This window comes from Calothrix sp. CBUCES-K 9914 (assembly GCF_059640475.1).
In genome coordinates, this window is record NZ_JBXXZH010000020.1 from 1 (window position 1) to 57,671 (window position 57,671).

A 57,671-nucleotide genomic window follows, 5' to 3' on the forward strand; every position below is an offset into this window, starting at 1 on the left:
CCGAAAATTTTATAGCTAAAGTCTTAAATATCTAGCCGTATAAAATGGGAATTTTGTTTGTAATCAAACCAACTTTATAAAAATACTATGTTATCAAAATAACTCAAAAAGTCAACTAGGCTATAGTTATATTTCTGAAGGATGACAAGGCGCCTAAAAATCTCTATATGTACAGTCTGTCGCGTTTTGTAGTCAAAAAGTATAGGTCTCAAATTGTCAATAATACCGTAATATCTTAAAAAGTCAATTAAATTTACCAGCCAAAGCATTACCAGTCGGAATCAAATTTGAGAATAGGAGAAAAAGAATATAACTGTTTCTTTTATAATAACTGTGTTGGTGCGTAACGCTATTAGATTTTCGCTTCGTTGAAAGATTGTAATAGCGTTACACACCCTACATCATTATATGCAAATGTGGGGTGCTTTGTTATTTGATTTTTCCGGAATGATAAATGGTTGTTTGGTAGTTACCATGATAAATATCAAAAGTCACCAAAGATTTACGAATTAAGTAGTGGTTGCACTGATGATTTTTTGCTTGTGTGTACGCTATTTTACAAGTAATGCTTTGAATACCGAATGGGGGTATGTAAGATGACACCGGAGGAACACGCAAAGGAACTCGAACGTATTGAACGTGCAATTCGTCAACGTGAGTCAACGTCAACGTCAGGTAAGCAAGATATCCAATTTTATCAAACTAGTAAGGTTCCACATAACCAAAGCGAACCACGAAGCGGAAGTTTATGGAAACCAAAGGTTATTTTGGGATTAAAGTTATTTGGTGTTGGGGTAGTGGCAATAGCTTTAGTTCGAGTTGCTGCGGTTGTTGCTAATTTACTAATTGTGGGAACACTATTATTTGTAGGGTATAAATTGTTTTTCGAGAAAAAGAAATAATATATAGGAAGGATTATTCAAAGATGGCAGGTAATGGTACTGATAATTTTCTCAATGACTTAGAGCGTGTTATTCAGGTACGCACGCAAGTTGCTGCATCCCTTGATAAAATGGCTGATACCATTAGTCAAGCTGAGGTATTAGGGGATAGTACACGTGATATTGATGATATACGTGTAGCAAGTAGCAATCTTCGCACGGGAGTGTTTCGCTTGATGGTGTTGGGTGATATGAAGCGAGGTAAGAGTACTTTTCTCAACGCTTTGATTGGAGAGCGGATTTTACCTAGTGACGTTAATCCTTGTACTGCCATCTTAACTGTACTTCGTTACGGCGCCGAAAAAAAGGTCACGGTGCATTTTGACGATGGCACACCTCAAACTATGGACTTTGAAACCTTCAAGGTAAAATATACCATCGACCCTGCCGAAGCCAAGAGGTTGGAACAAGATAATAAACAAGCTTTTCCTGGTGTTACTCATGCCATAGTAGAATATCCTTTACCTTTACTCTCCAAGGGAATTGAAATTGTTGATAGTCCTGGTTTGAATGATACGGAAGCTCGTAATGAGTTATCGCTGGGCTATATTAACAACTGTCACGCTATTCTATTCGTTTTACGCGCGTCACAACCTTGTACGCTGGGTGAGCGTAGATATTTAGAAAATTATATTAAAGGTCGTGGTCTCTCTGTATTTTTCCTGATAAATGCATGGGACCAGGTAAAAGAAGCACTTATTGACCCTGACGACGAAGACGAGTTACGTGAAGCTGAAGAACGGTTACGCAAAGTCTTTCATGCGAACTTAGCAGAATATTGCTTAGTTGATGGTCATGATATATATGATGAACGAGTATTCGAGCTTTCCTCTATCCAAGCGCTGCGTAAACGGTTAAAAAATCCTCAAGCTGATTTAGATAATACAGGATTTCCGCAATTTATGGGCGCCTTAAATACGTTCCTAACTCGTGAACGCGCGGTTTCTGAGTTGCGACAAGTTCGTACACTCGCACGTCAAGCAAGTAACAACACCAAGGAAAGTGTTGAACGACGAATACCTCTACTTGAACAGGGAGTTGAAGAACTTCGCAGCAGAATAAACTCGGTAGAACCCGAATTTAATAAACTTACTAATATTCGCGACGACTTTCAAAGAGAAATTCTCAAAACCCGTGATACCCAAGCACATAATATCTCCAACTCGTTCCGCAGTTACGTTTTAAACTTGGGTAATACCTTTGAAACAGACTTTTTGCGTTACCAACCAGAGCTAAATATATTAGACTTTCTCAGCAGTGGTAAACGGGAAGCATTTAACGCTGCACTTCAAAACGCATTTGAACAATATATTGCAGATAAGCTTGCTGCATGGACTTTAACTGCTGAACGTGATGTTAACAGTGCTTTTACACAGCTAGGTAGAAGCGCAGCTAAATATGGTGATACATATAATCAAATTACCAATCAAATCACCGAAAAACTTACAGGTGAGAAAGTCAAACTCAATACAGATGTATCGGGTGAAGAAGATGCACCAAGTTGGGCAAAATGGGCAATGGGACTTTTATCGTTATCTAGGGGTAATTTAGCAGGTTTTGCAATGGCAGGCGCCGGGTTTGATTGGAAGAATATATTATTAAATTACTTTACAGTATTAGGTGTCGGTGGATTATTATCTACTGTTACTGGTATATTCCTTGGACCAATAGGTTTTGCTGTACTTGGTTTAGGTGTAGGAGTGTTACAAGCAGACCAAGCACGAAAGGAGTTAGTAAAAACTGCGAAAAAAGAGCTTGTTAAGTATTTACCCCAAGTAGCGCAAGAACAATCTAAAACAGTATACGATGCTGTAAAAGAATGTTTCGATGCTTATGAGCGTGAAGTGAGTAAACGGATAAACGAGGATATATCATCACGCAAATCTGAACTCGATAACTTACTCAAACAAAAAGAAACGCGCGAGATTAACAACGAAGCTGAATTAAAACGCTTAAACAAACTCACTGAAGATGTATTCGCTCAATTAAACAACATTGAATCAGCTTTCTCTAACCTCCTCACATATTATAGTTAATTCTTTTCTTTGTGTTCTTCGTGTCTTTGTGGTTTTTTTATTAAACCACGAAGGCACAAAGGTCACAAAGGAAGAAAAGAAAGAATTATGCAAGATTTAATAAATACCCTTAAGAGTGTATCGAAGTTACTCGACCTAGATGTAACTACCATTTGTAACTATCTTACCAATCCAAACTTTCGCATTGCGGTATTTGGTCCCTTTAACCACGGTAAGTCTACACTATTAAATGCGATGTTGGGTAGCAAAACCTTACCCATCGATTTAATTCCAACGACAGGCGCCGCTATTACAGTAAAATACGGTACAGATATACGAACTCGTATCTTACTTAGTAACGGTAGTGAGATATATCGTAGCGGTACAGATATTTTAAAAGAGTTTGCTGTTTTAGATGGTGATAGACGGATGCGAGGTGATGTTACCTCTGTGGAAGTGTTTTATCCTCATCCATTTTTAGAAACAGGAATTGAATTTCTTGATCTACCTGGTACTAATGACCGCGAAGCACAGGATAATTTAGTTAAGGAACAACTACTTGGCGCCGATTTAGTTGTACAGTTATTAGACGCGCGCAAGTTGATGACTTTGGGTGAGCGTGAGAATTTACGTGACTGGTTACTCGATAGAGGTATCAAGACAGTTATTTTTGTCGCAAACTTTATTAATTTGCTTGAACCTGAAGAGCAAAAAGAGGTGCAAAATCGATTAAGATTTGTTGCAGAAAGTTTTCGTGCGGATATTCCACCTGGTTTTAGCAATTTATATCGAGTTGATGCATTACCTGCTTTACGCGCGAGAATAAAAGGTGATACGAGTTTGGCATCGAGTAGCGGGTTAGTGGAATTTGAAACAGCACTGCAAAATATAGCTACCATACTTAAGCATAGTAGAAAAGATGTTGTGGCACCGCGCGTTCAAGTGGTAACACAACAACTACAACAAGCTTTGAAAGCAAATATAACAAGTCTTGAAAACGAGATAAAAAAAGTTACTGATAAAAATAATGCTGCAAATGAAATTAAAAAGCGTGCGGAAAGTTTAATACAACAAGGTTTTACTCAAAGTCTCAATAAACTGCGTTCGCATTTAGAGCTAAGTAAGCTGAGAGACAAATATCAAAGTGATGCATCAGTAGCTTTAGCACAAGATAACTTTATCACGTGGGAAAACACATTTAAAAAAGATTTGAACGAATTACAGTTAGCTCTTATAAAATGGTTAGACCAAGCTAACGAGTTTTTCCAAACAGAGAAAAGGGAAGATTTAATATTACCTTTACCCAAACATCCAAAAATAACTTTACCACCTCGTACTAATAATAGTAGTGATTTTGGCGACCCTGGTTCATTAGCTGTGGGTGGTGGTATAGGTTGGGTTCTTGGTGGTCTACTAGGCGCCGCAGTTTTGGGTAGTATTGCTTATCTTGCCAATAAAACGATTCAAGAACAAGATAATAAAACCTCAACTCAATCATATCATCAACAGGTTGCTGCATTATGTCTAGATGCCGTCGATGAATATCTGAGTACCTTCAGTCGTGAAAGTTTATCTATATTAAACGAGTACGAACGCAAAGCAAACTCCATTATTCGCTTTATCGAACCAACTGACACACCGGATATTATCCAAAAACGTCAAAAATTACACCAATGGCAAAATAACTTAATTCAACTCAACCAAGCACTCTTAAGCAATTTAGGCATATCAACACCGAACGAATATAAAGTTGAAGTCACAAAAAATACTAATACTCAAACAGTATATCGTTCACAAGGAGTTGGCGCCAAAGAATCTATTGGAATACCAAAACCTGAACTAAAACCCGAACCAAAACCACAACCAAGCGTAGCAGAAGTTGAGGCAAAATTTCGTAACTGGGAACTAGACGAAGAAATTGCCCAGATGAAAGCTAATATGGGAATGCCAGGAACTCAACGTCAACAACCTACACCAGAAACAAATAAATCAATAAATCAAACACAAGCTTATAGTGTGTTAGGGTTAAAAGAAGGTGCCTCACTTACAGAAATTAAACAAGCATATCGAAAACTAGTAAAACAATGGCACCCAGACTTATTTACAGATAAAGCACAACAAAAACAAGCACAAGAAAAAATGCATCAAATTAACGAAGCATACAATATATTATCGTAGGGTGTGTCACTGCATAAACAATTCCTCACTAAGCACGAAAATCAAGTGCAGTGACGCACCTTACTAGTGCCACGCATAATTTACCACACCTTACTCATATTCAAAACAAACCCAGATAAAACATTCTCACCATCTAATGTAGGAGGATTATCAAGACACTCTACAGACATTCCCGGACGATAAATATATACCTTACGATTTTTTCTATCGATTAACCAACCAAGCTGTATCCCCTTTTCACGCATATATTCTTCCATTTTTTCTTGTAATGGTTTGAGATTATCACTCGCTGACCTAAACTCAATTAAAAAATCTGGAGTTATGGGGGCAAAACTTTGTTGTTGTTCTTGTGATAAACTATTCCAACATTCTAATTTTATCCAAGAAGCATCAGGAGAACGCTCGGCGCCTGTTCATAGTGTAAATCCAGTACTAGAGTCAAAACAAATACCAGTGCCATCTTGCTCTGACCAGACTCCTAATTGTACAGCAATGTTGAAATTACGATTTCCAGTTATTCCACCAGTTGGAGGCATTATTGATATATCTCCATATTTATTACGTTCAATGCGTAAATCACGATTAACCTGACAAAACTCAAAAAACTGTTCAGGAGTCATTTTATATGAAGATGGTAACTGTAATACGAGGGGGAAGGACATAGTGGAAATTTCCTTTAGTATTATAATTTTAACTGGTGGTGCCTTTGTAAATTTTATTGTAATGCTAACACCTTGTGTGTGTTGGGTTGCGTTCCTCCAGCCAACCTACAGGTGTGTAAAAGTCAACAAAATGGCGCCTGAAAAACTGGCAAACATTCAGACGCGATATACTAGCTGTTAAGATTGATTTTTTGATTGCTGTCGTATTACCGAAAAAACTGAACAGAAGAAGCTGTACCAGTAAGATGGTTTATTGTATAAGTCTGTATCTGTCCAACGTTTAATTTAGGGCTTATAGAAGAGCGTTGCAACGTTGTGATGCCGTCAGTTGTGATTTTTATCTGGTTATTTTGTCCAAGGTTGACACTTGGTATAATTAAACTAAAGTCTGTTGAACCCATGTCCGGTATAAGGCGGATTGTCACACTTACCAACTGGCCAATCCTCACGTCTTGTGTACGAATCTGTTCTCCTGTAAAGTGCAGTCTCTGTTGCTTGTCCTGATAATCGAAAGATGGTTTACCATCAAAGCCCGATGTTGAATATGTAATGTGCAGATTCTTACCTTGCAGTTCATATAAATTCGGAGTGTTTGCTTCTATTGCATGGGTTGGTAATACAGGCTCCCAAAAAGCTAACAATAATATTCCTGCTATACCCAATAATCTTCGGTTAAAAAAAATATTCATATTAATAAACCTCTATTTCAAGCTTCATTGACTAAAAGCTCGCCTTAAAAGTTTCTTCAATGTAAATCTTCCTTAAGTGCAAATACTACTGCTACTTGAGCGGTAGAAATATGTCGGTGATAGCCTCATACTCAGGCACATCAGGAAAAAAACTGACTCTCTGGAGATACAGTGGAAAGTCTCGCGGTTCTTCTCCGTTCAGTGGGAGCCATATAGAGTACAGATAAGTTATGCTCTGACTGATATTGCTGTCAGAACCTATGTGCCGCAATACAGCACATCTGCCACCAGGAATGATTTTTTCTACAACCCCAAATGGGTTGTCAAACACATCACGCTCCGTTGATGCACATATATCAAGGCGATAGTCGTCGGGTGCTGTCTCGGACGGATTATCATAGAGGATGTTGAAAGTGTCACTGACCGTAGGCGGCAAACAGTTCTGCTTTCGCCATTCGATAAATTTGCACACGGAGTTCCCTATGAGATTTGGGTCGCCACGGTGTTCAACGACTGCAACTTTGGTGTTTTTAAAGGAAATTAGCCTGACTTGCGCGGGCTGGTTTTTTAGTTTCATATACTTGATCCCTATATCACTTAATGGTTGGTAAGTCAAGTGCCAAAGACCCCACTGCGGCTGCTTTCTGAACTCAGAAGGGGTCTGCCCTATACTCTTTTTGAATGCGCGAGAAAACGATTCATGATTTTCGTAGCCACTCGCCAGCGCAATATCGATGATCTGCTTTTTGTGACGAAAGGCAAGTTGATAAGAAGCACGCTTTAAGCGATTGAGCTGAACGTATCTGTACAGGCTAACTTTCAAAAGCTCAGAGAACTGCCTGTGAAAATGATACTTTGAGAATGCAGCAACACTGCTGATCTGATCGACACCAAGGTCGTCGTCCAGATGAGTATCGATGTACTCAAGTACCTTGCGGAATCTAGCTAGATAGGTGTCAACAGAAGATGCAGTCAATGAAGTATCCTCAAGAGCCATATTCTCTAGCCTACTCACTCGGAATTAATAAAGCTTGACAGAAGTTGCTCAACCCAAGGTATTATCAGGTATAATCTGTGCTTGAACAGGGGTACTAGCAAGTGTTAAAAAGCCGCATAATAAAAGTTTTTGAACTAAATCTTGCTTTTGAATAATGATTACCTCGCGCTTGTAAATCAGTATCAATATTTACAGGCGCCGATTAAAGGTCAAAATTGAATATACGCTATAAATTTAGCTATAATCATTACTCATTGCCAGGATTCCAAAAGTGCTAAATTGTGTATAAATCTGGGTTTCGAGTGTCTACCATATGTGAAAGCAGTACCATCCACTTAGCATTAGTTAAAGTTTTTAAGGTGTGTAACTCAAATGGTTCAATTACAAATAAAGGCATTCAGATTTTAAAATGTTTAAATCTTTATAATTCAGAACCACTACCTGTGCAAGATATCCAAAACCCTGACCAAACTTGGGTAATAACCGTGATATACGATGGTAATTCTGATAGTAGCGAAGTTTGGGTATTTGATAGGGGGCGCCTGGATGCTTCCCCCGTCTGCAAACTTGGATGACCGAGTGTCATTCCCCCTGGTTTCCACGGCACTTGGAATTCTCGTTAATATCTTCTGTTGCAGCAACCGTTGGTTAAAATGAAGGCGCCTTCTATGGGTTCGTTATTAAATATGATGGGTTAATTTGCAACGGATGTAACGGATGAGTTATTATTTAAAATTCAATACCCGTTACATTCGTTCATAATCTAGAGAATTTGGGACAAAAACTTGCGGGTGCGTTCTTGGGTTGGGTTTTGAAAGAAGTTAGTAGGAGTTGCTTCTTCGACTATTAGGCCACCATCCATAAATATAACTCGGTCGGCAACTTCGCGCGCGAAACCGACTTCGTGAGTAACAACAACCATTGTCATACCATCCGCAGCAAGTTTTTTCATAGTCTCCAAAACTTCGCGCACCATTTCCGGGTCGAGTGCTGAGGTTGGTTCGTCGAATAGCATAACTTTGGGTTGCATAGCTAAAGCTCTTGCTATAGCAACTCGTTGTTGTTGTCCACCTGATAACTGTCCCGGATATTTCTGTGCTTGTTCTAATATCCCCACCCTTTCGAGTAATTGCATGGCAACTTCTTTGGCTTTTGCTTTTGACCATTTTCTTACCCATATCGGCGCCAGTGTAATATTATCGAGTACAGTTAAATGTGGAAACAAATTAAATTGTTGAAATACCATCCCCACTTCACGACGAATAGTATCAATATTTTTTAAATCATCAGTCAAAGCAATACCATCAATTTCTATACGTCCTTGCTGATACTCCTCCAAAGCATTAAAAGTACGAATAAACGTAGACTTTCCAGAACCAGAAGGACCCATAATAACAACCACCTCACCTCGGTTCACAGTCAAACTCACCCCCCGTAAAACCTGAAACTTTCCATACCACTTTTGAACATTCTCAGCAACAATAACAACTTCCCTATCCATCTTCCTTTCTTCCTTTGCGTACTTTGCGTCCTTTGCGGTTCGTTTTAAAAATCTAAACTTTTTCCAAACGTTGAGAAACCAGAGACATCGAATAACAAAACACCCAATAAAGTAACCCAACAAATAAATAAACCTCAGCATACCTATTTAAAAACTCAGGTTGAGCTAAAATAGAGCGAGAAATACCAGTCAACTCCAACAACCCCACAATAGATAACAGCGAAGTATCCTTAAACAAACCGATAAACTGCCCCACTAAAGCCGGAATCACCGCGCGTAAAGCTTGAGGTAAAATAATTAATATCATAATATAAACACTATTTAACCCAATAGCTTTACCAGCTTCAAACTGTCCACGAGGTATAGACTGAAGACCACCCCGAACATTCTCTGCTAAATAAGCAGCACTAAACAAAGTCAAACCAGCAATACCCCGCAACACTCTGTCCAAAGTAATATCATCAGGTAAAACCAAAGGTAACATCACCTGAGCGATAAACAAAATCCCAATTAATGGCAATCCCCGCACTATCTCAATATATAGGATACAAAAATTTCTCACTACAAACAACTTACTCTGGCGCCCCAAAGCCAAAAGTACACCCAAAGGAAACGAAATAAGTATACTAGTTACAGCCATTACCAAAGTCAGCAGTAAACCGTTCCATAAATTACTGTCTGCTTTTTCTAACCCCAAACCACCACCAATTAACCATAGAATAACAGGAAAAGATATTGCCCATCCTAATGGTAGCCACTTGTTTGGTATTTTCTTAACCAAACTCCCTATAGTTACAATCGTTAAACCCAAAATAATAAATATTGATACCCAGATTCGCCAATACATTTGCACTGGATAACGCCCGACTAAAAATAGCTGTAGGTTGACACCAATAACTTTCCATTGTGCGATAAACAATATCCAGGTAAAAATAGATTTGGCGCCCCAAACAAGCAAGAATACACAAACAATAGTTAAAATACTATTGTACCAGGTGTCAAATAAATTTTTCCGTAACCACTTTATGATTTTTTGATTCACTTGCTTATCTTTCCTTAAGTTGAAAGGAACGGTTTAATGTGTTCATTGTTAAGGAGATAGTCAAACTTATAGTTAAATAAGTTACCATAATTAACAACATGACTTCTACAGCTTTACCAGTTTGATTAAAAGTGGTAGAAGCGACGAAGTAAATATCAGGATAACCAACTGCAATAGCTAAACTAGAGTTTTTGGCTATGTTTAGATATTGACTAGTTAAAGGTGGAATAATTACTCGTAAAGCTTGAGGAAGAATTACTAACCGCATAATTAATCCTGGTTTGAAACCCAGCGCGCGTGCAGCTTCCCATTGTCCTCTAGCAACCGACTGAATACCTCCTCGAATAATTTCTGCAATAAACGCACCTGCATATAATGTTAATCCGAGAATCAATGCAGATAGCTCCGAAGAAATTTCGAGACCAAAAGGTAATTGTGTACCTTTATTATTAAGATTGATTAAGCCAAAGAAAGAAATTTGATTCTCAAGTTTTGGTAAACTGATAAAAACGGCAAAATACCAGAAGAACAATTGTAAAAGTAATGGTGTGTTCCGTAATACTTCTACATAAACCAAAGCTAAATTACGCACCAACCAATTAGTAGATAACCGTGCGATACCAACAACGGCGCCTACAATTGTTGCTAAAATGATTCCAACAATAGAAACTCGTAAAGAATTGAGTAACCCAACTAGTAAAGCACGATAATACGAATCAGTAGGTTTGTAAGGGACAAGAGTTTCACCAATATCAAAAGAAGCTTGAGACTGTAAAAAATCAAACCCAAAGCCAATTCCCAATAGTTCTAAATTATACGTTAGGTTATCCCATAATATAAATACAACAATGGCAACGGTAAAAACAGAAATTAATTGAGCGGCAATGCTTAGAAATTTTCGATTACGCCAAAAAGGAGTCATAATAAATTTTAAACGTAGGGTGCGTGACACTATAAAAATCTTAAAACGAAGCAAAAAATCCCGTGGTGTCACGCACCTTACCGGAAAGGAGGAGCATATAAAATTCCACCTTGGTTCCAAAGCTTATTCTTACCTCTTTCCAACTTTAACTCCGAATTTTTACCTAAATTGCGGTCATAAACTTCGCTATAATTACCCACATGTATAATAATACGTTTAACAAAATCATTTGGAAGTCCGGCGCCTTTACCTAAATCACCTTCAGCACCTAACATGCGCTTAATTTCAGCATTATTACCATTAGCTAACTGATTAACATTCTGTGAAGTAACACCCAACTCTTCAGCATTAATCAAAGCATTAATAGTCCACTTTACCACATCAAACCACTTAGTATCACCATTTTTCACAGCAGGCGCCAAAGGTTCTTTGGATATCAATAAATCTAAAACAGTATGTTCCAGAGGTTTAGATAAAGTAGTGCGTCGAGAAACTAACTGCGAACGGTCAGAAGTGACAGCTTCACACCGTCCTTGCTCATAAGTTGTAAAAACCGTATTAACATCTTCAAACACAATAGGTTTATAACTAATACCTCTTTGTCGCATTTGGTCTGCCAAGTTTTGCTCGTTAGTAGTACCCGTTTGCGTACAAACAGATTTACCTTTAAGGTCTTCCAAACGTTTAATATTACTATTTTTTCTAACCATAATGCCTTGACCATCGTAAAACACCACAGGTGCAAACTCCAAACCAGTAGCAGTATCTCGACTAAAAGTCCAGGTAGTATTACGACTTAATATATCAACTTCACCTGTTTGGACAGCAGTAAAACGTTCCTTCGCGTTTAAATTACGGTATTCAACTTTTTTCGGGTCATCGAATATGGCAGCAGCAATAGCACGACACACATCTACATCCAACCCTGCATATTCTCCGTTTGCCTTTACAAAACTAAACCCAGGTAACTGTCCACTCACACCGCAAACAAGTTTACCCCGACTTTTAATTGTATCTAACCTACTGACAGTAGTAGTATTACCACCTCGCAGGCGCCTGCTGCAACCAGTCATTGAAAGCATTACCGCTAAAATAGCAAATAATAAATACCATTTTCGATTTAACATTTATCCAGCAACTCCTTTATAAGTATGTTAATAACTTTCTTATAGACCAAGAATATTACTATGATTTACTCTAGTTAAGCTCGATTTTTATGCAAAATCTCGCTGAAAACTGGTTTATTGTTGGACATCCCACAATAAAAACGACGATTTTCGCTCTTCAACCAGGTTTATAAGCATAAATCAGTATTTTTTTAAATATTATACGTATCAGTATAATATCTGTTATAAGTAACTATATATGGCAATACAGTTATATTATTTTAATTTTAACTAGCGTACTTGGGGAGGTGCCTTCAAAGTACGCGGTATCATGTTAATAGTAAGGAAAAAAAGAAAATGGTAGCTAACCAACAAGATTCAGTCGAAACCAGATTGAACCGTCTTGAAACCTTATTCGCAAACGTAGGTGAGATGGTAGTAGCACAGAATAGCGCTATTAATGCCTTGACAGAAAGGATGAATCAGCAAAGTAACGCTATCGACACCTTGACAGAAAGGATGACCAATGCTATTGATACTTTAACTGTGAGGATAAACGAGCATAACGATACTATTGATGTGTTAGTCGAAAATATTAAAGAGTCGAATGAAAATTATCGTAACCTAAGCGAACAAACAGATCGTAGACTTATAGAATTATCAGAACAAGCAGCCCAGGATAGGCAACAAGCAGCTATTGACCGTCAAGCGTGGGAAGCAAAGTCACAAAGAATATGGCAATATCTTTTACGGGAAAGTGGAAACGGTAGGCAAGGCACATAATCACGATATTGTAATATCATGTCCGGTTGATTGCCCACCCCGGTAGAGACGTTACATGTAACGTAAGAACAAGGTTTTTATTACGGTTATGCTACCGGACATAATATAATTGGGCACCCATTACTTTCCAATTCCAAAGTGTGCCCCAATATGATAATAAAAAAGGCGCCTTCATTGAAATAATGGCGCCTAATTATGTTATGGAAAATATAATTACTTGTTGGGTTGAGGTGTCATACGCAGGTAAGGTTTAACTTCTTGATAACCTTTGGGGAATTTTTCCTTGAGGACTTCGGGGTCTTTTAGAGAGGGGACAATTACAACGTCTTCACCATCTTTCCAGTCAGCTGGTGTTGCTACACTGTAATTGTCGGTAAGTTGTAATGAGTCTATTACACGCAAAATTTCGTCAAAGTTACGTCCTGTACTTGGAGGATAAGTAAACGATAGACGTAGTTTCTTTTGTGGGTCTATTACAAATACAGAACGTACCGTTACTGTAGCTGCTGCATTTGGGTGAATCATATCGTAAAGTTCGGAAACTTTACGGTCAGGGTCAGCCAAAATAGGGTAGTTGAGGGATGTGCTTTGAGTTTCTTCAATATCACCTACCCAACCGTTGTGCGAGTCAACGTCGTCTACACTAAGGGCAATTGCTTTAACGTTACGCTTATCGAATTCGGGTTTGAGCTTTGCGACAGTTCCCAGTTCTGTGGTGCAAACTGGTGTAAAATCGGCTGGATGAGAGAACAAGATTACCCAGCTATCACCTGCCCAGTCGTAAAAGCTGATTTCACCGTGGGTTGATGCTTGAGTGAAGTTTGGTACTGTATCGCCTAAACGGAGAGTCATGAGAGATTCCCTGTACTTATGAAGCCATAATGTCTACTTTAAGAATCATGCCATAAATTCCGGTATCCCGATTGGACTGACGCTGTTTATTACAAAATTTTAAGTATCGCTTCAACTTTGTTTGCAATTTGACATATTCCTTCGCATCACGACTAGTATCATTATCGTAAGTTAGAACCATGAGTCGGTGCGTGACGCTACAAGTCTTATAACTACGTTGGAATTTTTTCGTAGCGTCACGCACCCTACGTTGAAATATTTTCGCGGTAAAATTCTATCATCTGGCGCCCGATTCCATCCCAGCTATAATTTTGTAGTGCATAGTTCCGCGCGTTTATACCTCTGTTTTTACGTTCTTCTGAGTTTTGTAGTGCTTCACTAAGTGAGTTGGTAAGGTCTAAAACTTCTGTTTTTGCAACCCATCCTGATTTACTATTTTGTATATCATGCCATATATGCACTTGGTCTGATATTACAACGGGTTTTCCTGCTACCATCGCTTCAGCTACCGCAATACCAAAGTTTTCATAGTATGATGGAAGTACAAATAAGTCGGCAGCTTGTAATAATGCTGATTTTTCTTCTCCTGTAACAAATCCTGTAATGGTAGTATATGTGTGTAATGGTGAATTTTGCAGTCCCGTTCTAATTCCTTCTTCGTAACTAGGGTCTTGAGGATTTCCACCTGCTAAGACAAAATGAAAGTCTAAATTTTGTGCTTTGAGTTTTTCTAACGCGGGTATTAATAAGTCTAAACCTTTTTTCGGGTCTATCCGCGACATAAATAATATCAATGGTACATCTTCAGAAATTCCATATCGCAAACGTACTGTGTTGTTTGGGTTGATGTTTGAGGGACTTACACCATTAGGCAAAATAATATCGCACGTTTTTGCTCCAAATCGTTCAGATACTTTTGCCTCTTGATTACTGGTAAAATGTAAAGCTGTGGCGCCTGCAATATTGGCACGTTCTAATACTGCTGCATAAATTTTCTTTAATTGACTCTTTTTACGTAGGTCAGCAGGGTCAAGTGTACCTAATGGACGTAGTATATAAGGCAGCTTGTGTTTTCTACATATTGCTGCTGCTGCACTACTAACTGGAGAAAATAAAGCATGAATATGCGCTATGTCATACTCGCGCGCGTGTTCGTTTAACCATTTGAGTAATGACAGGGAAAACTTGTAGCGACGAAACGGTACACAGCGAAAATAAATTATTTCATATCCGTCTTGTTTCACTGGTTGGTTCAATACCACATCCAAAGGTTTTTGTCCAGTGTCACCGTTACTATCTGTTGTTAGTATAGTTACTTCGGCGCCATGTTTTACTAGCGCAGGCGCCAGTCCCAACACCATTTGACTGGGACCCCCGTATACTAAAGATATCGAAGGAACAATTTGCAGTATTTTCATTTAATTTGATAATATTTCTTTATAAAATTCCAACTGTTGCTTTGCTAAAGCTGTGTTGGTATATCGTGACATCGCTTTGGCATATCCCAATTGTCCCAAATTATGCGCTAGTTCTGGTTCTTCCATCAACGCTGTTAAACAACTAGCTAACGAGTCTACATTACCTTCGGGAAATACCATCCCTGTATCCCCAACAACATGAGGTATTTCTCCTGAGTCTGAACCTATCACTGGTATTTGACATGCCATCGCTTCAATTATCACATGTCCAAATTGCTCTTTCCAACCAACTGATGTCAAAGTCTTAAATTTATACGTTGTTTCTGATGGCAAAACTAAAGTACTCATCAAATTTATATAATCACATACTTCGTGATGCGGTACACTTTCAACGATGATAATTCTATCTTCTAAGTTAGCGGCGCGCGCTTTGTGTAATAATTCATCTTTGAGTACTCCTCTACCCAAAAGTAAACATTTCCATTCTTTGTCTCTTATCTTCTCCAACGCATTCAATAGTGTCATTATTCCTTTCTCTGGAACAAATCTACCAACAAATCCAATTATAAATTCACTCCTGTTGATATTTAGTTTCTCTGCGAGTTTTGGTTGGAGTTTGGGAGTAAAGAGGTTTTCATCGACTCCTAATTGTGGCATAACTTTAATTTTACCGTTATATCCTCGCTCTTTGAGAATCTTGGCGCCGTCTTGGTTGCCTGATATAATGCCGTGTGTATTGCTGAGGTTGTATTTTTCCAGTAGAGAAGCAACTTTGTTTAGTTCGTATGGTAAATTCCACCAAGTAAAGAAGACGTTTTTAGCTTTGAGTCCCAAAAGTTTGTTCAAGGTTATCATTTGGGCATATCCTAAAGCTTTAGCACCTTGCTCAACTTGAATTATATCAGGACGGAATGATTTAAGTACAGATACTAAATCGGCGCCGAATGTGAGTAAACCTTGATGGTTTTGACTAAAGTTGGAAACAGGGACTATACGGAAGTGACCTTCGTCTTTATATTGAGTTTCAATAATTTTATTTTGAACCCCACCAGGTTTCCATCGTTTGGGAACGACTACCGTTACCTCAATGTTATCTTCGAGTCGAGAAAGCGTGCGGAGTTTCTCGCAGTTCAGGTCTACTATATATGTATGGCTGGCAATTAATATTTTCATAGTTTTATGTATGGTTTCTTCCTTTGCGTACTTTGCGTCTTTGCGGTTCAAATAAACAAACCGCAAAGTACGCTGCATAGGGGAATAAAGTCAGGCGCCTACTGTATCATCAAGATGAGTATATATTTGTCCATCATTCCATTTGGACTGGATAACTGTACCCAAGGCTTTGAGAAATCCGAGGGTGTAGAAGACGAAGCGCGTTAAAATTTTAATTGGCGAACCGCTTTTATGACAAGGTGGGCGCCCAAGTACATGGCAGTCAAACAAACGCGCGTACAAACGCAGTGCTTGAGTTGCGGTAAGATTTTTCAAACCCATCAAAAAATGATTATGGTAAAAGGTGAGTTGATATTTGGGAGAACGAGTACTGATATCGTGACAACCACCCGTTTCCTCTCCAATATGAATTAGATGTGCTTCGGGGTCATACCAAATTTTATATCCTGTTTGCCGTAATCTTAAACAAAAGTCTGATTCTTCACGCACTGCACTACCACGAAACCTTTCATCAAAGTGTAAACCGTGTTTAAAAAAGATTTCACGACGGAATGACATGTTACATCCCCGCGCGGTTAATACTTGTTGGGGTTTGACGGTGTGAACTAAGTCTATGTAATACCAAGCAATACCTGGGTCCATTGCTTGAGGTGGTAGATATTCGATTGTTTTATAGTTGCTGTCTCCCTGAGTACGACCAGCAGACGAGTCTGCCATTTTCATTCGGTCAAACACTCTTCCTGCTACGGCGCCTATTTCTGGTTTATCGATAAAGTTCTGAGCGTGAGCCTTTAAAAATCCTGATTCTACCTTCACATCATCATCGATAAATAAGATTATCTCACCAATTGACCGCCGCACCGCATAATTCCGGGCGCCGGGTAAAGAAGCCCAATTCAAACGATACCACTTAATTTTACTTACTGTTGCCAATCCTTGTAAGTAACTTTCAATTTCGGGTTTATGTTGTGGAGTTTGGTCTACAACTATAATTTCATAGTTTGGATAATCTTGTTTTAAAATATCGTCGATACTGTCACGCAAGGCTTCTTCGCGTCCATATGTCGGTATAATTACTGAAATACATGGTAAAGTCATATTGTTTATAATTATTTTTTACTCTTCTTTTTACCTTTTTTATCCTGCACCCTTTCTAGTTGCTCCTCTTTAAGTCGTTCGATTTTATCTATCTCCGGAAGCTTTAATAGAATACCGGCGCCAAACCAGTAATATACTGCCACCGGGTCTACATCCAAAGGATAATAATAAGTGTTGTAACTTATAAACAATATAAACACCCACATAGTCGCAGCGTAACTGCGGAAATTACGGTTTTTTATCGTTCGATAGGTACGAAAGCAAATTATTGTTAAACTTGTTACAAATCCTACCCACGCAAGTAGCCCTAATATGCCCACTTCGTGCAATACTTTGGGATAGTATGTTTCAACTAATTTAGTTTCACCCATTGCACGCGCGGAGTTGGTAGCACGTCCAAGACCACTACCAAGGGGACCATCAACGTTTTTCCAAACTTCCTCAAATTGGTTGACAATAAATTCTTGAGGAGGAGAAGCTTCCCAACGACTTGTAAAGCTTTCAGTACGTTCTGCGATGACAGTAGGGTTACTCACAAAGGCAACCCCTAGAATTAAAGCAAGTCCTCCTAATATGGGAATAAACTTTTTCAGGTTGCCAAGTTGTCCTGTGAGAAACAAGCAGAGAAGGAAACATACGGGTACTAAAGCTAAAGCGATACGCTGTCCAGAAATAACCGCGTTGACAAAAACAACAACTAAAGACCCTAAACTGAGACCTCTCCAAAGTATTGAAGGGTCACTAAACCCAGTTGCGAAGGTAAAAAAGGTACTCGCTATCAAAAACCATGCCCATTGCCACGGTGCCACAAAGGTTCCAGGTAAACGTATCATACCTTCAGACGGACTATAAATTAAGGCGCCGCCAAAATAACATCGCGCTTCAAGAGATGCTTTAAATAAAGCGTCACCAGTAGCGTTACGAGTACCTTCACAGACTCCAACTAACAGCAGTAGATATTGAATTATTCCTAAAATACCGCAAGCGAGAATAAATACGACTTGTAACCGTGTTAGTCGTAAAAAATCTTTTTTATCGCGAATAGTATAGTAAATGCAGCTAATTAACGGTACATAACCTATAAATACTTTGAGTCCCAAAATGCCCATACCAATAGGAAACTCTTTGGGTGCAGGTTTAAATGGTAGAGAGGGGGGAGGGTTGAATTGCTGGGCGCCGTTAACAGACAGTAAGGTTAGAATACAAAACCCCAGTAAAATAAATAGGGGGATTTTAATACCTTGAGGGATGAGTAGAGGTAAACGTTGCTTTTTGAGGTTTTGCCATAAGCCAATTAAGGCGGGGAAGAAGAAAGCATCCTTAGCGAGTTGTAATATAGGGCTATTGCCTAGATAATAGGTAATAGTGCCGCCAAATGGAACGTAAGCGATAAAAAATAGTAAAGCTGGGGCAGGGTATTTGTAAGAGAGAGAGATTGCGATTACACCTAGAAGACCGGGTAAGGCAACTTTGATACCACCAACCGCGAATAGAATAGCACCAATAAACAAACCGGCGCCGACAGCAGCAGAAAGAAAACTCGTCAACTCCTTCTGTGCAGCAGCAGCTTTACGCTTTTGTGTTAGTCGCTCTTTCAAGTCTACCACAACGCTTGCTTCAGACTGATTCGACTCAGACTTAGACTTAGACTTAGACTTAGACTTAGACTTAGACTTTTTCTTAGAAATAGGGGTATCAGTCATCTGAAACGAACAGTAACATTGATAACTTTCTTAGTGTAACTTTGGACTTCAGGCTTGGCTCGTAATTTTTTTGATGAAACTTGATAAATAATTGGCAAATAATCGAAAAAAATGTCGGATGGTGGTGCCTACGTATACTTACTGAAATTGTACTTCATCTTAATGAACAAATGAAAAATTTGCTTATCTTCTCTTCCCATTTGTAAAATCTGTCGCTTAAAATGAAGGTTGCTTACTCTTGTATTTATTTTTACTCACTATTAAATCTTAAGATTTATTTCAAATAACGATATGGAATCGAAAAGACTTTTAGAATTTGATGCGATGAGAGGTGTCGCGGCTTTATGTATAGTCTTGTTTCATTACGGTAGTTCGTACCAATGGTCAAATTTTCACCCATTTCACTATTTACATTATTTGCAACAATTTGTCCAGTTTTTTTTCATCTTAAGTGGTTTCTTTATACTAATTAGCTTTAAAAGAATTAAAAGGAGTCTTGATTTTATTGTTGGTAGATTTGCTCGGTTGTATCCAGTATATTGGATATCAGTGATTACAACTGTTTTAATTACAAGTACGATTACCAAACCGAGAACCGACAAAATCTATGATATCATCGCTAATTTTTCGATGTTTCAAGAATTCTTAGGCGCCAAAAATGTAAATATTGTTTACTGGACTCTAACTTTAGAACTAGCATTTTACATAATTATTCTTAGTTTGTATAAGTTAAAGTTAATTAAACATATCGAATGGGTATGTGGTTTTTGGATGGTGATTATATTCATTAATAGTTTTAAAGCATATATATCACCTCAAACTGCTTTTGTAATGCCTATACATTCCGAAACTAATTTGACTAGTGGCTATTTTCATTTAAGTACAATCACAAGTAGCGGCAATTTATCTAATATCATTGTATTTATTAAAGAGTTTCTCAAAAATAAGTTTTTGCTATTAGGAGGACGTGCTGACCTTTTTATCAGCGGTATATTTTTGTATCAAATCAAAACATTTGGCTTTTCTAAATATAGATTAGGAATGATTATATTTTGTATATTTACAAAAGCTATTGACTATGCACCAGATACCCCACGTTATGCATTTTTATTCTTCGCGTTCTTCGTAATACTAATGTTCTTAGCAATTTATGGTAAACTTGGAGCATTAGCAAATCAATCACTTGTGTTTTTAGGTACGATTTCGTATTCGCTGTACTTAACTCACTTACAAGTACAATGGTTATTACATCCACTACTGGCACCGATTCCTCACGAATTAGGAATTATGATCAAAACAGTAGCAGCTATAAGTGTAGCTAGTGTTTTAACCTTCCAAGTCGAGCAACCAGCTTTTGGGTTGCTCAAATCTTATTACAAAAAAATGTAGGGTGCGTGACGCAATTAAAATTATGAAACGAAGCCAAAAACTGGTGGTGTCACGCACCTAACTAACATACACTTTAAGCCAAGTGTTCTTGAACGGCAGCAACCAAAGTGTCAGTCCAATACTGTGTAAGGAGGGCATCTTCAGCTTCGACCATAACACGAATTAAAGGTTCAGTACCAGAAGGACGAACTAAAACCCTACCGCTATCACCCATTGCATTTTCAGCAAGAGCAATAGTATCCATTAAAGGTTGACATTCTTTCCATGCCATGCGTTTGTTACGGTCTTCAACACGCACGTTCTTTAATATTTGTGGATAAGTAGTAAAGCTTTGCTCTACAAGTGTACTGAGAGATTCTCCTGACTCGTGAACTAAAGCAGCGATGTGGAGCGCAGTAAGTAAACCATCACCAGTAATACCATAATGACGGCAGAGAATATGTCCGGATTGTTCACCACCGAGCATTCCACCAGTTTTGGACATTTCTGCTTGAACATACTGGTCACCAACAGCGGTACGAATTAGATTACCACCTAGCTTTTTCCACGCGCGCTCGAATCCTAAATTTGCCATGACGGTGGAAACAATAAGCTTTTCAGGAAGCTGTTGAGATGATACTAAATTATTACCCCACAGATAAAGTATATAGTCACCATCAACGACACGCCCTTTATTATCTACGGCTAATACTCTATCAGCATCGCCATCAAACCCGAAGCCCATATCGGCGCCGTGTTCTAGCACAGCTTCTTGCAATAGTCCTAAATGCGTAGAACCACAGTTAACGTTAATTTTATCGCCGTCAGCTTTGTTGTGCATACAAATTACTTCGGCACCCATTGACTTGAAAACTGAAGCACCTAAACCAACTGCGGCGCCCCAAGCTAAGTCTAATACAATTTTCATTCCCGATAAAGGAGTGTTTCGCAAAGGCTTAATTAATGCTTCTGCATATTCAGAAATCATTTCAGGACGCGCATAGTGGCGCCCACACTTTAATTGAACAACAGCAGGTAAAGCATCACCTCGCAGTCCAGCTTCAATTTCCGCTTGTAACTCCTTCGATAACTTTCCACCCAAGGCGCCAAATACCTTAATACCATTATCCTCTGGTGGGTTGTGGCTGGCGGAAATCATCACACCACCAATTGCTGAAGTAATACTTGTCAAATAAGCTACGCAAGGAGTTGGGCATAAACCTAAGTACCAAACTTCAATACCTGCTGCCGTTAGTCCAGCACTTAAAGCCATCGCTAGCATATCGCTAGAGTTACGCGAGTCCTGTCCTAATATTACTGGCCCTAAATTTATGGCATGGTTACGCAGTACAATACCCGTCCAAAAACCAATTTGCAATGCTAAAGGCGCGGTCAGCAAATCTCCAACACGTCCACGAATACCATCCGTTCCGAACAAAGGTGTCGTAGGGATAGCGGCATGAGACCCAAAACTGTCTTGATCAGAGGAAATTCCGCGACCCGCACTTTTACTTAGAGTTATATAAGAAACCATAAATCAAACGCTCCACACACTCACATTGGAGGATAGCACTTTACACTTTATTGAACAATTCCTTTTGAATACCTTTCCTTCAGGATATGTTTTATTTTTCTTTATTATCAATCTAAAACAATTCTTATGCCTTGTAAGTAAAATTACTTGTAATTTTAGTGAATATACTGTAAATATTCCTTAAAGTCACGCAATGTAACTTAAACATCAAATCCCAGATGCAATTAAAGGAACAATCGATACCCCTATTACACACATTTCGGCATTTTGGCATGTGTTAACTCTTGACTGTTGGCTTGTAAGGTGCGTGGCGGCAACAAAAATTTGGGTAGGGTGTGTGAAAGCTATTACAATCAAGCAATGTAACGAACAAACCAAGTGCTTTCACGCACCATCGACTGCTTACGTTGCTTGTAAGGTGCGTGGCGCTATCAGATTTTAGCTTTGTTTTAGGTTTATTGGTGGCGCCACACACCCTACGAATTGTTTGGTGCGTGGCGCCTTGTAAATTAAATTTCGTGTCAAAAATTACAAATTGTTGCGATTTGCATCATTTTAAGAGAAATTCTCATCAAATTACTTTAATGTTACTTTTTAGCGACATTTTAATTTCAAAGTTGAGAAAATGAGCATGAGTAGCAACTTAGCATCCAAATTGCGTGTAGGTACAAAAAAAGCCCACACGATGGCGGAAAACGTTGGTTTTGTCAAGTGCTTTTTAAAAGGTGTGGTGGAAAAGAATTCTTACCGGAAGTTGGTGGGCAACTTTTATTTCATCTACTCAGCAATGGAAGAGGAGATGTCTAAGCACAAAAATCATCCAATTGTTTCTGGTATTAACTTTCCCGAACTCTACCGCAAGCAGACTCTGGAGCAAGATTTAGCATACTACTATGGCGCCAATTGGCTATCTCAAGTCAAGTTGTCATCTGCGGGAAGTGCTTATGTAGAGCGCATTCGTGAAATATCTAATTCGGAACCAGAGCTATTAATTGCTCATTCATACACTCGCTATCTGGGAGACTTGTCGGGGGGACAAATTCTTAAGGGTATTGCCCAAACTGCAATGAACCTTACTGATGGTAATGGAACTGCGTTTTACGAATTTGCAGATATTACCGACGAGAAAGCTTTCAAAGCTAAGTATCGTGCTGCTTTGGACGAAATGCCACTTGATGAAGCAACTTGTGATAAAATCGTTCAAGAAGCTAATGATGCTTTTGGTATGAACATGAAAATGTTCCAAGAGTTGGAAGGTAATTTAATCAAAGCCATTGGTATCATGGTTTTCAACTCCCTGACTCGGCGCCGTACACGCGGAAGTACCGAACTTGCTACTGCTGAGTAAGATTTTGGGTTCAATTTAAATCTGGAGTCCATTAATAAGGGACAGTTTTTTTGTGGTTAGTCGTTTTATTGCTTATTGCATATGGCGCCTAATTTCAAGGAAACTGTCCCTAAGTTTTATGTTAAACACAAACAATTTGGAAAAAATTTATATGCACCCCATACCGTGATAAAATTTAGGTATTATGGCGAAGCTCCACCTAAAAAATATGAGCTATAGTGATTTTACTTTTATTGAAGTACTAAATAAATTTGGTTTAACGCGCGAAGAAAGGTCGGGAGTATTTTCTCAAGCTGCTGAAATTGAGCCTACAGACTTCTTTAAAACTGGTTTTAACCGAACCTATCGCTTGCTGGGAGTGAGCGGTACAGAGAAGTTAAGGTCTGAAGGTATTGTCTACCCATTGTTAAGTGATTTAAACGAAGTAATACAAGCGCCAGTCCTTGTGCTATCAGGTATTGAGTTTAATATTGACCCTGCGCGAGGGTTAAACGGCAGATGCGATTTCCTTCTCAGTAAAAGTGATGAACTTTTGGAAGTGCGGTCTCCAGTTGTAGTTGTAGTCGAAGCGAAAAAAGAAGACATTCGCGGCGGTATAGGTCAATGTCTAGCTTCGATGATAGCCGCACAAATCTTCAACAGTAATAATGGTGATAATATAAATACCATCTATGGTTCCGTGACAAGCGGTACTAACTGGTTATTCCTAAAATTAGAAGGTAGTAAAGTCACAATTGACTTAGATGAGTACTTCATTGATAAGCCAAATAAGATATTGGGTATATTAGCCCAAGCTTTTAATTAACGCCTACCCAATGTCAAATTTATCTGACTTACCAAAAGTTTTCTGTCTACTGACAACAGATGAATTACTCTTAGTAGGCATTTAGCTCAACAATAAGAAGTTTACTATATAGCAATCGGATAGGGTATGCCTAAAAGTTATAAGTGCGATACTCGTAAAGCATTAGACTTAGCGCGCGCTTTATTACAATAGAAGATTCTAAGCATTTGTACTCAAACTAATCTTTGAAGTTAAGCGTATTTATGGGTCTGTTACTACAGGCACTAACTGGAAATTTTTATTTATAGAAGAAACAACTGTTTATATAGATTTGATTGAATATTATATTAACCAGGTTGATAAAATTTTAGGTATTTTGTTACAAGCGTTTCAACCTATTGTCTCTAAAAATTAACCGTTCTGGAGGACGAAAACAGTTCCGAGGGATTGAAATTACGATTAGGTGGCGCCAAAGCAGAAAATCATAAAAGTTCCACCAATGGTGCAAATAGAGTAGCGGTATCGACTGTTACACCATCAAAAATATATGCACATGCAACTTGCTCTATGACGAACTGATGCAACAACGCACGCTATCTCAAATTTGTCCTAGAAATGCCGCTAATAAACCGCTTGGTGAATTTGTAATTACTGGACGACGCAGTTTACCACCTAGCCTACTTGACCCTATGTCAGGTACAGGTAGTCTTATTATATTTTGTGGCGCCTATCTATCTGAAACTCACCTAGATGAGTGAGAATTTTGATAGATGAAGATCTGAGGTAAGTAAAATGGATATTAAAGACGGCTTTGTCGGTACAGTTGGCAATACACCACTAATTCGGCTTAAGAGTTTTAGCGAGGAAACAGGATGTGATATCCTTGGTAAGGCTGAATTTCTTAATCCCGGTGGTTCCGTCAAAGACCGTGCAGCACTTTATATTATTAAGGATGCGGAAGAGAAAGGTTTACTCAAACCAGGTGGTACTGTTGTTGAAGGTACTGCGGGAAATACTGGTATTGGATTGGCTCATATTTGTAATGCTAAGGGTTACAAGTGTTTGATTATTATTCCCGATACGCAATCACAGGAAAAAATGGATGCATTACGCGCGTTAGGTGCGGAGGTGCGTCCAGTTCCAGCAGTACCATATAAAGACCCTAATAATTATGTGCGACTTTCGGGTCGAGTTGCATCGGAGATGGAAAACGCTATTTGGGCAAACCAGTTTGATAACTTGGCAAACCGCCGCGCGCATTATGAAACGACAGGACGAGAAATTTGGGAACAAACGGATGGTAAGGTAGATGGTTGGGTTACAGCAACGGGTACGGGTGGAACATTTGCTGGAGTATCGATGTTTTTGAAGGAGAAAAACCCTAATATCAAATCTGTACTTGCCGACCCTATGGGTAGTGCTTTATATAGTTACGTCAAAACTGGTGAGTTACATATGGAGGGTAGTTCAATTACCGAGGGTATTGGTAATAGTCGCGTGACTGCGAATATGGAAGATATTCGCGCTGATGATGCAATTCAAGTTGATGACTCTCTTGCGATAAAGGTAGTTTACCAGTTATTGCGTAAAGAAGGTTTATTAATGGGTGGTTCGACTGGTATCAATGTAGCAGGTGCCGTAGCTTTAGCCAAACAATTGGGACCTGGGCACACGATTGTAACTATACTTTGTGACAGTGGCGCCCGTTATCAGTCCAGAATTTTTAACATGGAGTGGTTACAGTCGAAGGGACTTTCACCCGATAATTAAGACGTTGGGGTGATAAGTTCGTCAAGGGGGGAGTTTATGCTAGTAGTGTTGATTACATTACCCACCCCCTGTATAATGTCTAATCGTTGTGTGCGAGTATGTCAAAATCGTACTTGTCGTAAACAAGGTGCCAAGTCTGTTTTAGAAGCTTTTGAAAAACTTCCTGTTTCTGAAGTAGATATCACAGGCAGTAGTTGTTTAGGACAATGCGGTAACGGTCCAATGATCTTGATTGTACCTGATATGGTATGGTACTGTGGTATACAACCCCATGAAGTACCTTTGATTGTTGAGCAGCATTTACAACGTAATCAAAAAGTTGATAAAATGCTTTACGCCCGTTTTCATCCCAAAGTGGAGAGTAACTAAGTCTTTCGACAGGTGTTAATTTAGTTATCAAAGAAGATATAATATTAAATTGATAAATTTAATTTTGCTGTGCAAAGTTTATCATAACTGCCGTTTGAATTAATATTACAAAAGATGAATATTCAGGATTTGCGTCAATCCTTAAAACAGAAATGGCTGTGCTACTACCAACAAAATTGTCATTGGTTAGAAAAAATGCAAATTTGGGCAGAATACAATGGAGAACGGCGCCCATTATCAAGTTTTGTATTAGCGACAGTTACAATTTTAGAACCGAACTTGGTTGACTTATTACCACTACTTGTAGATTTAAACACAAACACAGATGCTATAATAGCAGCATTAGGTTTAAATTTTAATCCAGAACAGTTACTGCGACAGCTTGATGACAACTCAAACAATCAGGAACCTTTACAAGAAACTAGTTATAAACATCCTCAAAACGGACGAGTACTAGAAATCACAACTCATAGTTTATCAAATAGTTTATTACAACAATCTTTATCAGGTGCCGTCCAAGATAGATTAAATCATCGAAATTCAAGTACTTATGTACAAGTTAAAGCATCAAAATCGCTAATTGCGACTAAATATAGAATACCATTATCAGCAGTTGCAATTGCACCACCAATATCTGACATAGATTGTAAAATAAAATCGGGAACGGTTAAAAGCGAAGTTACTGAATCATCTACTATGAACCGTCGTAAATTAGCGAATTGGATTGATGAATTTTGCCAAGGTCGCGACTGGGATAGAGATGAATCTATTTTTATTACTTTTTGAATTATGGCTTGATTTGGTGCCAAATTTAATATGTGGTGCGTGTACGTAGGGTGTGTGACGCAATAAAGAATTAGAACGTAGCAGTAAAACCAGTAGCGTCACGCACCAAATCGGCATTTTACACGTCTGGTTTAAAAGTGTCGCATTGATTGATATTACCTGATTGAATACCACGTTTGAACCAACGAACTCTTTGTGCTGAACTACCATGTGTAAATGAGTCGGGTACAACATAACCCTGTGAACGTTCTTGTAAACGGTCATCCCCAATACTACTAGCAGCATTAATTGCTTCTTCTACATCACCTTGTTCTAATATTTGTCGCGACTTTTGCGCGCGGTTTGCCCAAACTCCAGCAAAACAGTCCGCTTGTAATTCTAATCTTACAGAAAGTTGGTTTGCTTGAGTTTTATCTACTTGTTTTTGTAATCTACTAACTTTACTAGAAATACCTAATTGGTTTTGTACGTGATGTCCAACTTCATGAGCAATTACATATGCTTGAGCAAAATCTCCAGGCGCCTGAAATTTGTTCTTTAAATCTCGATAAAAACTCAAATCTATATAAACCTTCTGGTCTGCAGGACAATAAAATGGACCAACTGCAGAACTTGCTAACCCACAAGCAGATTCAACTCTACTCGAAAATAAAACCAATTTAGGTTCTACATAATTTCTTCCATTTTCTTTAAATACTTGGTTCCAAACGTCCTCTGTATCAGCCAAAACAACAGAAACAAATTCTGATGCTTGGTCTTTTGTTCCAGAACGAGGTGAATTTACGGGTGGATTACCAGTTCGAGTATTTTCTTGCCGTAAAATTACGCTTGGGTCACCACCTAATAAAGCGACAATTAGGGATAGTACAATAGCTCCGATACCACCACCAACTACAGGTCCGCTTATTGAGGCGCCGCGACGGTCTTCAACATTATCACTTCGACGACCTAATTGCCAACGCATTACTCCCTAACTCCTTTTTAATACTGCATATTTTTTATAAGATTACACGTATTTAGAATATATAGTCTTCTACCCGCAGTAATGTAGGGTGCGTGACGCTAGAAAGAACTTCAACGTAGCAATAAGACTTGTAGCGTCACGCACCCTACTAGCAGTCTGTGTCATTAATTCTGGGTGATATATTTTTGACCACAAAGACACAAAGTACACAAAGATAATTGTTTCTGTCTCTGTGGTAATATTATTCTGGATATACATGTGAAACAAAGGGAACTTCAACAACTTCACCTTCGCTACCATCAATAGTCACCTTCAAACCAACACCACCAGCTTTGCTACGAATATAACCAAGTCCAAAATAACCTTCAGTAGTTTCTGTGATACTAGTTAAGGCGCCTACTTTTTCTTCGTCTATATATATAGTACTTCCAGGTTCAATATATTTATTTAGACGTATTCCCCAAAGGTAAGTTTTTACACCTTTATATGTATTTAAACGAGCAATAGTTTCTTGTCCGATATAACAACCTTTGGTAAAAGATATAGTTTGCCATAACCCAACTTCCAAAGGATTATAATCTTCGGTCAGTTCTTTTTCCGGTACTGGACGACCTTGGATAATACGTAATGTTTCCCAAGCTGTTGAACTCACGGAAACGGCGCCTCTTTCTAAAAGTGTATTCCATATGGTATTGTCAGTAGCTGGAAGAATTAACGTGTAACCAGGTAAAGCTAAACCGCTACCAACTGCAATACGAACTTCGACTGAATCAATATTATATAGTTTGTGAGTGCCGTAAGGCTGGTTGATAAGTTCTCCAGCAGTTAACTGTTCGATAATTGTATGACTTTCAGGGCCGATAAGACTCAAAGCCTTAGTTTGTTCAGTAATATCGGCTAATTCGACTTTATCGGCAAAAAAGATATATTTGTCTAACCACTGCATGAGAAATTCGCGACGGTTAGGAGAAACTAGTAAAATCACAGCATTTTCTTCCACATATGCTGTCACTAAGTCAATCGTCCTAGCGGTAGATGTTACAAAAACAGTATCACAACCTTGACCTGGTTTGAGAGATTGAAAGTCGTTTGTGCTTTGGTTATGGAGGAAACGCAAACGGTCATTACCTGATACTTGAATACGTCCCCACTGACTACGGTCATATACTGCTACTTTCTCAATTGCTGCTAGTACTGCAGTATCTTGGTTAATGTTGGATAATGACATAGGCGCCTGATTATAATAAAGTAATTTTATAAATGACGTTGTAACCAATCTTCCATATTAGACAATACTTGTTCATAGCCATAGTCGTCGTGAACTTCGTGATAACTATCTGGATATTCTTGGAGTTCTTTATCGGTAAAAGGAATTTTTTCAAAGAACTGACGACAACCTTCAGGAAAAGTTATCTTGTCGGCGCCTGCGAGTATCATCAAAAATGGTATATTTAGTTCGTTTATATGAGCTTTTACCCAAGCAAGAGTACTAGCAAACTCGGTTGATAACCTGGCTGTACCAACGGTATGCCTTAGTGTATCCTGAGCATAACGGGCAATTACTTCTTGATCACGGCAACCTAAACCCAAATCTAAACCTGTTTTCATTGAGAAACGCGGATATATCCGTGAAAGTATCTGTCCTATAAAGATTTTAATAGGTGGAACCCCAGATTCACCTAACGCTGGAGTCAAATTAATCAAACCGTTTAATTTAGGTTTATCCTTAGAATTATGTAAGACATAATCTAAAACAGTCAACCCTCCCAAACTATGACCGAGTAGAAATATCGGAGTACCGGAATTTTCGTTATTCACGAACTTTAGGAAACTTCCAACATCCTCACGGTATTCATTCCAAGAATTTATATAAGCACGTTGACCTGGTGATTTTCCGTTTCCTCGCAAATCTACACCGTACACAGCGTAATTCTTTGGTAATATTTGTTTTATAATATTACCGTACATTCCACTATGCCCACCTAAACCGTGGACTATAGCTAATATTCCTCGCACCCTATTATCAGGAAGCCAAGATTGATAGTATAATTCTGTACCATCGGTACTTTTAATTAACCCTTCGTGGTTACGAATCATGTTTTTGTTTAAACTTTAACATAAATGAAAACGGCGCCGACTAATCATTGTAACTACATAGGCTAGCAAATAATAATGTCATTCCTAAATCAAATAAATTCAGCAAACGCATTAATTGTAGGAGCAAGTCAAGGTATTGGCTTGGGTTTCGTCAAAAAACTACTCGATGTTGAGAAAATTACCAAAGTCTATGCAACATATCGTAACCCAGAATCAGCATCTGAGTTAATCGCACTCGCAAACGATAATCCTACACGTTTAACTGGCTTAGTAATGGATATTACCAATGAGGCAGACATTACTGAAGCGGTACAGCAAATCAAAAGCGAAGTTAAAACATTGCATCTGGTTGTAAACTGTGTTGGGGTACTGCACGACGGAGACTTTCAACCAGAAAAAAGTTTAAGACATTTGAATATAGATAACCTAACTCGCTACTTCCAAGTCAACAGTATCGGGGGAGTACTCTTAGCAAAACACCTTGTATCTTTATTTAAGCATCAAGAAAAAAGCGTCTTCGCGAGTATTTCCGCCAAAGTCGGTAGTATCGGGGATAATAATCTTGGTGGATGGTATGGTTATCGAGCATCGAAAACAGCACTCAACATGTTTATGCGGAACGTATCCATTGAATACGCGCGTTCTTGTCCGAAGAATATAGTAGTAACATTACATCCGGGAACAACAGACACTCGTTTATCACGTCCCTTCCAAGCAAACGTTCCACCCGAAAAACTGTTTAGCACAGAACGCACAGTAAGTCAACTTTTAGATGTCATTGAAAAATTAGAACCTAGTGATAGTGGTCAATTTTTTTCATGGGATGGAACTAAACTACCTTGGTGATCTATATTTTATATGTATTCGCAACCGTATTTACATTTTTATCCACATCACGCGCGTATTCACACCCTAGAAGGGTGAGGCTATACGAGCAAAGCCTGCCTTCGCAGGCTAAGAATTACTTATTTATTATTTTTTGTTTATCTCTGTGTCTCTGTGGTAATAAAATACATTTTGCTTGTAATCCGCTTCATCGTTTATTTGTTTTATTAAGACATCAGGTGTGAGTAGATTTTCTTTTGGGATGTCTGTCAATAGTTATAGTTTTATCATTTGCCGTATCTTGTCTTCCCTTTAATGATATCCAATAAGCACAGCTTTTAACTAATGTTTCATTTTGTAAATTTAAGATATTTATACAGCTTTCTATTTGAGTAGGTACAGTTACAATTATCAAGATTTGAGGAGTAATCGATCTATTTATTAATCGTCTGTAATTTTTAATAGGTAAAGGATACTCAATGGATGTATCTTTTGTTACATTAGTAGCTGTGCATTTAACTTGTGCATCAGTAGAAGGTGAAAGTATTCCTTTTATCATACCAGGCGCCCGGATATAGCAATCCTATATGAGTTGTAAAAATTATATTCACGTAGAGACGCGATTAATCGCGTCTCTACTAGTGTGGATTTTACAAATGATTTAGGACTGCTATAGTTATGTCAATACCAACATTATCTAAGGCTCTATTGGCTTCAGTTACAACAAGACCGCTTATAGAAGCAAGTAACTTAATATAGGCATAGCTAAATAATTCTTTTTTCGTGTTATAGTCCATTGTATGTCAGGCAGTAATCAATTAATGAGAATTTATTCTTTAAAATAATTTATATATTATCTCACTTAATACATTTTCCATAGTAACTTATATTCGCATTTTGGAACTCTGTGTAAGAGTGGTGATAGAATATGTTTTGTGGATGATAAAGATGTAAGAACGACTATTTGGGGACTGAAAAAAAGTGAGTCACGATTGTTATTTGGTGCGTGACGCTACAAGTCCTATCGCTGTGTTGAGGTTTTTTCTAGCGTCACGCACCCTACGTTTATATGTTTCATTTGCATATGTTATATGTTATCACATCTAATTTTAATTAATTTACTTTCCATAGTGATTTGTCAGCACTTTTCGGAACTAGCACCCATAACGCTTTCGGGACGACTTCAAAGTTCATTGGTGTTGTTCCTAAATAATCTCCATCTACTTGTACAGAAAGTAGTTTTTTTCCTTGAATTTGGACTTGTTGCGCGCGGTAATATACAACTTTCGGGTCACGGTTATAGCGACGTGTAAATATTGATAATAACCTTAGTGGTGCCACTAACATACTGTGTCCTTTAATTACACACACATCTAATAATCCATCATTAACAATTGCATCAGCCGTTAACTTTACAATACCACCATATAATTGACTATTGCCAATTATAATTAATAATACACGTCCACGAACTCGTTTACCATCTACACAAACAAATGAACGAACACCTTGATAATTCCGTGCAAGCTGTAATGTTTGTTTTACGTAAGCGAATATACCCAACCGCTTTTTATCGTCATGATTTATTTGTGCTGTAACTGCACCATCAAACCCAACACCTGCCATTAATAAAAAATATCTTTCTCCCGCTTTACCAACGTCTATTTGTTCTAACTGTGCGGTTAAAAAAGCATTGGCAACACGACGCAAGTCCATTGGTAAACCTAGTTCACGTGCCCAAATATTGACTGTACCAATAGGTAGCACAGCTAAAGCGACGTGTGTCCCTACCAAACCGTTGATAACTTCGTTAACTGTACCATCACCACCAGCAGCGACTACTACATCATAGCCAGCAACGGCAGCAGCGCGCGCTTGAACTGTTGCATCACCGGGTGCTTTGGTGGGTTGCACTTTTACATCCCATCCTTTGCTTCGCCAAATATCAGCAGCGTCTTCCAGAGTTTGTTTAAGATTATATGCCTGACCTGCAAACGGATTATACAGTATAAGGACACGCGGTTGCGGCGGAAGCATTACCATGAGCTAATCAATCCCTAGAACTATAGCATCCAATTTAGTCGATATTTCGACACTCTGCTATGAGGCACCTAAACCTATCCTTAAACTTATGGCTCCAAAATAAAAAAAGTCAATATTATCCCGCTTTATGTCACACTCATTGTCTCGTCGTCAGTTCATAAAAATCTCATTAGCTGCTACTGGCGCCATCATTACCGATAATGTCTTAAATAAATCCTTTGCTCAGGCACCTGGTATTATTACATCAGAAAAAAGGCGCCCTGAGTTACCGTATGGTGTGATGAGTGGCGATATAAATAATAACAGTGCGGTTATTTGGAGTAAAACCAATAAACCAGCTCAAATGATTGTTGAATACTCTACCGATGAATTATTCCGTAATGTCCGCAGAATTTTAGGCGCCTCCATCAATTCTATCAACAAGTGTGTTTTTGTTTAATTGTGATGAAGAGGCGCCCAACGTGTTATCAGGAGTTATTTGTGCCCATACTGATGTACTGGTAAATATGGAAAATAATATTAATTTATTGATGAAGTTACCTATCTTATGCATATGTATTTACCTGTATATGTTGCAGTAATCATGATTATTACTATTTCCACGTAAGTATAACCTATGCAATATTTGGTATGATTTTGATATTTACCACAGAGGCGTAGTATGATTTGGATATTGAATTGGAATTTCAATCTCAAATTGTGTTCCTTTTCCTGGTTCAGAGAAGCACTCGATTTTACCGTTGTGTTTTCCTACTATGATTTGGTAGCTTATGGATAATCCTAAACCTGTTCCTTTTCCTGGCTCTTTAGTTGTAAAAAATGGGTCGAAGACGCGCGAGCGAACATGGTCGGGAATACCACAACCGTTGTCATATATACAAATTAGTATTCTTGTATTTTGTACAGCTTGAGAATTAATGATGATTTCAGGTGTATATAAATGGTTGTTGCTATACTTTTTTTGATGTTCTTTGTATTGAGTTTCAATCGCGTCTATAGCATTACTTAAAATATTTAGAAAGACTTGATTCATCTGTGCAGCTTGGCATTCAACCTGTGGCAAGTCGCCATATTTTTTGATTACTTTAATTGCTGGACAGTGATTTGACGCGCGCAAACGGTGTTGTAAGATTAATAATGTGCTGTCGATACCCTCATGGATATCTACAAGTTTCATTTCTGCATGGTCAAGACGCGAAAATGTACGTAATGACTCTACTAGCTGAGAAATCCTTTCGGCGCCGCTATGCATTGATTGAAGTGTTTTGGGCAAGTCTTCGATAATATTATCTAAGTCGATTTTATCAACTTTGGCTTCAATTTCTTGTCCAGGTTTGGGATATTGTTGTTGGTAGATATTTAATAAATCGAGCAGATGCTTAGTATATTCACTAACATAAGTTATATTACCGTAGATAAAATTAATCGGGTTGTTAATTTCATGCGCGATACCAGCAACTAACTGCCCTAACCCTGCCATCTTCTCACCCTGTATCAACTGAGTTTGCGTCTGCTGCAACTCTTTAAGCGTCTCATTGAGTTTTTCCTTTTGTAACCGTGTTTGTTCGAGTAATTCGGCTTGTTGAAGCGCTACACCTAATTGCACTGCTACTTGCGCTAATAAGTTTACTTCCTCCTCTTCCCAATAACGCGGTTGCGAATTTTGATAAGCTACTAATAGTCCCCAAAGTTTTTCACCTTGCGAAATTGGTACAAAAGTTTCATTACGTGGATATTGTCCGGCTTTGACTGCTGACAGAATCGTTTTTTCAATGATTGGTTGGGTTTTTCCTACTGGTGTCCAACCATCAACAATTGAATCTGCGACAAATTCGCCGCTCCAATCTGAATAAAATCTATAAATTGCTACACGTTCAACATTTAACAATCCTCGGACTTCTTGTGTGGTAGCTTGGAAAATGCTTTTGATATCGAGTGATTGTCTAATTTTATCTACTGTTGTTGCTAACGCGCGTTGACGTGAGGCAGCTTTTTCTAACTGTGCAGTTTGTGCTTTAACTTGTTGGATGTACTCAGCTTGCTGCAATGCAACTCCGAGTTGAGTACTTATTTGGGTGAGTAAGTAAACTTCCTCGTCTTGCCACTGTCTCGGCGACGAATTTTGGTAAACTGCTAGTAATCCCCAAAGTTTTTGACCGTGATAAATTGCAATAATTACATACGCACGCGCTTGGTAAATTTCTAATAGACGAATGTAACAGTCATTAAACCCAACTTTATATATATCATTGCAAATCCTATAAACTTCTCCACGCGCAAACCTTCCACCCTGCGTTTCTTGCAGGTAAGTGTCAGTAAGTGGAGGGGTTGATAGGTCTTGAATACTACAGTCGCTGGCATTTGCGCGTATTTCTGGTTGTTGCCATTGTAGTTCCAGTAGCGAGTCCCAACCAGATGCTACTGATTCAACAGCAAATTCACCGCTCCAATCAGGATTAAACTTATAAATTACTGCCCTGTCAGTAGAGAGCATTTTTCTAACTTCATTGGCAGCAGTATGAAAGATTGTTTCTAGGTCGAATGTTTGCCGGATTCTCTCAATTGTTTTAGCTAAAGTTCTCTGACGTTCAGCAGCACGCTCGCGTTCAGCTGCTTGTGCGAGTTGTGCTGTTTGCACCTGCGTTTGCTTCAAATATTCGGCTTGTTGAATTGCGACGCTCAACTGTGCTGCTATTTGCTGCACAAACTCAATTTCTGATGGTTCCCAATAACGTGGCCTACCACATTGGTGTATGCATAGTAATCCCCATAGCTGTTTACCTTTGAGCAAAGGTGCCACTAAATTGGCACGAACTTGAAATTTTTCAAGAATGGATATGTGGCATGAACTACAACTACCTTGGTAAATATCCGGAATAATATTCATTTTACCCAACTCATATTGCGGGGCTAATTGTTCACTAAAACAAGGGTCATAAACTCTCGCTGCCATCGCTGAGTTCCACCCGTGCGCCACGTCTTCGGATACAAACTCTCCTTCCCAATCTTTTTCTCGATCAAAACGAAACACTCCCACACGGTCTGCTTGCAGCAGGTGACGCACTTCCGTAGCTGTATTCTTGAAAATAGTTTGTAAATCTAATGATTCACGTATTCGAGCAATAACACTTGCTAAAGCTTTTTGCTTTTCGACTTGCAAATACCCTTGTACCACAAGTTCGCTATGTTGCAACACTACTCCTAAGTGTTGAGCTATTTGCTTGACAAATTCAACTTCTTCAGTTTGCCAAACGCGCGGTTCATTGCATTGGTGTACACATAATAATCCCCAAAGTTGTTCGCCCTTAAGCAAAGGCGCAATAATACAAGCGCGTATCTGAAAACTTTTTAATAAATCAATATAACAGCTATGAAAATCTTGATATATATCTGATGAAACCTTGATTTTACCTTGTTGGTACGCGGCAGACTGATTGCTAAAACAAGGGTCGTGTTTTTTGACTTTAATTGCCGACAGTGAAACGTCACTTACATCTTCATAAACAAATTCCCCCTGCCAGTTCAATTCACTGAACAAACGAAACACCGCGACTCTATCGGTATTAAGTAGTTGGCGTAATTCGGCGACAGCTGTATTAAAAGTAGTTTCTGGGTGACAAGATTCGCGTAGGCGCGTTATTATTCGCGTAATAGCTTGAGACTGCTCTTCATTAGCTTGATTACTACTTAAAATAGCACCGCTAACCTCTGCTGCTTGACTTAATGCCAATGCTTGGGGGGTTTGATTGTTTTCCATTGCTGCTTGGACTTGCTTTGATGATGTTCTCTATTTTAAGAATTCCCAAAACAGCCGTTTAAATAACATACTTCCCTTACAATCATCTTATTTGGGCGCTAATAAACAAAAAATACTGAAAATTATATGTATATAATAACACAATAGTATAAAATAATACTCAATATTGTAAGCTACCAACCTTATGAGCAAATTGACCTTGGCGCCAATACAATTGTTTCCCGAGGGCTACAAGAAAATACACCTGTTATTCTCAAGGTTCTCAAGCACTTATTTATCTTTATGAACAAGTCTAAACTCCTGTTATCTGGAGCAGAATTTGTAATTAAAATTCCGTGTGGTGTGTGATGCCTTAACAATACAGGGAGAGTGTGATTTTACTGATATTAATATGTATAAAAATATACTTGTAAATTGATAATAAACTGCTATGAGTGCGAATAATAAGCATACATGGTTTAGTTTAAAATTAACATAAATTAATACTTTTGCTTAACAGGACTAGTATAACTATTATTTTTAATTAACATAAAGTATCATATAAATGTTAGTTTAAGTAAGAAAAGGGGAAAAATAAAGAAGTCATTCTACCAAATAGTTAAATTATGGAATCTCGGTTTGATAATCAAGAAAATCAAGTCAATTTTTCAAATGCTCAACTTCAAAAACAACTAGACCAACAAAAAGCCCTAGCGAGTGTAATTATCAAAATTCGAGAGTCTCTAAATTTGAACACGATCTTCCAAACCACAGTTACACAAGTACGCCAACTTTTGAAGGCAGACCGAGTAGCTGTTTTTCGCTTCTACCCAGAAAAAGACTGGGAAGGGGAATTTGTCTCTGAGGACGTGGCGCCTGGTTGGGACTCAGTAATTGCGATGAAAGTTTATGACCATTGTTTTGGAGAAAGGTTTGCAGATGATTACAAAAAAGGGCGAGTCCAAGCAGCAGCAGATATTTATTCGGCTGGACTCAGTGAATGTCATGCAGAAATTCTGGGTAAATTTCAAGTTCGCGCAAATCTTATAGTTCCTTTATTAGGAGACAAGGAACTTTGGGGATTGCTGTGTATTCATCAATGTAGTGAATCTCGTGACTGGAAAGTATCTGAGATTGAATTTATTCGTCAAATTGCTGACCATTTAACAGTTGCCATTCAGCAAGCTGAACATTTGTATCAAGTACAAACTCAAGCTGTTAAATTAGCTCAAGCATCTCAGCGTGACCAGATAATTGCCCATATAGCCAATAAAATTTGTCACCCTCTAAATATTGATAGTGTATTTCAAATAGCAGCAGATAAAACACGGCTACTAATAAAAGCTGACCGGGTTGCCGTTTTTCGCTTTAATAAGGACTGGAGCGGTAATTTTGTCGCTGAATCCTTTACAGAAAATATCATTCCCTTAGTAGGCGCCCAGACTACAATTGTTGATACTTATTTGCAGCAAAGCCAAGGTGGGCGTTACATTCATAATGAGACTTTAGCTGTTAATGATATTTATCAAGCACAGTTAAAAGACTGCCATATAGCCTTATTAGAACAATTTCAAGCAAAAGCCTTTGCAATTGCCCCAATTCTTCAAGGTGAAGTACTTTGGGGACTGTTTGCTGCCTATGAAAGTAGCTCAAGACAGTGGCAAACCTTTGATATCGAATCACTTGCCCAAATTGGAACACAAATTGGTGTTGCGCTTCGACATCATACGTTAATAGTACAAGCTCAGTACCAAGCGGAACAACAAAAGACCTTAACTAGTGTTATTAACCGTATTCGTAATTCCCTAGATTTAGAGACAATTTTTCAAACCACCGTTACCGAAGTACGCCAAATGCTACAAGCTGACAGAGTGGCTATCTTCCGTTTTGACGTACAACAAAATTGGGAAGGGGAATTCCTAACTGAGGATGTTGCTGCTGGTTGGAATTCGGTAATTGCCATGAAAGTTTACGCCCATTGTTTTGGGAAACAGTTTGCTGCTGATTATCAACAAGGACGGATGCAAACTGTTGCAAATATTCATGAAGCTGGACTGAGCGAGTCTCATGTTCAAATTTTAGGTAAATTCCAAGTTAAGGCAAATTTAGTGGTTCCTCTACTAAAGCGAGGCAACTTATGGGGATTGCTATGCGTACATCAATGTGCTGTACCTCGAACTTGGGAGCTTTCAGAAATTGAATTCGCCAGTCAAATTGCTGAAAACTTAGGGGTCGCACTTCAACATAATGAACTGTTAGTAGAAGCACAATATCAAGCGGAACAGCAGAAAGCTTTGACTGGAGTTATTTCTCGAATTCGCGAGTCTTTAGATTTAGAAATAATTTTTCAAACCACTGTTACTGAAGTGCGTCAACTGCTAAAAGCTGACCGGGTAGGTGTTTTTCGTTTTGAACCTAATAGTGATTGGCAGGGAGAATTTGTTTATGAAGACGTTGCATCTAGTTGGAAATCGGCAATAGCAGAAAAAGTTTACGACCATTGTTTCAGCGAAGAATTTGCTCCTCTTTATCAACAAGGTCGGGTTAATGCAATAGCTGACATTTATCGAGAAGAATTCAAAGATTGCTATGTTCAGATTTTGGAGCAATTCCAAGTTCGTGCTAATATTGTCGCTCCTTTGCTAAAAGCTGGCAAGTTATGGGGACTGCTATGTATTCATCAATGTAGTTGCGCGCGCAACTGGCAAACTTCAGAATTAGAGTTTGTTTGCCAAATTGCTGAACAATTAGGAGTAGCTTTAAAGCAAGATTCCTACTTAAAAAAAGTTCAGTCACAAGCTGTGCAATTAGCAGAAGCTACCGAACGAGAACGCGGAATGGAACGGCAAAAACTTCTAGCTGCTACAGTTGAGAAAATTCGCCAGTCTCTCGATATTAAGAGTATTTTTAACGCCACTACCAAAGCTGTAAGAGAACTGTTAGAAGTAGAACGAGTTGCCATCTACCGTTTTAACTCAGATTGGAGTGGTAAATTTGTCGCAGATTCCTTCAAAGATAATCGGATTCCACTTGCAAGACCCCAATTATTAGAAAACACTTCGTCAAATATAGATTTAAACACAGACGAAGACACCGAATACCCTCGCAATGAAACATTTGTCCCTATTTCCCAAGGTGAAAAGCTATGGGGATTGTTAGTTGCTTATCAAAATTCTCAACCACGTTATTGGAAAGACGAAGAAATTAATTTGCTTGCTCAAGTTGGAGTTCAATTAGGGGTAGCAATTCAACAAGCAGAGTTATTAGAACAAACTAAACGCCAAACAGCAGAAATTGCCGAGGCACTTCAAGAATTAAAACAAACTCAAAGCCGTTTAATTCAAGGTGAAAAAATGGCTTCTTTAGGGCAACTTGTGGCTGGCGTCGCTCATGAAATTAACAACCCTGTCAACTTTATTTTTGGTAATCTTTCTCACTTGGATGAATATACTAAAGAATTAATAAATATTGTTAAATTTTTCGGACAATATCAAGACTCAGAACCTGCAATACAAGCACAATTTAAAAATCGAGATTTGGATTTTATTATTGAAGACCTTCCAAAAACGATTGAATCAATGAAAATAGGCGCCGAGCGAATTTGTCAAATTGTTTTATCTTTACGAAACTTCTCACGTTCTGATGAAGCAGATTTAAAACCAGTAGATATTCATGAAGGTTTGGACAGTACTTTGCTTATTTTAGGACATAGACTAAAGCCAAATGGTGAACATCCGGAAATTAAAATAGTAAAAGAATATAGTACATTGCCTTTAGTGGAATGCTATCCTGCTCAACTCAATCAAGTTTTTATGAATCTTTTAAGTAACAGTATTGATGCATTAGATGAGAATTTTAAGCGTTTACCTGTAGCTTTGAAAAAGTCTATGACTATAACGATTTCAACACAACTTGTTGATAATAAAGCCGTGATTGTAATTACAGATAATGGTTCTGGTATTCCAGAAGAAGTACTTCCTCATATTTTTGACCCATTTTACACCACAAAAGAACCAGGTAAAGGTACAGGATTAGGATTATCTATTAGCTACCAAATTGTGGTTGAAAAGCATCAAGGTCATATAAAGTGTTTATCCAAATTATCTCAGGGCACTAAGTTTATCATTGAAATTCCGGTAAAAGCTGTTAAAAGTTTTTAAATTTAAAGGTGATGAGTTAGTTTGTGATTAATTGCCTACAATGGGGAGACGTTACATGTAACGTCTCTACAAGCATTTTATTACTAAAGAGTTAAGGGGAGACATCAGACAAAAATTATTTAAATAGATTGACAATTTTTTCAACTATAATGAATTTACTACCACGTTTGATAATTATGGGAATTGAGGAGAAATGTACATCCCATATATTTAAAGGTGTCCAGCGATGCGATTTAGATGTACTTTTTGATGTAGTTTCAGTAGTATGAATATTAGATTCTAAACGTTGATGATGGTGATAGCATTGGTTGACTTCAACGGCAATATCTTTAAAGTGACGCATTTCAGCTTCGAGTTGAGCAGCTAAACTATTTATTCTCTCCGCTATTTGCTCTAAGTCTTTAACACCATATTCAATTTTTGATTGAAGAATTTGCTGTTCGTATTTTTGTTGACTTTGTGCTAATTCGTTGCTCATAGTTTCTAATTTAGCTATGTCAGCTTCTAATTTGGCAAAAGTATCCTGTGGTGCAGTAAACTCAACGACGTTATCAGTAGATTTACTGATATAGAATGCAGTATTACTATATGCACTAAATAGGTTAGTGCGAACCTTGGTATTGAAATCTAACACCATCGTTTTTCACTGTGGAATGCAGGATACTAGGGGTATGAATCGTATCCTGGTCAGAAAGTTCCATACAGTAATTAATTTTTATTCAATTGTCAATGTTTATACAAATTTAATCATCTATAATATTACTACGATTGAGTTTAATTCGCGCACGTTTTTTCTTGGTTTCGAGGCGCCGAACTTGGGAGGAACGGGTAGGGATTGAGGGTTTACGTTTAAGTTTAATCACGGTTACACTTTGAATGAGTTCTTGAAGACGTTTTAAAGCTTCTTCACGGTTTTGGAGTTGACTGCGGTGTTCCTGAGATTTGATAACGATGACTCCATCATTATTAATACGCTTATCTTTAAGATTTAATAAGCGTTCCTTGTAAAACTCCGGTAACGAAGAAGCTTTAACGTCAAAGCGTAAATGGACGGCGGTTGCAACTTTGTTAACGTTTTGACCACCGGCGCCTTGAGAACGAATAGCGCTAATTTCGATTTCGTTCTCTGGAATAATGATGCTTTTAGATATTTCTAACATATGAAGATTTTTGATTAGTACCTTTCAACACCGTCCACTTCAAATTTCTTCGCAGCATCACCCATCGTTCTAGCAGCTTCTCCGCAGGTGCGGGGGGTGGGAAAGATTTTGGTAGGGTTTGCTAGACCTTTGGGGTTAAACACTTGTCGTACAAGCTGCATTGTTTCCAAGTCGCAGTCTGTAAACATATCGGACATATAACAACGTTTTTCGGCGCCAATACCATGTTCTCCGGAAATACTACCACCAACGCGGACGCATAATCTCAGAATTTCGCCGCCGACTTCTTCAACTTTCTCTAATTCACCCGGTATGGAATTATCATAAAGAATGAGCGGGTGTAGATTTCCGTCTCCTGCGTGGAAGACATTCGCAATTTTATATCCTGACCGCTGGCTTAATTCTTCAATCTCTTTTAGTACATATGGTAATTGTGTGCGGGGAATGACACCATCTTGAACATAATAATCTGGACTAACGTGTCCTGCTGCTGCAAACGCGGCTTTTCTGCCCTTCCATAATTTTAAACGAGTTTCGGGGTCGCTTGCCGAGGTTACATTACGGGCGCCGTTTTGGCGACAAATTTCTGCGACTAACTTTTTACTATGAGTAACCTCTACTTCCAAACCATCGATTTCAATAAGCAGGATAGCTGTAGCATCGCGGGGATAGCAGTCGGTTTTAACGACATCTTCAACAGCATTAATGCTGAGATTGTCCATAATTTCCATACCGCCTGGAATTATGCCTGCACTAATAATATCAGCAACCGAGGCGCCAGCAGCTTCCACATTCGTAAAATCAGCAAGCAGTACACATATTGACTCGGCACTCTTAAGAATACGCAAGGTCACTTCCGTAGCAATACCGAGCGTACCTTCAGAACCAACAAATATACCAGTTAAATCATAACCGGGCATTTCTGGAATTAACCCACCCAAATTTACAATATCACCACTAGCTGTAACTACTTTGAGTCCCAATACATGATTCGTCGTCACACCGTATTTTAAACAATGTACTCCACCAGAATTTTCTGCAACGTTTCCACCAATTGAACAAATAATTTGGCTCGAAGGGTCAGGAGCGTAGTAAAAACCAGCACCACTCACCGTAGAAGTCACCCAACTATTAATAACACCCGGTTGCACAACTACACGCTGATTCTCCAAATCTACATTCAATATTTGCCGCATCATGGAAGTAACAATCAACACACACTCCGTTACAGGTAGGGCGCCACCCGATAATCCAGTACCCGAACCGCGCGCGAGAAAAGGTACATTATACTTATTGCAAATCTTGACTGCTGCTGCCACCTGTTCAGTAGTTCGGGGCAACACCACCAAAGCAGGACGCTCACGATAACTAGCTAAACCGTCGCATTCATAAGTAATGAGTTCCTCCCGTCGCTGCACAACGTTTTTGTAACCAAGTACAGCTTCCAGTTCTTTGATTATTGGTTTCCAGTTTTGTTGCTGCGGCTTTTCTTGAATTAACATAGGTAGGGTGCGTGAAGGCTAATACAATTATAAAACGAAGCGCAATAACTCGTAGCCTTCACGCACCAGCCTCACATTTATCACACTTGTGTACAGCAATTAATAACAGGCGCCTTGGTTGCTTTTTCTAAATTGACCTGTTTTAACAACTCAGTCCAAGCAGAGGAAATATCATTTGTTTTATTATCGCGCATCTTTTCTGCTAAAATAGTCAAGCTATCAAACCAAATACCGTTTTTAGCATATACACTAGCTTGTTCCACTGGAGTTTTGGCACCAGCTAGTTGATTTTTGACTGTTGTAGACATAACAACCCGTTGAATACCACCTTCAACTTTACCCGGTCTATCCTCCACTGTTGTAGAATTACAGCGAACTAAAAAAGACCAATCGTATGTTTTGCCAACTTGTAAAGGTGGAATATTGTCGGGAATTGTAAAACTTACTATACCCTGCGGAATTTGAGATTGTAGTTTAGTATTATATACCTGTTTACCTGAGTTATCTTTTAAGGTAAATTCCACAATATCCTGTTTTGTAAGGCTTCTGGGTAATGTAAACCAAAATTGGGGTCTTTCTGATACTGTTTGTCCCCACCTATAACTTCTGGAGTTCGTTTTCATTATAGGTACTAACGCCATAGGTTCGCATCCTCTACTGGCGCCTCCATCTCCTCTTCCCTTCGGTTCACCACTTTTCGGTGGTGGAGGAGGTGGCACATAGTTTACAGATGCTAATATTAAATTATCATTTCGAGTATTTACTTGCTCTCCATGTAGGCGCCCGCAGCTAGCTATAAGTGCCAGAACTGTAACGATTTTGCCGTATTTGATATAAAACTTAATCTTAGTCATAACTTTATAAAATTATTTATTTCGTTGCATTTCTTTAAACGTTTGACTTAAAGAGTTTATGCAAGCAAGTTTAACATTATCGGGCTGTAATACGAAAACTGGTGCCAGCAATAAATAGATGGTGCGTGAAAGCAATAGATTTTAATTTTATTTAATGTTTGTTGAAGCTTTCACGCACCCTACACAAGCGGCTACAATTAAAAATGCTATGGCGCCAATGAATGCTTCTGGTGTAGGTGGAAGATTTGCTAGGTCACTCAATATAATTAAGAATAAACTTCCTCCTAAAGCTCCACCTGCAAAATACGTTCCTGCTGCTAAACCTTTTCTTTGCGGTGATACTAATGATAGTGCTAAGGGTATTGTACTGTTGAGTATTACGCTAAATGTGAAAACTGTTGGTAAAAGCAATATAAAATTGGCGCTCCTTATTATTTAACATGGGTAAGAGATTTTGGAGATTTTTATCATGAAGTTAAATTTTGAACAGATGAGTACTCCTGAATTAAAAGCTTATGTACTTACTCATAAAGAGGATGATGAAGCTACGTGGTACGGGCTTTTTACTACAGCGGATGGTGTACCTATAGAGGAAAATATTTGTATTGCAGAAGAGGCAATTAAACAGTGTATTGAACAAGATAGCAACTAGAGTGCTACATTTGGTGCGTGACGCTACTATATCCTATCTTCGTTCAAGATTGTTAATAGCGTCACACACCCTACATTTCGTTTCAAGATTGTTAATAGCGTCACACACCATACATTATCCGTTACATCCGTTGTATCCGTTGCCAATTATCACTCAACAATAAAAAAGCAACGGCGCCTAAGTCAAGCATAAATACAAGTAAAGGTGGAACTAAAGGTATCCAACCACCATAATTCAATAATAACCAGCATGTAGTAATCAATATTACTATTGAACCACATACGACGGCGCCCATTATTAGTATTTTGCCACAGCGCCAAGCAATAAATCCACCTATGAATGACCAGCCAAAAGTCCAGAGAATTTCTTGCCAAGTAGACCAAACCCATATTAATGGTCTATTATCTAGAACAGTACTAATAATTTGACTCGTCATGTGTGCGTGGACAAATACTCCCGGTATTTTGTTTGAAGAACCTGCACCGTAGGGAGTTGGCCAATAATCTTCAGCATCACTACCTACTCTACCAATTAAGATAATACGGTTTTTTATTGCCTCTGGGTTTACCTTCTCACTAAAAATATCTTTTAGGGTCACTTTTTGTGCTATTGACTCTGGGTCAGATGTTGCTCTGTAATTTACTAGTATCTGACTACCTCCTGCATCAACGCTTTGATATCCACTTGTACGGGCGCCTATGGATGGAAATATAATTTTACCTAGCTTCAAGTATCCATCCGGTGTATATTCTGCTTTAATATTATGTTGAGTATATAGATATTCAATTGCAAGTCGTGTATTCAATGCATATGCTGCTGTACACCGCGAAGTTGTTCTTGGTGTCATGAATAATAAGTGACGCCTAATTGCACCGTCATTATCTTGAACAAAATCACTAAACCCTAATTGTGAAGCAGGAATTTCTGGCGGTGGTAAAATTCCTGTAAGGTCATCTTGTCCATCAGGACGTTTACAAACTCCTATTATATTTGGACGCTGCAATTGAAGAGCTAATTCACTTTGACTCTTATAGTCACGGTAAATATCCAAACCTATTGCTGCTGGCTGATAGTTTTGTAATTTTACGAGTAATCGATTTAAGGTAGTATCAGATAAAGAACCAAAACGAGGCTCATTAGTTTGTGCTTGAATATCTTCTGAGGTAACGGTAACAACTAATATTCTATCATCAGGACTTTCTGGAATCCGCGCGCGCGTTAACATATCGAATGCCGAAAGTTCCACAGGAGAAAGTAACCCTAAAAATCGTATTCCTGTAACAAACAACGTACTTACCAAACTAGATACAGCAATCTTTTTTAATAAACGACGTGGTGGAAATAACTGAATCTTATTTTTATTTCCACACCATTCTACCCAAGTCGAAGGTATTTCAGCAGGATTTTGACAGATTACAGGTAGCCAAGTTGCACAAGGAAATTGTACTTCTAATCCCTGTAACTTCTCCCGTGCTTCCTTCACTGATATATAAAGCGACTTTCCTACAGAAAAAGCACCAAGAAAATACTTTAAGAATTCTTGAGCAACTTTATCAGGAACAGGTTCCCGCATTACAATGATTTGAGGTAAATGTAAATCTGCCAAATCAGCAGCTAAACCCAAACCATCACAAGAGTTAAAAATTGCTAACTTTAACCCGTTAGATATTGCCTTCCTCAAACCATACTTTAATTGTTCAATAGTCAAAGCTTCTTCGGAATTAATTTGAATACACCCTTGACCTTGACTCGAACTATGTCCTGCAAAAAACAAAATATCCCATTCCGACTCCCAAAGCTGGTCATTCAACTGTTGTGAAGTTGGTTCTGTTAAAAAAGTTATTTCCGCATCTGGAAGTTTCTGTAACACTTCTTGGTCTTGACTAATATTAATACCAGTGCTATTACCTAAAATACTTAATATTTTGACATAATTTTTTGTGGTGGCGCCAATCGGTTTATCAGTTTTAAAAGCGCGCGCATATTCAGGGGGACTCAAAGCAATTTCCGCTCCCGGATAATCGGATAAAAAATCCCATAAACACCAAGGCAATGTTAAAGTAGAAAGCGGCGCCACAATAATCAAGTAAACTTCATCTTTCGGTGTGAGGTGCGTTCGTAACTTCCGCTCAATATTTAAAAAAGAACCAGCACTCAACCAACGATTAAACTGAACTTGTAACTCACGACACACATTCTGAAACTCAGCATGGGAAATATTGGTAACATTATCATCATCCTCATCAATTTCAAAATCAGGAATTTGAACACCAGTTTTACGAGTACGCCAACCAAAGTTAAGATAAAAAGACTCATACAACAATCGCCAACGTTGAAACAGTGTATCAAGACTTGCCATAGCAGGTAAACTACCCGTAAACTGCATACCCGTCCTTTCGGAGTCCCAAAATTGCGCTGTCACCACAGGAAAACCGTGCAATAAATCTCCTTGCCCAAAATTTAAAACAATAAACCGATGCATTTTCTTTTCCTACACCCTATAAGGGTGGGGCTATACGAACAAAGCCTGCCAAAGCCGGCTAATAACCTCTATTTTGCGTTTTATTGACAATTAATAATTTCAGTATTAACACTTTGGTGCAAGATATCAAGGTAAAATATCCAAACCGCACTAAGCAACACAACTTTCCATCACCATAAAATCTCCAACTTCAACCTGAATACTAAACTCAACACCAACAGGACTCTTAAACCGCTTCAACTGGATGATATTATCCTGAGAACGTGAAGCAACCGACTGAATAACTTGTCCTGAAGCAGCAACCAACTTTAAATTAGTATCAGGCAATAAATACTCATCTTGACCTACAGAACGTAATTGAATACGAATACCAATCCTACCGTCATCTTCTTCTGACACACCCAAAACTAAAAAAGCATCTCCACTGGGTAAATTTAAACGTTTCACCCTTTTGATAGATGTATCATCTTCAGTATTTCTCAAACTAAAATCCAAATTCCCACTGGTGCCAGATAAACTAGATAATATACTATCTAAAGATTGCCAGCTATCATCAAAGATATTTTGTAACCACTGACTTAGACTAGCAGCACTAGTTCCTTGACGCAGTTGATAAAAACGCTGGCGCCAGTTATCATCACTCAATAACTCACCCCATAACGAAAATGGTATTTCTAATCGAGGCTGAATAACACTTACTAACCTTGATAGTAAGTTTTCTGCTTGGGTTACAGGTACAGGAGATAAGCTAGCAATGGGAACGCGCGTTTCTTCATCAGGGTTTAATTGAGTCACCACCCACAACACATTTAAATCTTGAATTACTTCCGATTCATCAATACTATATGTTCTATCGAGAGAATTATAAGTGCCTTTAGACTTGATTTGTTGATGTGTGGTATATCCCCATACTCGCAATGATAATTCATCGGGGTTGACTTGAACCGCTATATAGTAGTCTCCTACAAATTTTGGAATGTCTACCCATTCTTGGGGTATCGTATATTCACTAGTATCTATAGATGTTTCTGGTATCAAAATTATACGTTTATTTCCCCAACTTAAAGCGGCGCCGTTGATATGCGTCCACATATTAGAGTATGATGTCTCATTACAAACGATATTCGTTGTGTACTCTGTTTGTAACCACGGTAAGAAGGTTTGTAAGCAAATTTGGCTGATATATTCGTTCCATTGTCCTGTTACTGTCGGTTGCTGTTGACTTTGGCGCCAGGTTTGTTGCGCTAAGTCTGGAGATATTTGGAGTTCTATCTGGGTTGGTTGTTCAAATAGGTAAGTCATAATTTGTTTTAATGAACCGCAAAGTCGCAAAGAGCGCAAAGAAAGAAAGAAGGAAGATTAGGTTTTGTTGGAGTAGTATGCTTGTAACCATTCTTCTAAAATTGTGCTAATATATTTAACCACGTCGGAAGTTACAGAAATATGCAGCGTTTCTTGACTCCAACGGGTTAAAGTCAGTAATAATGATTCACGGGTTTTCGATAGTTTACGAGATACTGTGTACTGCTGTACTGATAGCTCTTTGGCTATTTGTTGCTGCGTTAAGTTTTGCTGGTAGTATAGTTGGAGCAACTGTTGAGCGTTTGCGTCAAGTTTTGTTAGGGTTTCTTTTAGAAGAGTGTTTATTTGTTGCTTTTGGTCGAGACGTACAGCTTTCTCTTCTTCGTGAATTAATTCTGCTAGGAAAGATTCTTGTGATGTATCTACTAGTTCATCCTGTAATTCTCCTTCTTCGTACCCTGGTTTGGGACTATTGAGAGATTTTATTGCCGGATACATATATTTACGCACTTGGGCGCCACATTCTGTCAACCAACGTTCTATAGTTTCTTTGGTACATTCAGAAGTAGAAGCAGAAAGTTTTGAGCGCATCTGGTTATAGTATACTGTTATCGCTTGCCAAGTCTCAGCATCCGGCGCCTCTAATAGTCTTAGTTGAGGAGATTTTTTTGGTAAGGCAATATGTGTATAACTAGTCCAAGCAAGTACATAACGCTCAATAGTTAAGTTATCTAAACCAGCATTTTGTAGTGATTCTGTCATGATTTTACGACTAATTCTTACCAATAAACCCCAATTAGTACATAAATTAGTTTCTCGATTCTGTCGCAGATGATTCCGGATGATATTACCGAAAGTCGTGCTAGCATAAGCTTTGAGACTGCCATTAACATCAGGATTGCAAGATTTGACAATTTTGGGAACAGATGCTATCGCCAGTTGGAAAAAGTCTGGAATCTTTTCGCTCTGTTCTTGCAATCGTGGCATTAATTTATGTACAGTCCAGTAACAAGGTTCTTGTAAGTAAGCGGATATATGTCCATACGCAATGTACTGTGAATGTAATTTTTGTGCTTGTTTATGCCAGTAAACAACCCAAAAGTCTTCTGATACCTGAGTACCGGAATTATTTAAACAAGCTTTTATACTACGATATAATTTAGCATCAGTTGCCCAACCGCTGGGTCTATCATCCGAAAACTGTAAAAAGGTTGAAAATACTTCAGTTATCTTTTTACGCTGATACATATATATACTCCTGAGTTATTATTTTATGTGGCGCCGTTTGCAATAACGCTCGTAAGGTGCGTGACGCTACTAGTTCATTGGTTTTACTTTACAATTGTTATGGCGTCACGCACCCTACCTTATTGGTTTTACTTTGCAATTGTTATGGCGTCACGCACCCTACCTCCTGACTCCAAATTACCAAGGATTACCAATTAATGTAAAACCAGCCCAATAATAAGGATGGGATAATTCTCGACTGTCTAAGCTAGCAACGTTACTTGGTAAAGAAGCACTTCCACGTATAGCAGGATTATTTTTTAAACTGACTTGCTGCTTCAGCATCGCTATTTGAGCTTGTCTGAGTGCTTCTGCTTTAGTTGGAGTGAGTTTCAACAGAGTATAAAATTTAGTCATCAAAGCTAGTGTTCCTCCATCGTTAACTGACCAAAGACTTGCAATAGTTGCTTTTGCTCCTGACTGTACTGCCAAACCAGCAAAACCTAATTCCGCTTTTGGGTTTTCCAAAGCAGTGCGACAAGCACTTAGCACCAATAACTCCACAGGGGGTTTATTTAGTTGTAGAGTTTTGAGTTGGTCTAAACCTACTTTTGCGTCCCAAAACTGAATATAAGACTTATCTACATCTGGAGATAATTCTGCATGAGTTGCCAAATGTACTATGCCAAACCCATGAAGCGCGCGTTGCATCTTTAAATTTTCTGGTGTAAACTCTTGATTTAATAAAGATTTTCCCTGCCATTGGTTATCTACTATACTTGACAATTCTAAGGGAACAGCAGGTAAAGGAGCGGCAGTTTGAAACTGTTCGGCGCCCATTGCCAAGACTTGAGATCGTTTTATAGTACCAGTTTTAAAATCAAGTAAGTTAAAAGCAGGAATAATTCCCAGACTATATTTTTCAACCAAGAATTTTTTCCCGTCGTGAATTGCTGCTAAAGGTACAGTCCTCAACCCACCACCCAAACAGAATATCAAATTATTGACCTTTAGAACCTCTAACTTCTCTTCTAAAGGTTCTATCAAGCTTTTGTATAATTCTTTACCCGTCTTCAAGTATTCATTGCGAGGTATATCTGGGTCAACGATAGCTGAACGAAATTCGCTAACAAGCTTTGTCAATGCTTCTTTCTTTATTAGAATACGTTTGTGAATTGCAGATTTTCCTGGTGCCACTAAGATTAATTCTAAGTGATTAGGCGTAGGTATAGCGTATATCAAAGCACTTTTTTTTTCAGATTGTTGAGAAATATTCTCTAAAATTTGACTCATTTGCTTCGAGTCAAACACTTGGTTAGAAGGCAGTTTATTTTGAAGGTACTCTTCATACTGTTGTTGCCATCCCTTCTCAATATAAGTAATAGCAGAGTTTATGTCTTGAGCATCAAGGAATTTCTTGAGAACTTCTGGTTTGACACGTGAGACAGGAAGCTGACTTTGACTTAGTTTTGGGGTAGCAGCATTGAGTGTTTTTTTCGCAGGCCAATTCGTATACAGCCCAATTATAGAGATGAGCGTCAAAAATACCAATACAGTTAGCTTAGTTTTATTCATAAACCTTAATACATCAAGAATAGTATTAATTTCAGAATATTCCATACCTCCCACACTCATACTACAGAAAAAAGCAACCAATTGTCGTTCAATGCTGAATTAGAATTCTCTTCTCTCTGTGTCCTCTGTGCCTTTGTGGTAAAATAAAAGATTATATTTATGCTTATTATAGTTATTTACACGTATAAAGTCAGAATATAGTAAACATTCTTTTTTCTGATTCTGTATTGTTGCGTGAACCTTTGGTTTAGATACTTTTGGTAAAAGTATTGCCTCATGTAGCTATTTAAAAAGTCTATCAGTTGATTATGTTAAAATCGATGGTAACTTAATTCAGTATGTTGCTGATGAAATTAGTATGACAATTGTTAAAGCTATCAATAAAGTCTCTCATTTGATGGGTATTCACAGGCAATGACTTAATTATCTCTCCCCGCTTCCCCGATATCAACCTTACCGCGCAGCTAATTTTTGATTCGGCTCTGCCACAATAAAACTCAATTTGATCTTATACGCTTAAACAGAATTGCTAACTTGCTACCGAAAAGCTCCTTCGGGGTTAAAATGCAATCAAAATGTAAAAATGTATGTAGAGACGTTACATGTAACGTCTCTACAACACAATACAACACAATTAATTAACGTTCGAGGTCAATAATTTCTTTGGGTACTTTCGCAGTAAGAACTTCGTTTCCAGTAGGTGTGACTAACACATCGTCTTCGATACGTATACCAATACCTACCCAACGCGCGTCTATTTCGGGTTGGTCTTCAGCAGGTTTTGTATCTGGTACTATATATAATCCAGGTTCAACAGTTGTAACTTGACCAGGTTGTAATAATAGGGGTTTGTCTTCACCATGCTGATATACACCGACATCATGTACATCTAACCCTAACCAATGTCCAGTACGATGCATATAAAATGGTTTATATTTCTCTTCTTTAATTAGAGTGTCAATTTCTCCTTTGAGTAAACCAATTTCTACAAGTCCTTCAGTAATAGTGCGAACTGCAACATCGTGAGCAAGGTTATAGGAGTTACCCGGTTTGACTTGAGCTATCGCATTTTTTTGTGCTGCGAGGACTATTTCATATAAAACTTTTTGTTCGGGTGTAAATTTATCTCCCACGGGAAAAGTTCGGGTTATATCAGAATTGTAATAACCGTAAGCACATCCTGCATCGATTAATAATAACTCCCCATCTTGCATTTGCCGATGGTTTTCAATGTAATGTAACACACACGCATTGGCACCGCTCGCTACAATAGAAGGATATGCAGGCCCTATACCTCCTCGCAAACGAAAAATATGCTCTATTTCTGCTTGCACTTCATACTCATACCGTCCAGGTTGGGCAAACTCCATAGCAGCTAAATGTGCTTCAACTGCAATATCCGCAGCTTTTCGCATCAACTCTAACTCACTCTCACTTTTAACCAAGCGCAAATTATGCAAAACCGTCGCTGTATCCTCAATAGCTGTCGGTCCTGTTCCTCGTCTTGGATAAGTTCGCATCAACTTCTGCCAATGCGCGATAACTTTATTATTAAATGCCGTTTCACGTCCAAAATGATAATATATCCGATTTGCCTTCTCTAAATATTGAGGTAACTTTTCGTCCAGTTCTGCGATAGGATATACCTCATCGGCGCCATACATTTGTTTAGCAGCATCAACACCACAGCGTAAACCACTCCAAATTTCCGCGTCTCTATCCTTGGGTCGAACGAACAACACAAACTTGTGTTCAGTATGGTGTGGTGCTAACACCGCAACAGCTTGGGGTTCATTAAAACCAGTCAAATAAAAGAAATCACTGTCCTGACGATAATTATATTCAACATCATTATGCATGACCGCATGACCAGCACTACAAAAAATTGCAGTTCCATCACCAATCTTTGCCATTAACTGCTCGCGACGCTGCCGATACTCATTATACATAACTGAATTGGGTAAATCTACTTCTCACGATTTTTCTTACTTCCACTGCTATCATAAGCATATCGCAACAAAATACCTATCACGTGTGATTCAAATCCCTTCTCATAATCAACTGCCAGTCCGCGAAACATACAACAAGTTAGACGTACTACTGGTACTGCGAGGAATAGCTTGTTTAATGGTAGTCGTCATTCACTGTTCCCCTCCCCGTAATGCAATTATATATAAAAACTATGACATCTCGTGGTTGATATTCTGTCACGGTTTGGTTGCAGTATGGATATTCTTTTGTCTTTCCGGATATTTAATGGGAAAAGTTTTTTATACTCAACGCTATACAACAGATATCAGTGGAGTTTTTAAATTTTGGAAAAACCGCGCGTTACGTATTGCTCCTTTATACTATTTTGCCGTTTTCATTTGTGCTTTATTTGTTTACCCCGACATTCTCAAGTTTGACAACTGGGGACATATTATCAGGTTACTAACATTCACATATCAACCTTACATGTTTTTACGGGTTGTCCCGTTTAATGATGCTTTATGGTCTTTGTCAACGGAAGTTCAGTTTTACTTAATAGTTCCCTTTCTATATGTATTTTTTTCAAAAGTTATATCAAATCAAAAGCGAGTTATAACAGCTTTATTTTTAATCTTCCTCACAGTCGCAGTTATAAAGCTTATATTATACTTAAGTTTTTACTCCGCAATCACTGAAAAATTACAATACGCATTTACCTATTGGTACGCACCCTTAATAACAAACATAGATGTTTTCCTGTGCGGTTTTCTGGTGAATCCGTTAATTAAGTACTCAACCAAGTATAATTTACCTAATTTCCCTAGGTTAAAGCTGATTGCGATTATTTTACTAATTTTACTATACTTGTTCACCGCGCACCATTTCTATAATCAAGAATTATGGGGGATAACTGGAAGAGGCGCCAAAGGGTTTAGAACATCGACTACAATTTTCATACTCCAACCGTTAACAGCGTTAGTGACATCTATATATATATACGCATTTGAACACCGAGTATACAATACTCATGTAAAGAACGAAAAGCTTTCATTTGCAGCAATACTAAAAAATCCATTGCGAATTTTAGAAGTTTCCGGAATATTATCCTACGGTATATACGTCTGGCATTTACCAATCATAAATCGTATCGCACCCAACTTTACTTCTCCTATTCCAATCGAACAATTTTACTATACGCTCATTGCGACAGTAATTCTTTCATCTGTACTAGCAACACTCACATATTATATGGTAGAACTACCTGGCGCCAAACTTAAAGGTTAGTAATAAAATTGGCAACAATACATCTATAATAAGTAATAAGTTAGGTAAAATGTACGTTTGTCAATACTTCCCAGGAAGCGCAAGCGGAATCACATTAATTAAAGTGTACATGTACTCCTATTTGAAATATGAAGAGGCGCCGAAAAATAGATACAGGTGCCAGTCCCTAGCCCGAAGCCCCTTAAAGTACTGCTTTTAAAGCACGTATCCAATGCTGTGCTATAAACTGATTGCCAGAATCGTTAAAGTGAACACCGTCGCTACTAAAAATATCGTCCTGTTTCAATTGAGCAAGTATAGCAGCGTGCATATCTAGGAAGAAGATTCGCTGACCCTGTGCCTGGAGCTTCTGTACACGCTGCTTAAGAAATGCGTTGGCTTTCGTTTTAGTTTGATTAGTATCAACACCCTTCTGAATATCCCATTTAAACGGGGGAATTGAAGCGACCACAACTTTGGCTTTGGGACTTCTTAACAAAATATCATCGATAATTCCTTGAAGGGATTTTGTGAGAAACTCTGATGTGTTATCACCTCGTTCATTACTAGCAAAGAAATCATTGGTGCCAAGCATTATCAGCACCACATCAGGCTTGGTTGCTTGAACCCAGTCCCGAATGCTCCCTGGCTTTTTCTCCCATGAAGGGAGACGAACATTTGATTTTGGTTGTTGCAATACCTGCGCCGCAGACCAACCACTATGACACTCATTATCGGGGTCAGTATAGGTGCCGTCTTTTTTAGTTCCCACCCAGTCTATAGTAGACCCAAATTTGGTTTGTGCCACCGCACTACGTAGAACGGCAATATTATTTGCACACAAAGAGTCTCCAAAAGACATGACTTTGGTAGCAGAACAAGCAATTCCAACTGGGAGAAAACACAGTAGTATGGCGCCTAGACTGATATTACCCCACCTATTAGTGGCTGTTTTAGAGTAAAAACGGGAGTTACTTTTCTGTATGCTTGACAAACAGTGGATTTGATTTTGGATACCCATTATGTTGACCACTTGATTAATTAATTGTACTATTGCACTGCTTCGGCTTGCGTATCGTTTTCTGTTCCAATGCTGACTCGCACCTTGTGGTGGGTGAAGCGGCGCCGTATATTGAATCACATTTATCATAAAAAAGCACCAACTTACAAGACCTGTATCAAGATCTGTATAAATATGCTCCCAAGTAAAAAGATGAATTTAGGGGCTTAAAACCCAATATTTGTGTTTGAACCACGAGTACGTTTTCACTTTTTAGTTTTGCCTTGTTTGGTAATTGTTTTTTGGAGTCCGCTCACCGATATAATTGGTGATATTACTCATGCTGATTTGGAGAGATTTCTATGATTGATCGATCAGGAATTGTTATCCAAAGCAAAATCTATGAAAGTTCAACATCTTTGGTATATCGGGGCATCAAAGATGATGGAACAGCGATAATCGTAAAAATGCTTAAGCAAGATTATCCCTCTCCTCAAGAGTTAACCCGTTACAGGCAAGAATATGAAATTACCCGTTCCCTCAATCTCGAAGGAGTTGTCAAAGCATACAGCCAGCAGGATTATCAACGCACTATCGTTATTATATTAGAAGATTTTGGCGGGGAGTCTTTGAAGCATTGGATACAAAGGCGCCCTCAGTGCTTCTGCCCGATGCCCTTATCGAGTTTTCTGCGTCTTGCCATCGAACTGACAGAAATTTTGGCTCGAATTCATGCAGCCAATGTCATTCATAAGGATATTAACCCTGGAAATATCGTTTACAATCCCGATACTGGCGTTGTCAAAATTATTGACTTTGGGATTGCCACCCGATTTAACCGCACGAATCCAACTTTCAAAAGCCTTAATATTTTAGAAGGTACACCAGCCTACCTATCTCCAGAGCAAACCGGGCAGATGAACCGTTCGCTCGATTATCGTAGCGATTTTTACTCGCTCGGTGTGACATTTTACGAACTGCTAACAGGGCATTTGCCGTTTACAACAAAGGACATGCTTGAGTTGGTTCATTGTCATATTGCTAAACAGCCAGTTGAACCAAGTCAGGTGAATGCAACAATTCCCAAACCAATTTCAGACCTAATTTTAAAACTGATGGCGAAGAATGCCGAGGAGCGCTATCAGAGTGCGTGGGGCATCAAAGCAGATCTAGAAAGCTGTTATCAGCAATTCGCACAAACAGGTAAAATTAATAACATTCAGCTAGGTCTGCAAGACGTTTCGGATCAGTTTCAAATTCCTCAAAAACTGTATGGGCGAGAAGCAGAGATTCGAGGATTATTGGCAGCGTTTGAAAGAGTTGCAGGAACGGGGAAGCAAGAAAACTCTCAATTTCAAGTCGAGATGATGTTGGTTTCTGGTTACGCTGGCATTGGTAAATCAGCACTAGTGCAGGAACTGTACAAACCGCTCACCGAAAAGCGCGGCTATTTTATCTGTGGAAAATTCGATCAATTTCAGCGCAATATTCCCTACAGCGCAATCGTCGATGCCCTGCAAAGACTCGTGCAGCAACTGCTCGGAGAACCAGAGGAGCAGATACAACAGTGGCGCTTCCGACTTATAAAGGCTTTGGGAAGTAGCGCACAAATTATCATTGACGTTATCCCTGAAGTTGAATTAATTATTGGCAAGCAACCACCCCTACCAGAAGTAGGGACAACTGAAGCTCAAAATCGCTTTCACCTAATCTTTCAGAAGTTTGTGCGGGTGTTTTGTGCAGAGGAACATCCGCTTGTAATCTTTTTAGATGATTTGCAGTGGATAGACTCAGCAACGCTTAAATTAATTGAGCTAAT

The 57,671-nt window shown here is 38.5% G+C and carries 48 protein-coding genes and 1 pseudogene (1 of these 49 running past the window's edge); 19 read left to right on the plus strand and 30 right to left on the minus strand.

Annotation, left to right across the window (positions count from 1 at the left end; genetic code table 11):
• Positions 1-596 precede the first annotated feature (596 nt).
• The 3 genes from AC2JBO_RS06525 to AC2JBO_RS06535 all read left to right on the plus strand — a co-directional run bounded on the left by AC2JBO_RS06525 (position 597) and on the right by AC2JBO_RS06535 (position 5,134).
• The gene (locus AC2JBO_RS06525; RefSeq protein ID WP_496952824.1) at positions 597-902 is read left to right on the plus strand and encodes a hypothetical protein; all 306 of its coding nucleotides are present in this window, start codon (positions 597-599) and stop codon (positions 900-902) included.
• A gap of 23 nt (positions 903-925) precedes the next feature.
• Positions 926-2,977, plus strand: coding sequence for a dynamin family protein (locus AC2JBO_RS06530; protein WP_496952825.1), 2,052 nt, complete (start codon positions 926-928; stop codon positions 2,975-2,977).
• Positions 2,978-3,064: 87 nt separating this feature from the next.
• A complete protein-coding gene (locus AC2JBO_RS06535; protein ID WP_496952826.1) occupies positions 3,065-5,134 on the plus strand; it encodes a dynamin family protein in 2,070 nt (689 codons plus the stop codon).
• An 80-nt stretch (positions 5,135-5,214) separates the two neighbouring features.
• On the opposite strand, the pseudogene AC2JBO_RS06540 reads toward AC2JBO_RS06535, so the two are convergent.
• From AC2JBO_RS06540 to AC2JBO_RS06550, 3 genes and pseudogenes are all read right to left on the minus strand, one after another.
• Positions 5,215-5,796, minus strand: a pseudogene (locus AC2JBO_RS06540) (Uma2 family endonuclease).
• Between the two features lie 206 nt (positions 5,797-6,002).
• Positions 6,003-6,485, minus strand: a complete 483-nt coding sequence (locus tag AC2JBO_RS06545) for a hypothetical protein (RefSeq protein ID WP_496952827.1) — start codon at positions 6,483-6,485, stop codon at positions 6,003-6,005.
• 91 nt (positions 6,486-6,576) lie between these two features.
• Positions 6,577-7,482, minus strand: coding sequence for an AraC family transcriptional regulator (locus tag AC2JBO_RS06550; RefSeq protein WP_496952828.1), 906 nt, complete (start codon positions 7,480-7,482; stop codon positions 6,577-6,579).
• A gap of 443 nt (positions 7,483-7,925) precedes the next feature.
• On the opposite strand from AC2JBO_RS06550, the gene AC2JBO_RS06555 reads away from it, so the two are divergent.
• Positions 7,926-8,057, plus strand: a complete 132-nt coding sequence (locus AC2JBO_RS06555; protein ID WP_496952874.1) for a hypothetical protein — start codon at positions 7,926-7,928, stop codon at positions 8,055-8,057.
• Between the two features lie 188 nt (positions 8,058-8,245).
• Here AC2JBO_RS06555 and AC2JBO_RS06560 read toward each other — a convergent pair whose 3' ends face one another.
• The 4 genes from AC2JBO_RS06560 to AC2JBO_RS06575 all read right to left on the minus strand — a co-directional run bounded on the left by AC2JBO_RS06560 (position 8,246) and on the right by AC2JBO_RS06575 (position 12,074).
• Positions 8,246-8,983 (minus strand): amino acid ABC transporter ATP-binding protein, encoded by a 738-nt coding sequence (locus AC2JBO_RS06560; protein ID WP_496952829.1) that lies wholly within the window; start codon positions 8,981-8,983, stop codon positions 8,246-8,248.
• A gap of 52 nt (positions 8,984-9,035) precedes the next feature.
• Positions 9,036-10,025 (minus strand): amino acid ABC transporter permease, encoded by a 990-nt coding sequence (locus AC2JBO_RS06565; RefSeq protein WP_496952830.1) that lies wholly within the window; start codon positions 10,023-10,025, stop codon positions 9,036-9,038.
• A gap of 4 nt (positions 10,026-10,029) precedes the next feature.
• Positions 10,030-10,947, minus strand: coding sequence for an amino acid ABC transporter permease (locus tag AC2JBO_RS06570; protein ID WP_496952831.1), 918 nt, complete (start codon positions 10,945-10,947; stop codon positions 10,030-10,032).
• Positions 10,948-11,024: 77 nt separating this feature from the next.
• A complete protein-coding gene (locus AC2JBO_RS06575) occupies positions 11,025-12,074 on the minus strand; it encodes an amino acid ABC transporter substrate-binding protein (protein WP_496952832.1) in 1,050 nt (349 codons plus the stop codon).
• Between the two features lie 336 nt (positions 12,075-12,410).
• Between AC2JBO_RS06575 and AC2JBO_RS06580 the strand changes: the two genes are divergently transcribed.
• Complete coding sequence (locus tag AC2JBO_RS06580) at positions 12,411-12,836, plus strand: hypothetical protein (protein WP_496952833.1); 426 nt, start codon at positions 12,411-12,413, stop codon at positions 12,834-12,836.
• A gap of 213 nt (positions 12,837-13,049) precedes the next feature.
• Here AC2JBO_RS06580 and AC2JBO_RS06585 read toward each other — a convergent pair whose 3' ends face one another.
• From AC2JBO_RS06585 to hpsL, 5 genes are all read right to left on the minus strand, one after another.
• Positions 13,050-13,688 carry a peroxiredoxin gene (locus AC2JBO_RS06585; protein WP_496952834.1) on the minus strand — a complete coding sequence of 213 codons (639 nt, stop codon included), beginning with the start codon at positions 13,686-13,688 and terminating at the stop codon, positions 13,050-13,052.
• A gap of 245 nt (positions 13,689-13,933) precedes the next feature.
• Positions 13,934-15,106 carry a hormogonium polysaccharide biosynthesis glycosyltransferase HpsP gene (gene hpsP, locus AC2JBO_RS06590; RefSeq protein WP_496952835.1) on the minus strand — a complete coding sequence of 391 codons (1,173 nt, stop codon included), beginning with the start codon at positions 15,104-15,106 and terminating at the stop codon, positions 13,934-13,936.
• Positions 15,107-16,279, minus strand: a complete 1,173-nt coding sequence (hpsO, locus tag AC2JBO_RS06595) for a hormogonium polysaccharide biosynthesis glycosyltransferase HpsO (RefSeq protein ID WP_496952836.1) — start codon at positions 16,277-16,279, stop codon at positions 15,107-15,109. It lies immediately after the preceding gene.
• A gap of 90 nt (positions 16,280-16,369) precedes the next feature.
• The gene (gene hpsN, locus AC2JBO_RS06600; protein WP_496952837.1) at positions 16,370-17,377 is read right to left on the minus strand and encodes a hormogonium polysaccharide biosynthesis glycosyltransferase HpsN; all 1,008 of its coding nucleotides are present in this window, start codon (positions 17,375-17,377) and stop codon (positions 16,370-16,372) included.
• 11 nt (positions 17,378-17,388) lie between these two features.
• Entirely contained in the window at positions 17,389-19,080 is a 1,692-nt protein-coding gene (gene hpsL, locus AC2JBO_RS06605) for a hormogonium polysaccharide biosynthesis protein HpsL (RefSeq protein ID WP_496952838.1), read from the minus strand.
• A 291-nt stretch (positions 19,081-19,371) separates the two neighbouring features.
• Here hpsL and AC2JBO_RS06610 point away from each other — a divergent pair, with 291 nt between their 5' ends.
• Entirely contained in the window at positions 19,372-20,469 is a 1,098-nt protein-coding gene (locus AC2JBO_RS06610) for an acyltransferase family protein (protein ID WP_496952839.1), read from the plus strand.
• A 73-nt stretch (positions 20,470-20,542) separates the two neighbouring features.
• On the opposite strand, the gene glmM is transcribed toward AC2JBO_RS06610, so the two are convergent.
• Positions 20,543-21,982 carry a phosphoglucosamine mutase gene (gene glmM, locus AC2JBO_RS06615; protein WP_496952840.1) on the minus strand — a complete coding sequence of 480 codons (1,440 nt, stop codon included), beginning with the start codon at positions 21,980-21,982 and terminating at the stop codon, positions 20,543-20,545.
• A gap of 631 nt (positions 21,983-22,613) precedes the next feature.
• Between glmM and AC2JBO_RS06620 the strand changes: the two genes are divergently transcribed.
• From AC2JBO_RS06620 to AC2JBO_RS06645, 6 genes are all read left to right on the plus strand, one after another.
• Complete coding sequence (locus tag AC2JBO_RS06620) at positions 22,614-23,330, plus strand: biliverdin-producing heme oxygenase (protein WP_496952841.1); 717 nt, start codon at positions 22,614-22,616, stop codon at positions 23,328-23,330.
• A gap of 208 nt (positions 23,331-23,538) precedes the next feature.
• The gene (locus tag AC2JBO_RS06625) at positions 23,539-24,135 is read left to right on the plus strand and encodes a hypothetical protein (protein ID WP_096688526.1); all 597 of its coding nucleotides are present in this window, start codon (positions 23,539-23,541) and stop codon (positions 24,133-24,135) included.
• A gap of 557 nt (positions 24,136-24,692) precedes the next feature.
• Positions 24,693-24,872 (plus strand): hypothetical protein, encoded by a 180-nt coding sequence (locus tag AC2JBO_RS06630; protein WP_496952842.1) that lies wholly within the window; start codon positions 24,693-24,695, stop codon positions 24,870-24,872.
• A gap of 34 nt (positions 24,873-24,906) precedes the next feature.
• Positions 24,907-25,884 carry a cysteine synthase A gene (locus AC2JBO_RS06635; RefSeq protein ID WP_496952843.1) on the plus strand — a complete coding sequence of 326 codons (978 nt, stop codon included), beginning with the start codon at positions 24,907-24,909 and terminating at the stop codon, positions 25,882-25,884.
• Between the two features lie 36 nt (positions 25,885-25,920).
• Complete coding sequence (locus AC2JBO_RS06640; protein WP_496952844.1) at positions 25,921-26,253, plus strand: (2Fe-2S) ferredoxin domain-containing protein; 333 nt, start codon at positions 25,921-25,923, stop codon at positions 26,251-26,253.
• Positions 26,254-26,367: 114 nt separating this feature from the next.
• Positions 26,368-27,039, plus strand: coding sequence for a DUF5331 domain-containing protein (locus AC2JBO_RS06645; protein ID WP_496952845.1), 672 nt, complete (start codon positions 26,368-26,370; stop codon positions 27,037-27,039).
• Positions 27,040-27,157: 118 nt separating this feature from the next.
• Here the strand turns inward: AC2JBO_RS06645 and ypfJ are convergent, their stop codons facing one another.
• The 3 genes from ypfJ to AC2JBO_RS06660 form a co-directional block, all read right to left on the minus strand.
• A complete protein-coding gene (ypfJ, locus tag AC2JBO_RS06650) occupies positions 27,158-28,003 on the minus strand; it encodes a KPN_02809 family neutral zinc metallopeptidase (protein WP_496952846.1) in 846 nt (281 codons plus the stop codon).
• A gap of 241 nt (positions 28,004-28,244) precedes the next feature.
• Positions 28,245-29,231 carry a CAF17-like 4Fe-4S cluster assembly/insertion protein YgfZ gene (gene ygfZ, locus AC2JBO_RS06655; RefSeq protein WP_496952847.1) on the minus strand — a complete coding sequence of 329 codons (987 nt, stop codon included), beginning with the start codon at positions 29,229-29,231 and terminating at the stop codon, positions 28,245-28,247.
• A gap of 26 nt (positions 29,232-29,257) precedes the next feature.
• A complete protein-coding gene (locus tag AC2JBO_RS06660; protein ID WP_496952848.1) occupies positions 29,258-30,100 on the minus strand; it encodes an alpha/beta hydrolase in 843 nt (280 codons plus the stop codon).
• Positions 30,101-30,175: 75 nt separating this feature from the next.
• On the opposite strand from AC2JBO_RS06660, the gene AC2JBO_RS06665 reads away from it, so the two are divergent.
• Entirely contained in the window at positions 30,176-30,946 is a 771-nt protein-coding gene (locus AC2JBO_RS06665; protein ID WP_496952849.1) for an SDR family NAD(P)-dependent oxidoreductase, read from the plus strand.
• A 214-nt stretch (positions 30,947-31,160) separates the two neighbouring features.
• Here the strand turns inward: AC2JBO_RS06665 and AC2JBO_RS06670 are convergent, their stop codons facing one another.
• A complete protein-coding gene (locus AC2JBO_RS06670) occupies positions 31,161-31,484 on the minus strand; it encodes a DUF4365 domain-containing protein (RefSeq protein WP_496952850.1) in 324 nt (107 codons plus the stop codon).
• 554 nt (positions 31,485-32,038) lie between these two features.
• Positions 32,039-32,968, minus strand: a complete 930-nt coding sequence (locus AC2JBO_RS06675; protein WP_496952851.1) for a diacylglycerol/lipid kinase family protein — start codon at positions 32,966-32,968, stop codon at positions 32,039-32,041.
• Positions 32,969-33,095: 127 nt separating this feature from the next.
• On the opposite strand from AC2JBO_RS06675, the gene AC2JBO_RS06680 reads away from it, so the two are divergent.
• Entirely contained in the window at positions 33,096-33,407 is a 312-nt protein-coding gene (locus AC2JBO_RS06680) for a PhoD-like phosphatase N-terminal domain-containing protein (RefSeq protein WP_496952852.1), read from the plus strand.
• A 204-nt stretch (positions 33,408-33,611) separates the two neighbouring features.
• Here AC2JBO_RS06680 and AC2JBO_RS06685 read toward each other — a convergent pair whose 3' ends face one another.
• Complete coding sequence (locus AC2JBO_RS06685) at positions 33,612-36,725, minus strand: GAF domain-containing protein (RefSeq protein ID WP_496952853.1); 3,114 nt, start codon at positions 36,723-36,725, stop codon at positions 33,612-33,614.
• 605 nt (positions 36,726-37,330) lie between these two features.
• Between AC2JBO_RS06685 and AC2JBO_RS06690 the strand changes: the two genes are divergently transcribed.
• Positions 37,331-40,864, plus strand: coding sequence for a GAF domain-containing protein (locus AC2JBO_RS06690; protein ID WP_496952854.1), 3,534 nt, complete (start codon positions 37,331-37,333; stop codon positions 40,862-40,864).
• A 115-nt stretch (positions 40,865-40,979) separates the two neighbouring features.
• On the opposite strand, the gene AC2JBO_RS06695 is transcribed toward AC2JBO_RS06690, so the two are convergent.
• The 5 genes from AC2JBO_RS06695 to AC2JBO_RS06715 all read right to left on the minus strand — a co-directional run bounded on the left by AC2JBO_RS06695 (position 40,980) and on the right by AC2JBO_RS06715 (position 44,791).
• A complete protein-coding gene (locus tag AC2JBO_RS06695; RefSeq protein WP_496952855.1) occupies positions 40,980-41,501 on the minus strand; it encodes a hypothetical protein in 522 nt (173 codons plus the stop codon).
• A 106-nt stretch (positions 41,502-41,607) separates the two neighbouring features.
• Complete coding sequence (gene arfB, locus AC2JBO_RS06700; protein ID WP_496952856.1) at positions 41,608-42,024, minus strand: alternative ribosome rescue aminoacyl-tRNA hydrolase ArfB; 417 nt, start codon at positions 42,022-42,024, stop codon at positions 41,608-41,610.
• A gap of 14 nt (positions 42,025-42,038) precedes the next feature.
• Positions 42,039-43,526, minus strand: a complete 1,488-nt coding sequence (gene glcD, locus AC2JBO_RS06705; protein WP_496952857.1) for a glycolate oxidase subunit GlcD — start codon at positions 43,524-43,526, stop codon at positions 42,039-42,041.
• 80 nt (positions 43,527-43,606) lie between these two features.
• Positions 43,607-44,380, minus strand: a complete 774-nt coding sequence (locus AC2JBO_RS06710) for a DUF928 domain-containing protein (protein WP_496952858.1) — start codon at positions 44,378-44,380, stop codon at positions 43,607-43,609.
• Positions 44,381-44,527: 147 nt separating this feature from the next.
• A complete protein-coding gene (locus tag AC2JBO_RS06715) occupies positions 44,528-44,791 on the minus strand; it encodes a hypothetical protein (protein ID WP_496952859.1) in 264 nt (87 codons plus the stop codon).
• Between the two features lie 58 nt (positions 44,792-44,849).
• Between AC2JBO_RS06715 and AC2JBO_RS06720 the strand changes: the two genes are divergently transcribed.
• Positions 44,850-45,032 carry a DUF6887 family protein gene (locus tag AC2JBO_RS06720; RefSeq protein ID WP_496952860.1) on the plus strand — a complete coding sequence of 61 codons (183 nt, stop codon included), beginning with the start codon at positions 44,850-44,852 and terminating at the stop codon, positions 45,030-45,032.
• A 121-nt stretch (positions 45,033-45,153) separates the two neighbouring features.
• Here AC2JBO_RS06720 and AC2JBO_RS06725 read toward each other — a convergent pair whose 3' ends face one another.
• From AC2JBO_RS06725 to AC2JBO_RS06740, 4 genes are all read right to left on the minus strand, one after another.
• Positions 45,154-47,514: a CHASE2 domain-containing protein gene (locus tag AC2JBO_RS06725; RefSeq protein WP_496952861.1), complete on the minus strand. Its 2,361-nt coding sequence runs from the start codon at positions 47,512-47,514 to the stop codon at positions 45,154-45,156.
• A gap of 150 nt (positions 47,515-47,664) precedes the next feature.
• Entirely contained in the window at positions 47,665-48,816 is a 1,152-nt protein-coding gene (locus AC2JBO_RS06730) for a DUF1822 family protein (RefSeq protein WP_496952862.1), read from the minus strand.
• Between the two features lie 57 nt (positions 48,817-48,873).
• Complete coding sequence (locus AC2JBO_RS06735; RefSeq protein ID WP_496952863.1) at positions 48,874-50,064, minus strand: sigma-70 family RNA polymerase sigma factor; 1,191 nt, start codon at positions 50,062-50,064, stop codon at positions 48,874-48,876.
• Positions 50,065-50,241: 177 nt separating this feature from the next.
• Positions 50,242-51,663, minus strand: coding sequence for a CHAT domain-containing protein (locus AC2JBO_RS06740; protein WP_496952864.1), 1,422 nt, complete (start codon positions 51,661-51,663; stop codon positions 50,242-50,244).
• 223 nt (positions 51,664-51,886) lie between these two features.
• Here AC2JBO_RS06740 and AC2JBO_RS06745 point away from each other — a divergent pair, with 223 nt between their 5' ends.
• The gene (locus tag AC2JBO_RS06745; RefSeq protein WP_496952875.1) at positions 51,887-52,036 is read left to right on the plus strand and encodes a hypothetical protein; all 150 of its coding nucleotides are present in this window, start codon (positions 51,887-51,889) and stop codon (positions 52,034-52,036) included.
• Positions 52,037-52,256: 220 nt separating this feature from the next.
• Here the strand turns inward: AC2JBO_RS06745 and AC2JBO_RS06750 are convergent, their stop codons facing one another.
• Positions 52,257-53,567, minus strand: coding sequence for an aminopeptidase P N-terminal domain-containing protein (locus AC2JBO_RS06750; protein ID WP_496952865.1), 1,311 nt, complete (start codon positions 53,565-53,567; stop codon positions 52,257-52,259).
• Between the two features lie 85 nt (positions 53,568-53,652).
• Here AC2JBO_RS06750 and AC2JBO_RS06755 point away from each other — a divergent pair, with 85 nt between their 5' ends.
• Complete coding sequence (locus AC2JBO_RS06755; RefSeq protein ID WP_496952866.1) at positions 53,653-54,873, plus strand: acyltransferase family protein; 1,221 nt, start codon at positions 53,653-53,655, stop codon at positions 54,871-54,873.
• Positions 54,874-55,054: 181 nt separating this feature from the next.
• Here AC2JBO_RS06755 and AC2JBO_RS06760 read toward each other — a convergent pair whose 3' ends face one another.
• Positions 55,055-56,002 carry a GDSL-type esterase/lipase family protein gene (locus AC2JBO_RS06760; protein ID WP_496952867.1) on the minus strand — a complete coding sequence of 316 codons (948 nt, stop codon included), beginning with the start codon at positions 56,000-56,002 and terminating at the stop codon, positions 55,055-55,057.
• Positions 56,003-56,214: 212 nt separating this feature from the next.
• Between AC2JBO_RS06760 and AC2JBO_RS06765 the strand changes: the two genes are divergently transcribed.
• Positions 56,215-57,671, plus strand: partial view of an AAA family ATPase gene (locus tag AC2JBO_RS06765; protein WP_496952868.1) — the 5' end (the start) only. 4,444 nt of this gene lie beyond the right edge of the window; 1,457 of the gene's 5,901 nt are visible here — the first part of the coding sequence; its start codon is at positions 56,215-56,217; its stop codon lies off the right edge, out of view.

Coding starts and splice junctions, on each gene's coding strand:
- ygfZ (WP_496952847.1), bottom strand. CDS start 29,231: ATGTCATTATCCAACATTAACCAAGATACTGCAGTACTAGCAGCAATT.
- hpsN (WP_496952837.1), bottom strand. CDS start 17,377: ATGACTTTACCATGTATTTCAGTAATTATACCGACATATGGACGCGAA.
- AC2JBO_RS06695 (WP_496952855.1), bottom strand. CDS start 41,501: ATGGTGTTAGATTTCAATACCAAGGTTCGCACTAACCTATTTAGTGCA.
- AC2JBO_RS06660 (WP_496952848.1), bottom strand. CDS start 30,100: ATGATTCGTAACCACGAAGGGTTAATTAAAAGTACCGATGGTACAGAA.
- AC2JBO_RS06620 (WP_496952841.1), top strand. CDS start 22,614: ATGAGTAGCAACTTAGCATCCAAATTGCGTGTAGGTACAAAAAAAGCC.
- AC2JBO_RS06645 (WP_496952845.1), top strand. CDS start 26,368: ATGAATATTCAGGATTTGCGTCAATCCTTAAAACAGAAATGGCTGTGC.
- AC2JBO_RS06685 (WP_496952853.1), bottom strand. CDS start 36,725: ATGGAAAACAATCAAACCCCCCAAGCATTGGCATTAAGTCAAGCAGCA.
- AC2JBO_RS06735 (WP_496952863.1), bottom strand. CDS start 50,064: ATGTATCAGCGTAAAAAGATAACTGAAGTATTTTCAACCTTTTTACAG.
- AC2JBO_RS06730 (WP_496952862.1), bottom strand. CDS start 48,816: ATGACTTACCTATTTGAACAACCAACCCAGATAGAACTCCAAATATCT.
- AC2JBO_RS06630 (WP_496952842.1), top strand. CDS start 24,693: ATGCAACAACGCACGCTATCTCAAATTTGTCCTAGAAATGCCGCTAAT.
- AC2JBO_RS06535 (WP_496952826.1), top strand. CDS start 3,065: ATGCAAGATTTAATAAATACCCTTAAGAGTGTATCGAAGTTACTCGAC.
- AC2JBO_RS06525 (WP_496952824.1), top strand. CDS start 597: ATGACACCGGAGGAACACGCAAAGGAACTCGAACGTATTGAACGTGCA.
- hpsP (WP_496952835.1), bottom strand. CDS start 15,106: ATGAAAATACTGCAAATTGTTCCTTCGATATCTTTAGTATACGGGGGT.
- AC2JBO_RS06750 (WP_496952865.1), bottom strand. CDS start 53,567: ATGTATAATGAGTATCGGCAGCGTCGCGAGCAGTTAATGGCAAAGATT.
- AC2JBO_RS06675 (WP_496952851.1), bottom strand. CDS start 32,968: ATGGTAATGCTTCCGCCGCAACCGCGTGTCCTTATACTGTATAATCCG.
- AC2JBO_RS06625 (WP_096688526.1), top strand. CDS start 23,539: ATGAGCTATAGTGATTTTACTTTTATTGAAGTACTAAATAAATTTGGT.
- hpsO (WP_496952836.1), bottom strand. CDS start 16,279: ATGAAAATATTAATTGCCAGCCATACATATATAGTAGACCTGAACTGC.
- AC2JBO_RS06545 (WP_496952827.1), bottom strand. CDS start 6,485: ATGAATATTTTTTTTAACCGAAGATTATTGGGTATAGCAGGAATATTA.
- AC2JBO_RS06680 (WP_496952852.1), top strand. CDS start 33,096: ATGTCACACTCATTGTCTCGTCGTCAGTTCATAAAAATCTCATTAGCT.
- AC2JBO_RS06560 (WP_496952829.1), bottom strand. CDS start 8,983: ATGGATAGGGAAGTTGTTATTGTTGCTGAGAATGTTCAAAAGTGGTAT.
- AC2JBO_RS06570 (WP_496952831.1), bottom strand. CDS start 10,947: ATGACTCCTTTTTGGCGTAATCGAAAATTTCTAAGCATTGCCGCTCAA.
- AC2JBO_RS06640 (WP_496952844.1), top strand. CDS start 25,921: ATGCTAGTAGTGTTGATTACATTACCCACCCCCTGTATAATGTCTAAT.
- AC2JBO_RS06740 (WP_496952864.1), bottom strand. CDS start 51,663: ATGGAATATTCTGAAATTAATACTATTCTTGATGTATTAAGGTTTATG.
- glcD (WP_496952857.1), bottom strand. CDS start 43,526: ATGTTAATTCAAGAAAAGCCGCAGCAACAAAACTGGAAACCAATAATC.
- AC2JBO_RS06585 (WP_496952834.1), bottom strand. CDS start 13,688: ATGACTCTCCGTTTAGGCGATACAGTACCAAACTTCACTCAAGCATCA.
- glmM (WP_496952840.1), bottom strand. CDS start 21,982: ATGGTTTCTTATATAACTCTAAGTAAAAGTGCGGGTCGCGGAATTTCC.
- AC2JBO_RS06690 (WP_496952854.1), top strand. CDS start 37,331: ATGGAATCTCGGTTTGATAATCAAGAAAATCAAGTCAATTTTTCAAAT.
- AC2JBO_RS06710 (WP_496952858.1), bottom strand. CDS start 44,380: ATGACTAAGATTAAGTTTTATATCAAATACGGCAAAATCGTTACAGTT.
- hpsL (WP_496952838.1), bottom strand. CDS start 19,080: ATGACTGATACCCCTATTTCTAAGAAAAAGTCTAAGTCTAAGTCTAAG.
- AC2JBO_RS06725 (WP_496952861.1), bottom strand. CDS start 47,514: ATGCATCGGTTTATTGTTTTAAATTTTGGGCAAGGAGATTTATTGCAC.
- arfB (WP_496952856.1), bottom strand. CDS start 42,024: ATGTTAGAAATATCTAAAAGCATCATTATTCCAGAGAACGAAATCGAA.
- AC2JBO_RS06530 (WP_496952825.1), top strand. CDS start 926: ATGGCAGGTAATGGTACTGATAATTTTCTCAATGACTTAGAGCGTGTT.
- AC2JBO_RS06670 (WP_496952850.1), bottom strand. CDS start 31,484: ATGATAAAAGGAATACTTTCACCTTCTACTGATGCACAAGTTAAATGC.
- AC2JBO_RS06760 (WP_496952867.1), bottom strand. CDS start 56,002: ATGATAAATGTGATTCAATATACGGCGCCGCTTCACCCACCACAAGGT.
- AC2JBO_RS06580 (WP_496952833.1), top strand. CDS start 12,411: ATGGTAGCTAACCAACAAGATTCAGTCGAAACCAGATTGAACCGTCTT.
- AC2JBO_RS06635 (WP_496952843.1), top strand. CDS start 24,907: ATGGATATTAAAGACGGCTTTGTCGGTACAGTTGGCAATACACCACTA.
- AC2JBO_RS06575 (WP_496952832.1), bottom strand. CDS start 12,074: ATGTTAAATCGAAAATGGTATTTATTATTTGCTATTTTAGCGGTAATG.
- AC2JBO_RS06720 (WP_496952860.1), top strand. CDS start 44,850: ATGAAGTTAAATTTTGAACAGATGAGTACTCCTGAATTAAAAGCTTAT.
- AC2JBO_RS06665 (WP_496952849.1), top strand. CDS start 30,176: ATGTCATTCCTAAATCAAATAAATTCAGCAAACGCATTAATTGTAGGA.
- AC2JBO_RS06550 (WP_496952828.1), bottom strand. CDS start 7,482: ATGGCTCTTGAGGATACTTCATTGACTGCATCTTCTGTTGACACCTAT.
- ypfJ (WP_496952846.1), bottom strand. CDS start 28,003: ATGCGTTGGCAATTAGGTCGTCGAAGTGATAATGTTGAAGACCGTCGC.
- AC2JBO_RS06610 (WP_496952839.1), top strand. CDS start 19,372: ATGGAATCGAAAAGACTTTTAGAATTTGATGCGATGAGAGGTGTCGCG.